The organism is Hadarchaeum sp. (SeqCode) (genome assembly GCF_049969415.1).
Lineage (GTDB): Archaea > Hadarchaeota > Hadarchaeia > Hadarchaeales > Hadarchaeaceae > Hadarchaeum.
This window is the reverse complement of sequence record NZ_JBMFOX010000007.1, coordinates 1-50,530: the sequence shown is the minus strand read 5'-3', so window position 1 is coordinate 50,530 and position 50,530 is coordinate 1. Positions and strand designations below refer to the sequence as shown.

59 protein-coding genes, 2 tRNA genes and 1 pseudogene are annotated in these 50,530 nt (G+C 54.3%); 43 read left to right on the top strand and 19 right to left on the bottom strand.

Annotated features, from left to right (window positions below; genetic code table 11):
• The 4 genes from ACP5PX_RS03155 to ACP5PX_RS03140 form a co-directional block, all read left to right on the top strand.
• Positions 1-1,207, top strand: a 1,207-nt coding sequence (locus ACP5PX_RS03155; RefSeq protein ID WP_428083871.1) for an AAA family ATPase, incomplete at its 5' end; no start/stop codon positions are given.
• A gap of 4 nt (positions 1,208-1,211) precedes the next feature.
• Positions 1,212-1,877, top strand: a complete 666-nt coding sequence (locus tag ACP5PX_RS03150; protein WP_428083869.1) for a segregation/condensation protein A — start codon at positions 1,212-1,214, stop codon at positions 1,875-1,877.
• Positions 1,867-2,376 (top strand): SMC-Scp complex subunit ScpB, encoded by a 510-nt coding sequence (gene scpB, locus ACP5PX_RS03145; RefSeq protein WP_428083867.1) that lies wholly within the window; start codon positions 1,867-1,869, stop codon positions 2,374-2,376. The genes ACP5PX_RS03150 and scpB overlap by 11 nt, the downstream gene beginning before the upstream one ends.
• A 43-nt stretch (positions 2,377-2,419) precedes the next feature.
• Positions 2,420-2,818, top strand: a complete 399-nt coding sequence (locus ACP5PX_RS03140; protein ID WP_428083865.1) for a 30S ribosomal protein S8e — start codon at positions 2,420-2,422, stop codon at positions 2,816-2,818.
• A 19-nt stretch (positions 2,819-2,837) separates the two neighbouring features.
• Here ACP5PX_RS03140 and engB read toward each other — a convergent pair whose 3' ends face one another.
• Positions 2,838-3,425, bottom strand: a complete 588-nt coding sequence (gene engB, locus ACP5PX_RS03135; protein WP_428083880.1) for a GTP-binding protein EngB — start codon at positions 3,423-3,425, stop codon at positions 2,838-2,840.
• Between the two features lie 99 nt (positions 3,426-3,524).
• Here engB and ACP5PX_RS03130 point away from each other — a divergent pair, with 99 nt between their 5' ends.
• Positions 3,525-4,916, top strand: coding sequence for an amidohydrolase (locus ACP5PX_RS03130; protein ID WP_428083863.1), 1,392 nt, complete (start codon positions 3,525-3,527; stop codon positions 4,914-4,916).
• Between the two features lie 23 nt (positions 4,917-4,939).
• Here the strand turns inward: ACP5PX_RS03130 and ACP5PX_RS03125 are convergent, their stop codons facing one another.
• Positions 4,940-5,227, bottom strand: coding sequence for a MoaD/ThiS family protein (locus tag ACP5PX_RS03125; protein ID WP_428083861.1), 288 nt, complete (start codon positions 5,225-5,227; stop codon positions 4,940-4,942).
• A gap of 161 nt (positions 5,228-5,388) precedes the next feature.
• Between ACP5PX_RS03125 and ACP5PX_RS03120 the strand changes: the two genes are divergently transcribed.
• The 6 genes from ACP5PX_RS03120 to ACP5PX_RS03095 all read left to right on the top strand — a co-directional run bounded on the left by ACP5PX_RS03120 (position 5,389) and on the right by ACP5PX_RS03095 (position 13,040).
• Entirely contained in the window at positions 5,389-6,576 is a 1,188-nt protein-coding gene (locus ACP5PX_RS03120) for an argininosuccinate synthase (RefSeq protein WP_428083859.1), read from the top strand.
• A 48-nt stretch (positions 6,577-6,624) separates the two neighbouring features.
• A complete protein-coding gene (gene argH, locus ACP5PX_RS03115) occupies positions 6,625-8,118 on the top strand; it encodes an argininosuccinate lyase (RefSeq protein WP_428083857.1) in 1,494 nt (497 codons plus the stop codon).
• On the top strand, positions 8,115-9,143 hold the full coding sequence (argC, locus tag ACP5PX_RS03110) for an N-acetyl-gamma-glutamyl-phosphate reductase (protein ID WP_428083855.1): 1,029 nt from the start codon (positions 8,115-8,117) through the stop codon (positions 9,141-9,143). The genes argH and argC overlap by 4 nt, the downstream gene beginning before the upstream one ends.
• 60 nt (positions 9,144-9,203) lie before the next feature.
• On the top strand, positions 9,204-10,619 hold the full coding sequence (locus ACP5PX_RS03105; RefSeq protein WP_428083853.1) for an acetate--CoA ligase family protein: 1,416 nt from the start codon (positions 9,204-9,206) through the stop codon (positions 10,617-10,619).
• Positions 10,620-10,651: 32 nt separating this feature from the next.
• The gene (gene argJ / locus ACP5PX_RS03100) at positions 10,652-11,884 is read left to right on the top strand and encodes a bifunctional ornithine acetyltransferase/N-acetylglutamate synthase (RefSeq protein WP_428083851.1); all 1,233 of its coding nucleotides are present in this window, start codon (positions 10,652-10,654) and stop codon (positions 11,882-11,884) included.
• A gap of 94 nt (positions 11,885-11,978) precedes the next feature.
• A complete protein-coding gene (locus ACP5PX_RS03095) occupies positions 11,979-13,040 on the top strand; it encodes a pyridoxal-phosphate-dependent aminotransferase family protein (RefSeq protein ID WP_428083849.1) in 1,062 nt (353 codons plus the stop codon).
• Positions 13,041-13,059: 19 nt separating this feature from the next.
• Here ACP5PX_RS03095 and ACP5PX_RS03090 read toward each other — a convergent pair whose 3' ends face one another.
• A complete protein-coding gene (locus tag ACP5PX_RS03090; protein WP_428083847.1) occupies positions 13,060-13,482 on the bottom strand; it encodes a hypothetical protein in 423 nt (140 codons plus the stop codon).
• A gap of 24 nt (positions 13,483-13,506) precedes the next feature.
• Positions 13,507-13,794, bottom strand: coding sequence for a glycoside hydrolase family 113 (locus ACP5PX_RS03085; protein WP_428083878.1), 288 nt, complete (start codon positions 13,792-13,794; stop codon positions 13,507-13,509).
• Here ACP5PX_RS03085 and ACP5PX_RS03080 point away from each other — a divergent pair.
• The 3 genes from ACP5PX_RS03080 to amrS all read left to right on the top strand — a co-directional run bounded on the left by ACP5PX_RS03080 (position 13,750) and on the right by amrS (position 16,211).
• Positions 13,750-13,881 (top strand): hypothetical protein, encoded by a 132-nt coding sequence (locus ACP5PX_RS03080; protein WP_428083845.1) that lies wholly within the window; start codon positions 13,750-13,752, stop codon positions 13,879-13,881. The two genes, ACP5PX_RS03085 and ACP5PX_RS03080, sit on opposite strands and share 45 nt — an antisense overlap.
• Positions 13,882-14,059: 178 nt before the next feature.
• The gene (locus tag ACP5PX_RS03075) at positions 14,060-15,010 is read left to right on the top strand and encodes a branched-chain amino acid transaminase (protein WP_428083843.1); all 951 of its coding nucleotides are present in this window, start codon (positions 14,060-14,062) and stop codon (positions 15,008-15,010) included.
• A gap of 166 nt (positions 15,011-15,176) precedes the next feature.
• Positions 15,177-16,211: an AmmeMemoRadiSam system radical SAM enzyme gene (gene amrS / locus ACP5PX_RS03070; RefSeq protein ID WP_428083841.1), complete on the top strand. Its 1,035-nt coding sequence runs from the start codon at positions 15,177-15,179 to the stop codon at positions 16,209-16,211.
• A gap of 10 nt (positions 16,212-16,221) precedes the next feature.
• On the opposite strand, the gene ACP5PX_RS03065 is transcribed toward amrS, so the two are convergent.
• Positions 16,222-17,244, bottom strand: coding sequence for an ornithine carbamoyltransferase (locus ACP5PX_RS03065; RefSeq protein ID WP_428083839.1), 1,023 nt, complete (start codon positions 17,242-17,244; stop codon positions 16,222-16,224).
• Positions 17,245-17,427: 183 nt separating this feature from the next.
• Here ACP5PX_RS03065 and ACP5PX_RS03060 point away from each other — a divergent pair, with 183 nt between their 5' ends.
• The gene (locus ACP5PX_RS03060) at positions 17,428-18,702 is read left to right on the top strand and encodes a tRNA (N(6)-L-threonylcarbamoyladenosine(37)-C(2))-methylthiotransferase (protein ID WP_428083837.1); all 1,275 of its coding nucleotides are present in this window, start codon (positions 17,428-17,430) and stop codon (positions 18,700-18,702) included.
• Between the two features lie 31 nt (positions 18,703-18,733).
• Here the strand turns inward: ACP5PX_RS03060 and ACP5PX_RS03055 are convergent, their stop codons facing one another.
• Entirely contained in the window at positions 18,734-18,874 is a 141-nt protein-coding gene (locus ACP5PX_RS03055; protein ID WP_428083835.1) for a hypothetical protein, read from the bottom strand.
• On the bottom strand, positions 18,871-19,170 hold the full coding sequence (locus tag ACP5PX_RS03050; RefSeq protein WP_428083833.1) for a hypothetical protein: 300 nt from the start codon (positions 19,168-19,170) through the stop codon (positions 18,871-18,873). The genes ACP5PX_RS03055 and ACP5PX_RS03050 overlap by 4 nt, the downstream gene beginning before the upstream one ends.
• Here ACP5PX_RS03050 and ACP5PX_RS03045 point away from each other — a divergent pair.
• Positions 19,169-19,735 (top strand): AAA family ATPase, encoded by a 567-nt coding sequence (locus ACP5PX_RS03045; protein ID WP_428083876.1) that lies wholly within the window; start codon positions 19,169-19,171, stop codon positions 19,733-19,735. The genes ACP5PX_RS03050 and ACP5PX_RS03045 overlap by 2 nt on opposite strands.
• Before the next feature lie 759 nt (positions 19,736-20,494).
• On the opposite strand, the gene ACP5PX_RS03040 is transcribed toward ACP5PX_RS03045, so the two are convergent.
• Both ACP5PX_RS03040 and ACP5PX_RS03035 read right to left on the bottom strand, forming a co-directional pair.
• Positions 20,495-20,568, bottom strand: a tRNA-Arg gene (locus tag ACP5PX_RS03040).
• 35 nt (positions 20,569-20,603) lie between these two features.
• A tRNA-Arg gene (locus ACP5PX_RS03035) sits at positions 20,604-20,713 on the bottom strand.
• Positions 20,714-20,760: 47 nt separating this feature from the next.
• Here ACP5PX_RS03035 and ACP5PX_RS03030 point away from each other — a divergent pair.
• Entirely contained in the window at positions 20,761-22,041 is a 1,281-nt protein-coding gene (locus ACP5PX_RS03030; RefSeq protein WP_428083831.1) for a 2,3-bisphosphoglycerate-independent phosphoglycerate mutase, read from the top strand.
• 50 nt (positions 22,042-22,091) lie between these two features.
• A complete protein-coding gene (locus ACP5PX_RS03025) occupies positions 22,092-22,319 on the top strand; it encodes a NifU family protein (protein WP_428083874.1) in 228 nt (75 codons plus the stop codon).
• On the opposite strand, the gene mtnA is transcribed toward ACP5PX_RS03025, so the two are convergent.
• Positions 22,309-23,328, bottom strand: coding sequence for an S-methyl-5-thioribose-1-phosphate isomerase (mtnA, locus tag ACP5PX_RS03020; protein WP_428083829.1), 1,020 nt, complete (start codon positions 23,326-23,328; stop codon positions 22,309-22,311). The two genes, ACP5PX_RS03025 and mtnA, sit on opposite strands and share 11 nt — an antisense overlap.
• A 155-nt stretch (positions 23,329-23,483) precedes the next feature.
• On the opposite strand from mtnA, the gene ACP5PX_RS03015 reads away from it, so the two are divergent.
• Positions 23,484-24,881 (top strand): DHHA1 domain-containing protein, encoded by a 1,398-nt coding sequence (locus ACP5PX_RS03015; RefSeq protein WP_428083827.1) that lies wholly within the window; start codon positions 23,484-23,486, stop codon positions 24,879-24,881.
• Between the two features lie 44 nt (positions 24,882-24,925).
• Here the strand turns inward: ACP5PX_RS03015 and ACP5PX_RS03010 are convergent, their stop codons facing one another.
• From ACP5PX_RS03010 to ACP5PX_RS03000, 3 genes are all read right to left on the bottom strand, one after another.
• Positions 24,926-26,641 carry an ATP-dependent DNA ligase gene (locus ACP5PX_RS03010; RefSeq protein WP_428083825.1) on the bottom strand — a complete coding sequence of 572 codons (1,716 nt, stop codon included), beginning with the start codon at positions 26,639-26,641 and terminating at the stop codon, positions 24,926-24,928.
• Between the two features lie 38 nt (positions 26,642-26,679).
• Positions 26,680-27,558, bottom strand: coding sequence for a diadenylate cyclase (locus ACP5PX_RS03005; RefSeq protein ID WP_428083823.1), 879 nt, complete (start codon positions 27,556-27,558; stop codon positions 26,680-26,682).
• Positions 27,559-27,619: 61 nt separating this feature from the next.
• On the bottom strand, positions 27,620-28,003 hold the full coding sequence (locus ACP5PX_RS03000; RefSeq protein ID WP_428083821.1) for a DUF192 domain-containing protein: 384 nt from the start codon (positions 28,001-28,003) through the stop codon (positions 27,620-27,622).
• A gap of 41 nt (positions 28,004-28,044) precedes the next feature.
• On the opposite strand from ACP5PX_RS03000, the gene ACP5PX_RS02995 reads away from it, so the two are divergent.
• Both ACP5PX_RS02995 and ACP5PX_RS02990 read left to right on the top strand, forming a co-directional pair.
• Positions 28,045-28,914 (top strand): fumarate hydratase, encoded by an 870-nt coding sequence (locus ACP5PX_RS02995; protein WP_428083819.1) that lies wholly within the window; start codon positions 28,045-28,047, stop codon positions 28,912-28,914.
• Between the two features lie 2 nt (positions 28,915-28,916).
• Positions 28,917-29,444, top strand: coding sequence for a FumA C-terminus/TtdB family hydratase beta subunit (locus ACP5PX_RS02990; RefSeq protein ID WP_428083873.1), 528 nt, complete (start codon positions 28,917-28,919; stop codon positions 29,442-29,444).
• Positions 29,445-29,754: 310 nt separating this feature from the next.
• Here ACP5PX_RS02990 and ACP5PX_RS02985 read toward each other — a convergent pair whose 3' ends face one another.
• Entirely contained in the window at positions 29,755-32,814 is a 3,060-nt protein-coding gene (locus tag ACP5PX_RS02985; RefSeq protein WP_428083817.1) for an Ig-like domain-containing protein, read from the bottom strand.
• A 430-nt stretch (positions 32,815-33,244) separates the two neighbouring features.
• Between ACP5PX_RS02985 and ACP5PX_RS02980 the strand changes: the two genes are divergently transcribed.
• From ACP5PX_RS02980 to ACP5PX_RS02915, 14 genes are read left to right on the top strand one after another with little or no spacing between them, the layout of a single operon-like run.
• Positions 33,245-33,748 carry a Na+/H+ antiporter subunit E gene (locus tag ACP5PX_RS02980; RefSeq protein WP_428083815.1) on the top strand — a complete coding sequence of 168 codons (504 nt, stop codon included), beginning with the start codon at positions 33,245-33,247 and terminating at the stop codon, positions 33,746-33,748.
• A complete protein-coding gene (locus ACP5PX_RS02975; RefSeq protein WP_428083813.1) occupies positions 33,745-34,005 on the top strand; it encodes a monovalent cation/H+ antiporter complex subunit F in 261 nt (86 codons plus the stop codon). The genes ACP5PX_RS02980 and ACP5PX_RS02975 overlap by 4 nt, the downstream gene beginning before the upstream one ends.
• The gene (gene mnhG, locus ACP5PX_RS02970) at positions 34,002-34,328 is read left to right on the top strand and encodes a monovalent cation/H(+) antiporter subunit G (RefSeq protein ID WP_428083811.1); all 327 of its coding nucleotides are present in this window, start codon (positions 34,002-34,004) and stop codon (positions 34,326-34,328) included. The genes ACP5PX_RS02975 and mnhG overlap by 4 nt, the downstream gene beginning before the upstream one ends.
• Positions 34,325-34,567, top strand: coding sequence for a hydrogenase subunit MbhD domain-containing protein (locus tag ACP5PX_RS02965; RefSeq protein ID WP_428083809.1), 243 nt, complete (start codon positions 34,325-34,327; stop codon positions 34,565-34,567). Before mnhG ends, ACP5PX_RS02965 begins: the two co-directional genes overlap by 4 nt.
• Positions 34,564-34,872 carry a hydrogen gas-evolving membrane-bound hydrogenase subunit E gene (gene mbhE, locus ACP5PX_RS02960; protein WP_428083807.1) on the top strand — a complete coding sequence of 103 codons (309 nt, stop codon included), beginning with the start codon at positions 34,564-34,566 and terminating at the stop codon, positions 34,870-34,872. The genes ACP5PX_RS02965 and mbhE overlap by 4 nt, the downstream gene beginning before the upstream one ends.
• Entirely contained in the window at positions 34,872-35,306 is a 435-nt protein-coding gene (locus tag ACP5PX_RS02955; RefSeq protein WP_428083805.1) for an MnhB domain-containing protein, read from the top strand. The genes mbhE and ACP5PX_RS02955 overlap by 1 nt, the downstream gene beginning before the upstream one ends.
• Positions 35,303-35,668, top strand: a complete 366-nt coding sequence (locus ACP5PX_RS02950; RefSeq protein ID WP_428083803.1) for a sodium:proton antiporter — start codon at positions 35,303-35,305, stop codon at positions 35,666-35,668. Before ACP5PX_RS02955 ends, ACP5PX_RS02950 begins: the two co-directional genes overlap by 4 nt.
• Positions 35,665-37,179 (top strand): proton-conducting transporter membrane subunit, encoded by a 1,515-nt coding sequence (locus ACP5PX_RS02945; RefSeq protein WP_428083801.1) that lies wholly within the window; start codon positions 35,665-35,667, stop codon positions 37,177-37,179. Before ACP5PX_RS02950 ends, ACP5PX_RS02945 begins: the two co-directional genes overlap by 4 nt.
• Positions 37,179-37,508 (top strand): hypothetical protein, encoded by a 330-nt coding sequence (locus tag ACP5PX_RS02940; protein WP_428083799.1) that lies wholly within the window; start codon positions 37,179-37,181, stop codon positions 37,506-37,508. The genes ACP5PX_RS02945 and ACP5PX_RS02940 overlap by 1 nt, the downstream gene beginning before the upstream one ends.
• A 4-nt stretch (positions 37,509-37,512) precedes the next feature.
• Positions 37,513-37,932 (top strand): NADH-quinone oxidoreductase subunit B family protein, encoded by a 420-nt coding sequence (locus ACP5PX_RS02935; protein WP_428083797.1) that lies wholly within the window; start codon positions 37,513-37,515, stop codon positions 37,930-37,932.
• The gene (locus ACP5PX_RS02930) at positions 37,929-38,360 is read left to right on the top strand and encodes an NADH-quinone oxidoreductase subunit C (protein WP_428083795.1); all 432 of its coding nucleotides are present in this window, start codon (positions 37,929-37,931) and stop codon (positions 38,358-38,360) included. Before ACP5PX_RS02935 ends, ACP5PX_RS02930 begins: the two co-directional genes overlap by 4 nt.
• Positions 38,361-38,362: 2 nt before the next feature.
• Positions 38,363-39,508, top strand: coding sequence for a nickel-dependent hydrogenase large subunit (locus ACP5PX_RS02925; protein WP_428083793.1), 1,146 nt, complete (start codon positions 38,363-38,365; stop codon positions 39,506-39,508).
• Positions 39,505-40,467 carry a complex I subunit 1 family protein gene (locus ACP5PX_RS02920; protein ID WP_428083791.1) on the top strand — a complete coding sequence of 321 codons (963 nt, stop codon included), beginning with the start codon at positions 39,505-39,507 and terminating at the stop codon, positions 40,465-40,467. The genes ACP5PX_RS02925 and ACP5PX_RS02920 overlap by 4 nt, the downstream gene beginning before the upstream one ends.
• Positions 40,467-40,778: a 4Fe-4S binding protein gene (locus tag ACP5PX_RS02915; protein WP_428083789.1), complete on the top strand. Its 312-nt coding sequence runs from the start codon at positions 40,467-40,469 to the stop codon at positions 40,776-40,778. The genes ACP5PX_RS02920 and ACP5PX_RS02915 overlap by 1 nt, the downstream gene beginning before the upstream one ends.
• A gap of 12 nt (positions 40,779-40,790) precedes the next feature.
• On the opposite strand, the gene hycI is transcribed toward ACP5PX_RS02915, so the two are convergent.
• Positions 40,791-41,273 carry a hydrogenase maturation peptidase HycI gene (gene hycI, locus ACP5PX_RS02910; protein ID WP_428083787.1) on the bottom strand — a complete coding sequence of 161 codons (483 nt, stop codon included), beginning with the start codon at positions 41,271-41,273 and terminating at the stop codon, positions 40,791-40,793.
• 4 nt (positions 41,274-41,277) lie between these two features.
• Complete coding sequence (locus ACP5PX_RS02905) at positions 41,278-41,964, bottom strand: PHP domain-containing protein (RefSeq protein ID WP_428083785.1); 687 nt, start codon at positions 41,962-41,964, stop codon at positions 41,278-41,280.
• 117 nt (positions 41,965-42,081) lie between these two features.
• Here ACP5PX_RS02905 and hypE point away from each other — a divergent pair, with 117 nt between their 5' ends.
• The 8 genes and pseudogenes from hypE (at position 42,082) to ACP5PX_RS02865 (ending at position 48,508) form a co-directional block, all read left to right on the top strand.
• The gene (gene hypE / locus ACP5PX_RS02900) at positions 42,082-43,095 is read left to right on the top strand and encodes a hydrogenase expression/formation protein HypE (protein ID WP_428083783.1); all 1,014 of its coding nucleotides are present in this window, start codon (positions 42,082-42,084) and stop codon (positions 43,093-43,095) included.
• Positions 43,096-43,415: 320 nt separating this feature from the next.
• Positions 43,416-43,571, top strand: a pseudogene (locus tag ACP5PX_RS02895) (MerR family transcriptional regulator); the annotation flags it as partial.
• 428 nt (positions 43,572-43,999) lie between these two features.
• Positions 44,000-44,869: an ExeA family protein gene (locus ACP5PX_RS02890; protein ID WP_428083781.1), complete on the top strand. Its 870-nt coding sequence runs from the start codon at positions 44,000-44,002 to the stop codon at positions 44,867-44,869.
• Between the two features lie 69 nt (positions 44,870-44,938).
• Positions 44,939-45,340 (top strand): hypothetical protein, encoded by a 402-nt coding sequence (locus ACP5PX_RS02885; RefSeq protein WP_428083779.1) that lies wholly within the window; start codon positions 44,939-44,941, stop codon positions 45,338-45,340.
• Between the two features lie 88 nt (positions 45,341-45,428).
• Entirely contained in the window at positions 45,429-45,716 is a 288-nt protein-coding gene (gene albA / locus ACP5PX_RS02880; RefSeq protein ID WP_428083777.1) for a DNA-binding protein Alba, read from the top strand.
• Between the two features lie 103 nt (positions 45,717-45,819).
• Entirely contained in the window at positions 45,820-46,323 is a 504-nt protein-coding gene (locus tag ACP5PX_RS02875; RefSeq protein WP_428083775.1) for a transcription elongation factor NusA, read from the top strand.
• A 7-nt stretch (positions 46,324-46,330) separates the two neighbouring features.
• A complete protein-coding gene (gene aspS, locus ACP5PX_RS02870; RefSeq protein ID WP_428083773.1) occupies positions 46,331-47,644 on the top strand; it encodes an aspartate--tRNA(Asn) ligase in 1,314 nt (437 codons plus the stop codon).
• A 108-nt stretch (positions 47,645-47,752) separates the two neighbouring features.
• Positions 47,753-48,508, top strand: a complete 756-nt coding sequence (locus ACP5PX_RS02865) for a tRNA (adenine-N1)-methyltransferase (RefSeq protein ID WP_428083771.1) — start codon at positions 47,753-47,755, stop codon at positions 48,506-48,508.
• Between the two features lie 38 nt (positions 48,509-48,546).
• Here the strand turns inward: ACP5PX_RS02865 and ACP5PX_RS02860 are convergent, their stop codons facing one another.
• The 3 genes from ACP5PX_RS02860 to ACP5PX_RS02850 all read right to left on the bottom strand — a co-directional run.
• Positions 48,547-48,939 carry a Zn-ribbon domain-containing OB-fold protein gene (locus ACP5PX_RS02860; RefSeq protein ID WP_428083769.1) on the bottom strand — a complete coding sequence of 131 codons (393 nt, stop codon included), beginning with the start codon at positions 48,937-48,939 and terminating at the stop codon, positions 48,547-48,549.
• The gene (locus ACP5PX_RS02855; protein ID WP_428083767.1) at positions 48,940-50,103 is read right to left on the bottom strand and encodes a thiolase domain-containing protein; all 1,164 of its coding nucleotides are present in this window, start codon (positions 50,101-50,103) and stop codon (positions 48,940-48,942) included.
• On the bottom strand, positions 50,103-50,530 hold a 428-nt coding region (locus ACP5PX_RS02850; RefSeq protein ID WP_428083765.1), incomplete at its 5' end, for a hydroxymethylglutaryl-CoA synthase. The genes ACP5PX_RS02850 and ACP5PX_RS02855, both read right to left, overlap by 1 nt.

Sequence of the window (50,530 nt, the reverse complement as noted above, 5' to 3'; positions counted from 1 at the left end):
AAAGTTTAACGATGCCCGCGACAAATTCTTGGATCTCTACCGCGCTCTCGGCAAATGTGAATCCTTAAATTCGGCAAAAAATATCTTAAAAGAAATCCGCAAAGTGCTGACTGAGATTTCAGGGATTGTGGAAAGGATCTCAAGCGGAATTGAGCCCCAAAAGATCAAACAGATGGATTCAACAAAAGACGATGAGAGAAGGTTGCGCGAGGAGCTGGCTGGTCTGCAGCGCACGCACGAAGAATTGGTCAGGCAGGCTACGGAACTAAACGTGAAAATAAAAAATGCCCAGATGAAGCTAAAGGAGGCCGATTCAAAAGAAAAAGAAATTAGAAAATCGATTGAATCGCTTGTGGGTGGAAGAGAAGCCCTGCGACAGAAACTGGAATCGGTAACCAAGCGGGAAAGAGAGCTGGAGACCAAGATCAGAAACATGGAAGGCGACTTGCAACGGCTTCAAATCCAACGGGACGCTCTAGATGGTGAGCTGAAAGAGATAAATTCCAATTTGAAAAAAATCGGTGAAGTGAGCTTGCCCAAAGATGTTGACGCGGGGGAGCTAGAAAAAAGAGCCCAAGAAATAGAAGCCGAACTCTCATTGCTCAGCGAGAGGGTGAACCTCAGGGCCATTCAGGATTTCAGGGAATCGGAGCGCAGATACAATGAAGAAAAAGCGAAGTACGACAAGCTGACTGCGGAAAAACAATCCTTGCTGAACTTTATGGCTGAAATTGATGAAAAAAAGAAACAGGTCTTTATGAAGACGTTCAACGAGATTTCAAAACAATTTACCCAAATTTTCAAAGAACTCTCGCCCAACGGCGACGCCATGCTGAAGCTGGAGAACGAGCAATCGCCCTTTGACGGTGGGCTTGAAATAATCGCCAGGCCGGAGGGATCGGGTGCCGCCTACATCGGCTCATTGTCCGGCGGCCAGAAGGCCCTGACGGCGCTGGCCTTCATATTTGCCCTGCAGCGCTACCGACCGACCACTTTTTATGTCCTCGACGAAATAGACGCCCATTTGGATCCGAAAAACAGGACGAGGGTGGCCGAGATGCTGCGGCAGTTCTCCAGGGATTCCCAGATTGTGGTGATAACCCTGCACGACTCAATAATGTCCGTAGCCGACAGGCTCTTCGGGGTGACGAAGGAAAACGGCATTTCCCGGATCTATTCGGTTGAGCTATCCGGAGTCGGGAGTTGAGAGGATGACAAATTTTACCGATCAGCCCATACAAACGCTTCTCGAGCTTGTCCAGCAGCATAAGTTGGATCCCTGGGATATCGACATTGAGAAGTTGACCTGGCTTTACATCCAGCGCGTGCGGGAGATAGTCGAGATCGACCTGAGGGCCTCGGGGCGTGTGCTGCTTACCTCATCGGTGCTACTGCGAATAAAGTCCGACCACGTGCTGAACGGACACGCCAAGAAAACCGATGGTGAGGAACTTGAGGAAATGCTCGATCTAGACCTACCGGACTTGGGCCAGATACACATTATTCAGTCGACACCCCGAAAGATAACGCTGGAAGACCTCCTTGGAGCGCTCAAAGAAGCCCTCTCGGAGGTCCCTGAGAGAAAGCCTGTAGTCAAAAATAAAATTGAAAAAGTTGTCCATACCGTTGACGAATACGAAATTAACATACTGAAACACATGGCAATTCTGCACAGGAGAATTCTGGAACTGATGGAGTCAGGAAAGAGTCTGACCTTCAGTGCCCTAATTGGGGAGAAAACTAGGGTTGCCATCGCCAGGATTTTGCTTCTCCTGCTTTATCTCTGCGCCGAGGGCAAGATATCCCTAGAACAGCCCGAGATGTTCGGAGAGATCTACATCTCGGTTCCAAAGCAGGGTGCCAAGGATGGGAATTAAACAGGACCGGGCCACAATTGAAGCGGCGCTCTATGCCGCTGACCGTCCTTTAACGCTGGCGGAGATCAAAAAATTGGTTGGCACATCGTCGGAAACTTACGTCAGAAAAATAATCGAGGATTTGAAAAGGGAGTATAGCAAAAAAGGAGGACCCTTGAACCTAGTGGAAACTGGCAAGGATACCTTTACCCTCCGCCTCAACGAAGAGTACATCCCCAAGCTTGAAGGGGTTATCCCTAAAATTAGGCTCACCCGTGGTGCAATAAAGACCTTGGCCATGATTGCCTACAACCAGAACATCTCACAGGCGAAAATCGCGGAAATACGGGGCAACCGGGTCTATGATCACATCAGGCAACTGGTCAGCCTAGGCTTTGTGGAGTCAAGGCCCTTCGGGAGGACCCGCATGCTTCGGACCACCAAGAAATTCGCCAGCTACTTCGGATTTGAGGATGATATGGATAAGATCCGGGAGGAGATTCAGAACCGCCTCCGATGACTTTCTTTATATATGATGAAGACATAACTCCTGTGGTGTTGCTATGGCAAGGTGGCAGGGTAGATCCCTGAAGAAACCTAGCGGCGGAAGAATCTGGCCGAGCCGCCACAAGCGCAAGCGTGAGATGGGCAGCGAATTTCTCGAGCCAAAAAAAGGGGCAAAAAAAGAGATTAAAAAGCGTGTTTTTGGCGGCGGCGAGAAGAAGAAGCTTCTCTACGCTGATGTCGCCAACGTTGTGGATCCAAAAACCGGCCGCGCTCAGAAGGCTAAAATCATAACCGTGGTCCAAAATCCGGCCGACATGCATTTTGTTCGAAGAAATATCCTGACTCGGGGCGCAATCATCGAGACCGAGCTGGGTAAGGCAAAGATCACCAGCCGCCCAGGACAAACCGGCACCGTCGAGGCGGTACTAATCGAGTCTAAAGGCGAGGGGAATTAAAATCCGTGAAATGAAATTTTCATTTCAACCAGCCAATATAGCGCCCTAAGCCGGCAGCATGCATCCTCTGCTTGATGAGATTTTTAAGCTCGGGAATACCTTCCCCCGTCTTTGCTGAAAGGGGAACGAAAATATCAGTCCACTGGCGCCAGGGCGGCGGCAGACCCAGCTTTTCACAGATATCATCCAGAACAGCGTCACGGTATGCTCGAGGGATAAGATCTATCTTGTTAGCGACCACGAGGGGGTTCAGATTTAACTCGCCCAAAAAGGAAAACATTTCAGCATCCACCGGAATCTGGCCCCTTCTCTGCCACCTTTCCGCTATCTCTGAGAAAGAACGGGCGTCCAAAATTTCCAAGGCAAAAATTATCCTCTTCCGGTTTCCTTCGAGATATCGGACTATCTCAGTTTTAATCTTTTCTTGGAGAAATTTTGGGACCCCGCTCATGAAACCAAAACCCGGCATATCAACGATCTCCATTTTGCCCAAATTATAGCGGGTTATCCTCCGGGTGACGCCAGGTCGCCTGCCAATGACGACTTTCTTACCCGTGAGCTGTCTGATGATGCTGGATTTACCGACATTGGACCTTCCGACCAGCACAATCTCCAACCGAACCCCAGATACAAAAAGAGGCCGATCAGGTTGTTTAACGTTTTGGAAAGGCTAAAGAGGAAAAACGTCGTAAAAAAATTGAGTCTGATGGCCGACTTGATACTTAAGAATGCGACGGTGGTCACCATGAACCGCCGCCGCGAAATAATCCAAGACGGCGCCGTCGTCGTTGAAGGAAACAGGATAATCGAAGTTGGAAAAACAAAAAAGGTGAAATCTTTACATCGGACGGACCTGGAGATAGATTGCAGCGAGAAACTAGTTCTCCCGGGACTGATTGACTGCCACGTTCACTTGGCGCAGGCATTGATCCGAGGCTGCGCTGATGACTTGGCGTTAATCCCGTGGTTGAAGGAAAGGGTTCTGCCGCTTCAGGGAACATATACTTCGAAGGAGGGTGAACTGAGCGCCAAGCTCTGCTGCCTCGAGATGATAAAATCAGGAACCACAACCTTTGTGGAGAGCCTGCTGCACTGGCGCTACGGATTCGACGAAATCGCCAAGGTCGTTGAAAAGATAGGCATCCGCGGTGTTTTATCCAAGTCGCTGATGAACACACCGGGATACGCCGACCAGAAAAACGCCATTCCCGAAGGTATGGTTGAGGACGGCGAAACCACGTTAAAACAGACAATTGGGATGATCAAACGCTGGCACGGAAAGGCGAACGACAGGATTCATGTTTGGTTCGGCGCCCGAACACCCGGCGCCTGCACGGTCGACTTTTACCGCGAGATCTCTGAAAGGGCAAAGGAATACAAAACCGGGATTACAATCCACCTCGGCGAAGTGAAAAAGGATATCGAATATCTGCGGCGGGAGTTCGGGATGACCCCTATGGAATTCATGCGCCACTGTGGAATCGTTGGTCCCCATGTGATATATGCCCACGGTGTCTGGATTCCTCCGGAAGATTTCAAAATTCTGCGGGAGACGGGCGGGACGGTGTGCCACTGTCCGGCGAGCAATCTGAAGCTGGCCTCGGGGTTTGCCCCGATTCCAGAGATGTTAAACGCTGGCGTCAACGTGGCGCTTGGGTGCGATGGCGGCCCCAGCAACAACTGTTACGACATGATACGTGAGATGAAGCTGGCGGCCCTCATTCACAAGGCAAGGCTCTTGGACCCGGAGGTGCTCCCCGCCGAAACGGTGCTCGAGATGGCCACCCGGAACGGGGCCGATGCGACGCTCTGGAGGAACAAAATCGGTTCCATTGAAAAGGGAAAAATTGCTGATCTGATTGTGATTGATTTGCACAAGCCACATTTGGTGCCAGTTCGAAATCCTGTATCAAACCTAGTCTACGCGGCTAACGGTAGTGACGTTGAGACCGTCATCATTGATGGAAAAATTGTCATGAAAAACCGCAGAATAACGAGCATCAACGAAGAAGAAGTGGTACAAGAGGCGATGAAGGCAGGATTAGAAATCGATAAAAAGCTGGGGCTAAACATCAAATCAAGATGGCCGTTGAAATAGTTGGCCCCGAAACCGGACATGGATCACGATGAATCCGGCTCGCTCTTGGCTATCAAGACCTCATCCTTGTGCTTCAGCTTGGTGTAAATGCCGCGAAGGTGACGGATGCGTCTGCCGTTGATAAGAATCTCGTAGCTCCCCTTGGCCTCCCCTGTGGTCGGGTCCAGCACCAGCTCAACTAGTTTAGGGTGTCTGCGACTGAGCTTCATCAACAAAGTGTCTACGGTCTCGTCTTCATCAATCGGTATCTTTATCATGTCGGTGCCTGCTTGCTTGCGTAGCTCATCACTCAATCTGACAACAACTTCCATCCAATCACGATTTTATGATTTGGTGTTTTGTCGGCATTTGCTCGGAACCGATTTAGTTTTAACAATTATAACACTGCTGAAGGTCTCTAAAAGGCTTTTTGGTAGCGGGGCAAGAGCATAACAATTTAAATCTGGGAAAGTGGTAAAGGTGGTTGATTGCTATGGCTGAAAAAGTCGTGCTCGCGTTCTCGGGCGGGTTGGACACCAGCTTCTGCACAGTTTACCTCAGGGAAGAGAAGAACTTCGACGTTATCACCGCCACCATCGATACCGGCGGGATGAGCAACGAGGAGCTGGAATACATCGAGAACCGCTCGAAGGAGCTGGGGGCGATCAAACACTACTTTGTCGACGCCAGAAAGGAAATCTTTGATGAGATAATTTCCTACATCATAAAAGCCAACGCGCTTTATCAGGGCGTCTATCCCCTCATGTGCTCCGACCGCTACATCATCGGAAAGCACATCGTTGAAATCGCGAAAAAGGAAAACGCCAAAGCGGTTGCCCACGGCTGCACGGGCGCGGGTAATGACCAAGTCAGGATCGACGTAACCGTCAACAGCCTAGCCCCTGAACTTCAGATTCTCGCACCCACGCGGGAACTGGGCATGCGTAGGGAGCAGGAGATAGAATATCTGGAGAAGAGAGGCTTCAAGGTCAAGAGCGAGACTAAAAAATACACGATAAATGAGAACATCTTTGGAAGAACCATCTCCGGGTCTGAAATAGATGAGAACCAAGCACCAAGCGAGGAGGCCTGGGTCCTAACCAAGGTCACTAAAACCGAACCGGAATCGGTGCGGATTTCCTTTGAAAAAGGCGTGCCGACCGCAGTCAACGGCAAAAGGATGTACGGGGTGGACCTGCTCCACAGGCTAAATCAGATCGCCGGGGCTCACGGTTATGGGCGTGGGTTGTACATCGAGGACGAGACCTTCGGGATAAAGGGTTACCAGGCTTTCGAGGCACCAGGGCTGCTCCTTCTGATTGAAGCCCACCGTGCGCTCGAAAATCTGGTCTTAACCCACCAACAGCTCAACCTCAAGAACCAAGTGGGCAACATCTACGCCGAACTTTCCTTTAGGGGGCTGTTCTATGAACCAGTGATGAGGGATATTGAAAAGTTCCTTGACTCCACCCAAGAGGTCGTCACCGGGGAAGTCACCATGAGGCTGCAGGGGATGTCCGCCATGCAGGAAAGCGTCACCTCACCATTCTCCCTGATCAATGAAAGAATAGCGCGCTACGCCCAAGCGGCTGGCTGGAAGGGCTCGGACGCTGAGTCCTTCATCAAGATTTACGGCCTGCAACAGAGAATCGCGTGGTCCCGAAAGAAGCCTGAGGGCTAGAAAATTGAGCCCGTGTAAACCCACTTATAACTGGCGAAATAATTAAGAATGGGTGTTGGATTGTTACGCCGGGGGCGCTTTGCGCGGCCTATGGAACCTGCCGCGAGCGAATATATTTCATCGATGAAGGACGATTCGGTAATTTTCCACCCTGTTGTCCAGATTAACATCGCCCACACCATCATGTTGGCTGAGCAGGGGATCATTTCAGGAAAAGAAGCCGCAGCGATCCTAAGGGCTCTGCACGAACTGCACCGCGGCGGAATTTCCAAACTTGACCTGAGGCCGGAGCTGGAAGACATCCACATAGCAGTGGAGGAGTTTGTGACAAAGAAAACTGGGGAAGAGATCGGGGGCAAGCTGCACACGGCGAAGAGCAGAAATGATCAGGTGGCGACGGCAATCCGGCTCGCCCTCCGCAAAAAGCTGCTTGACTTGGAAGAGAGACTGCTGGGGCTGGCAAGCACCCTACTGGCACAGGCGGAGAAAAACATCGACACCATCATGCCGGGATACACTCACCTTCAGATTGCGGAGCCAACCACTCTCAGTCACCACCTTTCGGCTTACGTCACGGCATTTCTCAGGGATATCGAGAGAGTTGAGCACGCTTACGAACTGACCGACACCTGCCCCATGGGCGCCTGCGCCTTTGCCGGCACCAGTTTTCCCATTGACCGGGAGATGGTTGCTCGGCTGCTGGGATTCAAAAAAGTGGGGGAGAACACTATGGACGCGGTCGGCTCACGCGATTTTGCCCTTCAGGCGATGAGCGCTGCCGCCATCGCCATAGACAACCTCAGCAGGCTGGCGGAGGAGATAATACTCTGGTCCTCAGCGGAATTCTCCCTGATAGACATTCCCGATGAGTTTTCGGCGACGAGCAGCATCATGCCACAAAAGAAAAATCCCGTGGTCGCGGAGCTGGCCCGGGCCAAGGCCGCCAAGGTGATCGGCAACCTAGCTGGCGCCCTGACCTTGGTGAAGGCCCTGCCCCAAGCCTACAACCTTGACCTTCAAGAGCTAACGCCTTTGCTCTGGAACTCAATTGACGAAACCGTCAGCAGTCTAGAGGTGATGGCAAAGCTTGTCGCATCCATAAAGCCGAAACGAGAGGAGATGCTGGCGCGTGCCAAACGTGGTTTCTCTGTGGCCACCGAGCTTGCGGCCAATCTGGTGCGGGAGGCCGGAATCTCCTTCCGGGAGGCCCACTCGGTGGTGGGGCGGATGATTTCCATGGCAATCGCAAGCAACCGAACTGCCGGAGAACTCACCGTGGAAGACCTGAAAAGGGCCTCACATGAAGTCATCGGCAGGGAAATAACCCTGAATCCGGAAAAACTGAGGAAAGCCCTAGACGTCGAAAATTGTTTGGCCTCAAGGAATGTGGTCGGTGGGCCGGGTCCAAAGGCGATAAGACGGCAACTAACTGCTTTAAAGCAAAGAATTCAAACCCACCATAAAAAACTGTGGACTTGGAGGCGCGCGGTGACAAAGGCGGAGGAGAGGCTGCTAAATGAGGCGGAGGGGCGGTTAAGATGACCGCGGGCGTGGCTATCGTGGGGGCATCGGGGTATACTGGCGCGGAACTCTTCAGGTTGCTGGCAAACCACCCCAAAATAAAAATTGTTGGGGCCTACGGCATGAAAAATACCGGAAGGGATGTCAGCGAGATACACCCGCACCTGCACGGCATCGTCGACCTGAAAATCGAGGAAATTGATTGCGAAAAAATCTGCAAGACAGCCGATTTAGTCTTCACCGCCACGCCGCACGGTGTAGCCATGAAGCTAGTCCCGGAGCTGCTGAAAGGAAACAGCAAGGTCATCGACTTGAGCGCCGACTATCGGTTTGATGAAGTTAAAACGTTCGAAAGATATTACACCAAACACGAGAGTCCGCATCTGAAAGGGGTCTACGGGCTCCCAGAACTCTACCGGGAGAAGATCAAAATTTCTAATCTGGTGGCCAATCCGGGATGTTTTCCGACCGCGGTCATCCTCAGCCTAGCGCCGCTGGTAAAGGAAGGGCTGATTGACTTGGACCACATCATTTTGGACGCCAAAACCGGAACCTCCGGGGCCGGTGCCACCCTCACCGAATCAACCCACCACCCGGTAGCCGGGGCCAATGTAGCGGCATACGCGGCGACCACCCACCGCCACACCCCAGAGATAAATCAGGAGCTAAGCAAGCTGGCCGGCCGTGAGGTCAGGGTTCATTTCACCCCACACCTGCTACCACTTATCAGGGGCATCCTTTCCACCGCCCACGTCTTTCTTAAAAAATCAATGGAAAAGACTGAGCTGCTGAAAATTTACCGCGAGTTCTACGGAGGGGAGCCCTTCGTGCGCGTGAGGAAGGAACTCCCCCAAATCAACTATGTGGTGGGATCCAACTACTGTGACATAGGGCTGGAGCCTGAAGCTGAAGGCGGGCGCGTCGTTGTCGTTGCGGTGATCGACAACCTGGTAAAAGGGGCCTCGGGACAGGCGGTCCAGAACATGAACCTCATGCTCGGCTTTGACGAGACCGAGGGTCTGCGCGGCCCCGCCCTGCGGCCCTGAAAAAGATATCCTTAAAACCTCAGTGGTGCGTCTTTTTACGATGAAACGTGGGTGAAGGCGATGGTGGCAGCTGCGGAAGGTCCTCAATCAATTGCACCATTTTTCAACCCCAAATCAGTCGCGGTAATCGGGGCCAGTTCCAAACAGAAGAAGATTGGCTACGTGATTGCAAAGAACTTCATCGAAAGTTTTCAGGGAAAGCTCTTTCTCGTAAATCCCACCGTCCAAGAAATCCTTTCCCACAAATGCTACCCCAGCATCAGCTCGGTTCCCGACGACGTAGATCTGGCCGTGATCGCCGTCCCGGCCAAATCGGTTGCGGAGGTGTTAAAGGAGTGCGGGGAAAAGGGAGTTAGAGCCGTCGTGATAATATCCAGCGGTTTTAGGGAGAGTAGTGAAGATGGCGCCAAAATGGAGGAAGAGCTGCTGAACCTTGCTAGGAAGTATCGCCTTAGAATGATGGGCCCCAACTGCATGGGCGTCTTCGATTCCACCACGATGGTCGACACCCTCTTCATACCGCGCTACCGGCTGAAACGGGCGCCGCGGGGGAAAATCGCCTTTATCTCCCAGAGCGGGGCCTCGGGAATAGCCTTCCTTGACTGGGCGGCCGGGGAAAGAATCGGCATTAGCAAGTTCGCCAGCTATGGCAACGCGACGGATGTCGACGAGGCTGACCTTCTGGATTTTCTGGCTACTGATAAAGAGACCAAAGTCATCGCCATGTACCTTGAGGGCATAAAGGAGGGCAGGAAGTTCGCTCGGATAGCCCGCGAGGTGACCAAGGAAAAACCGGTAATCGTCCTGAAAACAGGTGCCACGGAAGCCGGGGCTAAAGCAGCGCTCTCGCACACGGGATCGCTATCAGGAACTGACGAAATATTCAATGCCGTGGTGAAGCAGACGGGGATGATAAGGGTCTCCGATTGGGAGGAAATGTTCGATATCGCCCGGGCCCTCGCCTATCAGCCTGCGGCCCGAGGGAACCGAGTGGCTGTGATAACCAACGGTGGCGGTGCCGGGGTCATGATCGCAGACGAGATGGAAAAACAAGGGATAAAACTTGTCGAGTTGGGCGAAAAAACCGTTGCTCGTCTGAAGGAAAAGTTCCCCCCGCATGTAACCCTGCGCAACCCGATGGACCTCGGCGGCGACGCGGACAACGAGAGATTCCGGGAAGCCATAAGCGCCGTAATCGATGACGAAGCGGTGGACTCTCTGCTCTTGGTCTGTATACCGCACACACCCTCCATCGACCTCGAATCCTTTGTAGACATGGTCGTGGACACTAAGGGTAAGAACGAAAAACCCGTTGTCGTCTGTCTTCCCGGAGGTCGGGTGTCTTTGGAAGTGAGGGAGCTTTTTGAGGAAAACGGGATACCGACCTACCCCACTCCTGCCCGAGCGGCGCTTTCCCTTTCGGCTCTGGTGAAATATGGGAAGCTGAAAAATAGTGACCAAGCCATAAAGAATTAAGGGGGAATGTTTCCCTTTTCATTGGTGGCGGCATGACCACGGTTCTCGAAGGGGGCATCACCGAGGTTCTTGGATTTCTGGCCGCGGGGGTTCGAGCAGGCATCAAGCGACGTGGACTGGACATCATGCTGATAGTCAGTGAGGATGGTCCGGTTACCGCGGCCGGAGCGTTTACCACTAATCTGGTCAAGGGAGCTCCGGTAATTGTGACCTCGAAAAACATTCGAAGGGGGAAGCTTGGAGCCATCGTGGCCAACTCAGGTATCTCCAATGTCTTTACCGGGGCTCGCGGCCTTCGCGACGCCCGCCGCATGGCCCAGCTGACGGCGCGCCTGCTCAAGCTGCGCCCCTACCAGGTGGGCGTTGCCTCGACCGGATTAATCGGCGCCTTTCTGCCCATGCGCAAGGTTGAGGCCGGGATCCGCGCGGCAGTGAAGGAGCTTTCCAACTCCAGGGAAGCCAGCCTCAACGCGGCCAAGGCCATCATGACGACGGACACCACACCCAAAGAGATCGCGGTTCAGATTGAGCTTGAAGACGGCACCCCGGTTAAGATCGGTGGTATCGCTAAAGGGGCCGGGATGATCTCTCCAAGGATGAAAACGGCCACGATGCTTGCCTTCGTCGTCACCGACGTCTCGATAACACCTGACGCGTTGAGGGCGGCGCTTCAGCCGGCGGTCGACGAGAGCTTTAACATGGTCAACATCGACGGCGACATGAGCACCAGCGACATGGTTCTGGTCATGGCGAACGGTCGGGCGAAAAACCGCCGAATCACCCTGGAGAAGAAGGATGAAGAGTTCTGCGAGGGGCTCAAGTTCGTGCTCACCGAGCTGGCTTGGATGATCGCCAAAGATGGGGAGGGCGCCACGCATCTAATCGAGGTATTGATCAAAAATGCGAAAAACTCGGAGGAGGCGAGGATGGCCGCACGAGCCGTGGCCGGTTCAAACTTGGTTAAGGCCGCAGTTTTCGGCAAGGATCCGAACTGGGGACGCATCGCCTGTGCTCTGGGCTACTCCGGGGCGACATTTGACCCTTCAAAGATCAGCATCGAGCTGGTCAGCGAAAGGGGGCGGGTGGACCTCGTGGTTAAGGGAAAACCCGCTTCCAAGCGCGCGCTGGAAAGGGCGCGCGACCTCCTCCGCAGCCGGGAGATAGAGATCCATGTGGACCTAGCTCAGGGCAAGGCCTGCGCCACCTCCTGGGGTTGCGACCTAACCTACGACTACGTGAGGATTAACTCAAAGTACACCACGTGAACTCAACACCGCAATTAATCAAACCAAACGAACCGTTGCCGAGGGGTTGAAACTTATATATAAACATGATGATTTCATTATGCGAGGTGTCGCAATGAAGCTATTCACCGTGGGTCCGGTCGCGTGCAGGCCTGAGGTCCTCGCAGAAATGGGGCGGCAGATGTTCAGCCACCGGAGCGAGGAGTACAAACAGCTGCACCGACAGACTGTGGAGAGGCTGCAAAAGTTTTTGGAGACAAAAAACCAGGTCTTTCTCTTTCCGAGTTCCGGATCCGGTGTGATGGAAGGGACGGTGAGGAACTGCGTGGAGAGAAAAATGCTCTGCTGCATCAACGGTGAGTTCGGCAAGCGCTACGCGGAGGTCGGAGAATCAAACGGGAAGGAGGTCGAGCGGCTGGAGACTGAGCTGGGCAGCGCGGTTACTCCGGAGCAGCTGGAGGAAAAACTATCCCAATACCCTGACGTCGAGGCGGTGGCAATCACCTACAACGAGACCAGCACCGGGGTGATAAACCCGCTTCCGGAGCTGGCCAAGGTGGTGAAGGAGCACGACAAGCTGCTCTTCGTTGACGCGGTGAGCGCCATGGGCGGAGCCGATATCAAGGTTGACGAGTGGGGGATTGACGTCTGCTTTACCAGCTCCCAGAAGTGCTTCGGTGTCCCTCCCGGCCTCGCCGTGGCCAGCGTCAGCGAGGAGGCGCTGCGGAGATCGGAAAGGGCCAAAAACAAGGGGTGGTACTTCGACTTCAAGCTATATGAAAAATACCAGGAGGAATGGGGAACCCACATGACCCCACCGGTGCCCCAGATAGCGGCTCTCAACAAGGAACTGGAGATCATCGAAAAAGAGGGCGGCAAGGCCAAGCGGCTGGAGCTCTACCAAAGGCGCAGCGGCAGGATCAGGGAGGGGATCGAGGCCCTAGGCCTTTCGCTTTTCCCAAAACCGGGCTGTGAAAGTCCCACTGTTTCCTGCGTCCGAGCACCGAAGTCGATGAGCGGCCTCGAGGTCTACAAGCGGATGAGGCAGAAGGGGTTCGAGCTAGCCAAGGGTTACGGATCACTAAAGGACAGCACCTTCAGGATTGGCAACATGGGATATATCCTTCCCGGGGACATCGAGGAGATGCTCCAAGCCCTCGCAGAAGTGATTAAATAGAGAAAACTTGGGGGAAAAATTAGCTAAACGCATTGAAGCGGGTGTAGAGCAGTTTCAGAACTTCCTCGGCGGTCTTTGCTCGAATGCCAGAGCCCTTGCAGTCGTGATCCATGAAAGAGTAGCCGAAGGAATAGGTTCCCTGCACCCAAGAAGTTCCAGCGATTGCCTGAAGAACTGCCTCGTAGGCATCGGCCTGTTCCTGCCAGTCGCTGGCCACCGATGTATCTTCAGGCAGGAAATCATCTATCTCCCGGGAATAAACCCCATACTTTTGCATTGTGGACCCATCAGCCGAGCAAAAGGCCACCTCGGAAAAGATAATCGGTTTGTCAAATCTTATAAATGGGCGGGTAGGTATCCTGAAGGACCTGCATCGCCTAGTCTTCATTGTGCTGTAAGTGTCCGTGGAGGTCTCGGCCACTTTCCACCACTTGTCACCCAAGTAATCCAGCTCACCGTACCAATCTTATTGGGGCCGATCCACATAGTAATCTACGGTGATGGTCCCGGGGTAGACCTGCCGGATTTCGGAGATTAAGTCCTTCCACTTCTGGTTGATGTAGGCGGCCGATGTCGGGTTATCATCGTCGTGCCAGCTAAAGTTGGCCAAGATGAGCATCTCCACGCCCTCTTTCTGGGCTATATTTGCCCCGTAAAGGTAGAACGTCTTTAATTCGTTGAAGAAGGCATCATACCATTTGTTGGTGTTGTGGTCGAAGTTGGTGCTGTTGTGGTGGTCGGCGCAGTTGACGATGGAGCCGGGTTAAAAACAAAATATACGCCGGCTACAACTACAACCGCACAAATTGCCAAGACGCCTGCAAGTGAAGTTTTCATCTGATGTGCCTAAGCTGCTTTGTGCAGTCCCCATATGAGCATTTCCAGCAACTGCGGAAAAACGGCAATCGAATGTGATTGAATTAACCGTTTTTCAACTGTAAAATTCGAGGCGAAATTATATTAAAACCAAGACGCACGGCGCCGCTTGCTAGAAAATTTTCAGGATACGGTTATAAGAAATGAGCGTAATCGTGTTTTTGGTTCAGATGTCGCTGACCCCGACGAAATACATCTGGATGAACGGCAAGCTGGTTCCCTGGGCTAAGGCCAAGATCCATGTTCTGACGCACACCCTCCACTATGGGATGGGCGTCTTCGAGGGCATCAGATGCTACCGGACCGACAGGGGGCCGGCGGTGTTCCGGCTCAAAGACCACATCCGGAGGCTGGAAAACTCCGCCCGGTTGGTCGGGATGAAACTTCCCTATTCTGCGAGCAGGTTGATCCGAGCCACCAAGGAGACGATAAAGGCCAACAGCATTCAGGAGTGCTACATCCGCCCCATCGCCTTCTACGGTTACGGCGTCATGGGGCTGAACCCGGAAGGGTCGAAGGTCGACGTGGCGATAGCGGTGTGGCCTTGGGGGACATACCTGGGGGAAGAGGGGCTCAGAAAAGGTGTCCGGGCCAAGATATCGCGATGGCGGAGGATCCACCCGAGCATCCTGCCCCCGCAGGCAAAGGTGGTGGCGAACTACGCCAACTCGATACTGGCAAAGGTCGATGCCCTTGAGTCGGGCTTCGATGAGGCGATCCTGCTCAACCTGGATGGGAAGATAACCGAGGGGCCGGGGGAAAATGTGTTCCTCGTCAAGGGGGGCAGGCTCCTCACGCCACCCATCTCCTCAGGGGCCCTTTCCGGGATAACGAGGGATTCCGTGATCAAGATAGCTCAGGATGAGGGAATCGAATGCGAGGAAAAGGATCTCTCGCCGGAGGACCTCTACACGGCGGATGAGGCCTTCTTCACCGGGACAGCCGCTGAGATCACCCCAATCCGGGAGGTTGATGGCCATAAGATAGGCGGGGGAACAAGGGGGCCGATCACGGAGAGGCTCCAGCACATCTACTTCAACGCCGTGAGGGGAGGGGAACCCCGATACCGCTCCTGGCTGGATTACGTCAAATAACGCGCGCCGTGGATTCGGTGCATTTGTTATAAATATAACAAATATTCGAGCGGCGCGTTTGTTATATATATAACAATTACAGCCGGCGAACCGTTTTTCTTCAAAGCAATACATCTGCCGGCCTGATAAGCTGATGGTTTAAGCCGGCGGGAACGAATTGAAAACGATGGACCCGGCACAACCCTGGATCCGGAGCGCCCTTCTTTATGAGAAACTAGGCGAGAATAGGGTAAAATGCCGTCTCTGCGAAAGGCGCTGTAAGATTCCGGCAGGCCGAACCGGGTATTGCCGGACGAGAAAGAACATCGACGGAAATCTTTACACGTTAAACTACGGCAACGTCTCCTCAATCTTCGCCAATCCGATTGAGAAGAAGCCCTTCTACCACTTCTGGCCGGGCAGCATTGCCCTGACCGTGGGCGGCTGGAGCTGCAACTTCGCCTGTCCCTGGTGCCAAAACTGGACCATCTCCAAGTCACCGCCAGAGCTGCAATCGGCCAGCTACCTCAGCCCAGAGGATTTCGTGAAACGGGCAATAAGAGAAAGATGCCAAGGGACATCCATCTCTTTCAACGAGCCCACGTTGATGTTTGAGTACTCGCTCGACGTCTTCCGGTTAGCCCGCAAGCACGGCCTCTACAACACCTTTGTCAGCAACGGCTACATGACCACCCAGGCCCTCCGCGAGCTGCACGAGGCGGGCCTCGACGCCATCAACATCGACGTCAAGGGAGACGCCAGCGTGGTCCGGAGCTACTGCGGCGCTGACGTGGATGTTGTCTGGCGGAACGTGCGGGAAGCAAGAAAGCTCGGAATTCACCTAGAGATAGTCAACTTGGTCATCCCGGGAGTAAACGACCGGGAGGATCAATTACGGGAGCTGGTCAGGCGCCACCACCGCGAGGCCGGGAGGGAAACACCTCTTCACTTCACCGCCTACTATCCGGCCTACAGGTTCAAGGCACCGCCAACGCCCGTCGCCACCCTGGAGCGGGCCTATAGCCTAGCTCTCGCGGAGGGGCTGGAGTTCGTCTACATCGGCAACGTCCCGGGACACCGATGCGAAAACACTTACTGCCCGGGCTGCGGGGAACTTCTCCTCCGGCGCTACGGTCTAGAGCTACTGGAATCCAGACTGAAGGACAAGAGGTGCCCCCGGTGCGGCCGTGAAATTCCGGTCGTCGGCAGGATAAACGCCTAGCCCCTTCAGCTCACAGCGGCACTTCCTTCGCCATCGTCAGCGCCAGCGTGGCCATCTTGGCGTAGAAGTTGTCGTCGGCCTGCTTGTAAATCACCGAGTTCGGGCCGTCCATGACCGCGTCGGTGGCCTCCTCCCCGCGCATCACGGGCAGGACATGCGTCACAATCGCCGGCCGGCCCATCAGGTCATCCACGTGCCTCTGGTCCAGCATCCAATCCCGGTATTTATTATAAATAGCGATCTCATTCTCCACGCCGAACTTGCTCGCGCCGACCCTGAGAAACTCCGCCGTGCCCCAGCTGCGCGGGAAGACGACGTTGGCCCCTTTGAGACCCTCCTCAAAGTCATGGCAGATCTCGAAGCTGCCGCCACTCTCCTTCGCGTTCTGCTTGGCCCATTCGATGATCTTAGGGTCGATGTCAAAGCCTTCGGGGTGAGAGAGCGTGACATCCATGCCAAACCTCGTGGCGATCAGCACTTCCTCCTGGATGCTGCACCTCCCCCGCGGCTTGCTCGAGTAGGCCCAGGTGATGGTGTACTTCTTGCCCGCGAGCTTGCCCAACTCCTCCTCAACCGTCATGATATCGCCCAGCCCCTGCGTGGGGTGAAAAGTGCAGTCGGCCATATTGATCACCGGCACCTTGGCGGCCCGGGCAAACTCCCGAACGACCTTCAGCCCAGCGCCGTAAACAAAATCGATGTACTTGTCCAGAATTCTGACGCCAATCCCATCCGCGTAGGAATCGTACATCCTCGCCATGTCCTTCACCGCCTCCTCCATCCTCGTCGTAGAAACGTCGATGAAGGCCGGATGTCCGCCCAGTATCGCGGTGGCGGCCTCGAAGGCACCGCGCGTCCGAGTAGATGGGGCGTAGAACAGCATGAAGAAATTCCTGCGGTCCAAAAGCCTGGGCGGCCTTTCCCCCTTCTTGACAATCTCCCTCAGCTTTCTCGCCACGGCAATGGCGTGCCGGAGCTCCTCAACGCTCCACTCCTGGGTGGTAATAAAGTCCCTTCCGTAAAGCTCGACCATCAAAACACCATCAGCCATTAGTCCGGAATCATTTTATAATTTACGAAGCGCCCGCAACTGCCACGAAACTGCTGGCTACTTTCCAGCGCTAGCTATTTTCAGGTGGAGGCTTAAATTTGAAACAACCGCTCCCGACGGAAAAGCTGCCCGGAAACTGCGGTAAAATGCCTCGGAGTGAGGGGAATGCCAAAAGTACACGTCATGGTCCATGGCTGCAGCTCCAACGTTGCTGACTCTGAAATTGCTCTGGGCCTCCTGAAACGGGCGGGCTTTGAAATCGTCGATAACGCGGAACAGTCCGACCTGAACATAATTTTCACCTGTAATGTGAAACTAACCACTTTTCACCGGATGCTCCACGAAATTAAGAAACTGACGAAAACCGGTAAGCCGCTCGTTGTGGCTGGCTGTGCCGCGAAAGCGGAAGGGAAGTTGATAGAAAAGTTGAATCCCAAAGCCTCCCTGCTGGCACCTGACTGTGTCGAAAGTGTAGTTGAGGCTACCAGAGCGGCGCTGGAGGGGAAGAAAACAGTTTTTTTGGAGGACAAAAACAAACCCAAACTCAACTTACCGCGATGGAGAAAAAATTCAGTAATTGGCATTGTGCCCATCGCCCGCGGCTGCCTGCAGAAATGCAGCTATTGTCATGAGCCCTACCGGGGCAAGCTCTTCAGCTACCCATTGGAAGGAATAGTCGAGGAAGTTAGAAGGGCCGTGGCCGAAGGATGTAAAGAGATCTGGCTCACCAGCTTAGACAACGGCTGCTATGGCCTGGACATCGGGACCAATCTGGTGGAGCTGTTAAAGGCGGTATGTGAGGTCGAGGGAAACTTCTTCATCCGGGTGGGTATGATCAACCCGTTGTACGCGAAAAACATGCTGGAGGAGCTTCTCGAGGTCTATCAAGATAAAAAAATTTTCAAATTCATCCACCTTCCGGTCCAGTCGGGATCGGACAAAATCCTCAGTCTGATGCGGCGCGGTTACAGAGCAAATGAATTCGTGGAAATCGTGGAAAAAATCAGACAAAGGATACCCGAGATAACTCTGGCGACTGACATCATAACCGGATTTCCCGGAGAGAGTGATTCCGATTTCCAACAAACTCTGGAACTAATCAGGAAAATTAAACCTGACGTAACCAACGTGTCCAAGTTCGGTTCTAGGCCGTGGGTCGAGGCCTCAGGCCTTAAGCAACTTCCAGGAGATGAGGTTAAAAAAAGATCCAAAGAGGTATTCAACCTGTGTCAAAAGACTTGGCTGGAAAAAAACGAAAAGTGGGTCGGCTGGAAGGGGAAATGCCTGATCGACGAAAAAGGCAAAGGGCAAACCTGGATTGGCAGAAACTTCGCCTACAAACCAATCGTGATCAACTCAACGGACGACCTGTTGGGGAAGTCATTGGAAGTCGAAATCATGGACGCAGCACCTACTTACCTGTATGGAAAGATCTCCTAGAAATTCAACCGATTTGAACCTTAAGTTCTATTTATCTCGATTTTATCCATTCTGCGATGTCCTGGACCACGGCTTGGTCAACATTGCCGGCAATCTGATACTCCGCAGGACCGGGCACACCGGTGCCGGAGATGAAAAGGTGGTTGAGGTTTTCATAGAGTTTAAAAGTCACGTCCTTCCGCTCAGCCCTTCTTTCCACCCATTAAAGTCCTCCAAGGTAACTTGATAGTCACGTCCTCCCTGCAGGATCAACATCGGTATACTGAGCTCTTTCGCAACTTCAACGGGATTATACGCCATCAGGTCCTCCCAGTAAGCCCTAGAGCCTCCCAGGACTATCTCCCCGGTGGCGATGTCGTGCTCTTTAATCCTCCTGACCATTTCTCCAGTCACATTTAGATGCTCGGCCTCCGCATCATCTATCCTTCCGTCTAAGAAGGCAAGATAACGAAGCTGATCCAGCACCATATCGGGCAAGTCCAGCCTGCTGATCCTGTTCCGCCAGAAGCTGGCTGGGGAGAGCAAAAGAGTAGCATACATTAACCTAGAAGACGGCAGGATTAAGGATGCGCCGGAAATCCTCGACGAAGTACTGAAGTGGTTTGGAGACGAAGGGTACCTACTGCTGGATGAGATAACCAGTGTCCGGGACTGGGAAGGGTGGCTCGCCCGCAACCACGAGATGCTGAAAGGAAAACTCCAACTGCTCGTGAGTTCATCGCGAAAAAAGCTTGCGGTGCCCAGCAAGCCCCTTAGAGGGGGGGTGCTGCCGTACGAACTCTATCCCCTGTCATTCGAAGAATTCCTGCAGTTCAGCGGCATAGAGTTCGAGCCCACGACCGCCGGGATGGGCAAAATAGAAAAAGCACTGCAAGACTACCTCATCTACGGCGGCTTTCCAGAAGTTACCCTCGTCGGCGAAAAAACAGAAAAAGTTAGACTGTTGAACTCCTATTTTAAGGACATCGCCGGCCTTGATGTGGCGGAGATGGCGGAGGAAACGGTAACGACGGTGGAACTCTTCGGGAAGTAAGTCGTTGAAACACCTTCTCCGCCTCAAAGTGTTTGAACTTCTTCAAAAGCCTCGGCCATAAAATCGGCAAACAGAGCATCCTCGATCTGGAAAACACTCACAGGATGGTTGCCCGTTCTTTTTCGTCCCCATATTTTCGTACAGCATAAAGGATAGATCACAGTACCTGAGAAAAGCGTATCTCGGCGACACCGGATTCATGTATGCGGTGAGCGGAAAAGTTGATATGGGTCGGCTATTCGAAAACGCTGTATTCTTGGAGCTGAAGAGACGGCTGCCCTAGAACCATGAAATCCATTACTGGAAAGACCAGAGCAGAGTTGAGACGGATTTTGTGATTCGGGAGGGGACTAAGGTGAAAGAACTGATACAGGTAGTGACTGATGTGAGCGAATCGACGAAAAAACGAAGTCCGGGGGCTCGTTGCGTGCGCGAAGGAATTTGGTTTTGAGGAAGGCACGATCATAAGGATGTTGAAAAAACGGAAAAAATTGAAGGGATAAAAATACGTTTCCTCCCTATATGGAAGTGGCTGTTGAAGCGCAGCTGAGGATCCTTCAATTAGGACCAGAAATACCGTCTATCACTGCCACTATTTTTAAAGGAGTTTCTGTAGAAAAAAGCCGGAGGGATCGTCAGGCGATTGTTCAGATTCGGTCGTTCTCGCCAATGGCTAACGTGGGACCCGGCCAGATATGTAAGATTTCATTCGTCTACGCGGCTCCAGCGGTGCCAGCATATGGGACTTGTTTAACGGTGCGGGCCGGACGGGATTCGAACCCGTGTTGCAGGCTCCGGAGGCCCGCGTCCTATCCAAGCTAGACTACCGGCCCATTGCTATCTCATCTCCAGAAAATAAGAATTGAAGTGGCGGGCCCGGTGGGATTCGAACCCACGACCTACAGGTCTCTCCCCCATCAGCCCGAAGCCCTGCGGGTGCTTTCACTTGCCGCGCCATCCAGGCTGCGCCACGGGCCCCACACTATTTTTTTACTACCAAATTAGTATGTATGTAGGTTGATTGGATGAAAACCCTTCTCATCATCTGCGACGGGATGGCCGACCGCCCCATCCCCGCGCTGGGCTACAAAACGCCGCTCGAGATAGCCGACACGCCCAACATGGACTGGCTGGCCAAGCGCGGCATTAGTGGGATAATGGACACGATCGCCCCGGGGACGACACCCGGAAGCGATACCGCCCACCTGGCTTTGCTGGGGTACGACCCCTACCAGACCTACACAGGAAGAGGGCCATTTGAGGCCGCGGGGGCCGGCATCGACCTGAAGCCGGGAGACATCGCCTTCAGGGTCAACTACGCAACCGTGGACAAAAACTTGGTCGTCACCGACAGAAGGGCGGGAAGAATTCAGGAGACCAAGGCCCTTGCCGAGGCGATCCAAAACATCAAGCTCAAGGGGGCCGAATTCATCTTCAGGAGCACCGTCGGCCACCGGGCCACGCTCGTGCTCCGGGGCAAGGGACTCTCGCACGAGGTCTCCGACTCCGACCCCCACGAGGAGGGCAAAAAGCCGCTGAAGGTGGTGCCACTTTTGCAGTCGGAAGAAGGAGCCGTGCCCGCCTACCCCATCATCGCCGGCGGCGTCAGAAAATACGTGATGCGCCGGAGGTGGGCTGCCAAGACCGCGAAGCTGCTCAACGAGTTCTCCCAGAGGGCCTACGAGGTCCTGAAAAAGCACCCGGTCAACATCGAACGCGCCAAGAACGGCCTGCCGCCGGCCAACTACCTGCTCATTCGCGGCGGCGGCGTGGTCCCCCACCTGGTCCCTTTTTACCAAAGGTTCCGGATCAAGGGGGCCTGTGTGGCCGCCGCGGCGCTGGTGAAGGGCGTCTGCAAACTGGCCGGGATGACTGTGGTCGATGTCCCGGGCGCCACCGGCGGCGTCAACACCGACCTCAACGCCAAGGCCAAGGCGGCACTGCAACAGCTCCAAGACCACGACCTCGTCCTACTCCACGTCAAGGGTTCTGATGAAGCCAGCCATGACGGAAACATCAAGGCCAAGATAGAGATCATTGAGCGGGTGGACTCAATCATCAACCAGTTCATCGACTCCTTTGACTTCATCGCCGTCACCGCCGACCACACCACATCGATCAGCGTCAAAAACCACACCGCCGACCCCGTCCCCGTGGTCATCTCGGGCCCGGGCGTGCGCACCGACGATGTCAGGACCTTCAGCGAGCGGGCGGCGGCCAAGGGTGGCCTGGGCAGAATCCGCGGCAAATACCTCCTCCCAATTATCATTGACCTGATGGGCAAGAGCTCCAAGTTCGGAGCCTGACCATCAACAGGCTTAAACGATGGTCAAACTAGTTCTATGTGTGTGATTTAATGAGGGAAGAAGTCGAGGCCGCGATAGAGAAAATCCGACCAGCGCTGCAGGCCGACGGTGGCGACGTCGAACTCGTCGACGTGACCAACGATGGCGTCGTCAAGGTGAAGCTGGTTGGGGCCTGCGCCGGCTGTCCGATGTCGACCATGACTCTAGCCTTCGGCATCGAGAGAGAGCTGAAAAAGCAGGTACCGGGCGTGAAGAAGGTCGTGGCAGTCAGCCTTTGAAGATTTTTGCCAGCTCACCTGGTCTGACAACGCCTCGCTCGGTGATGAACGCGGTGATGAAGCGGGCCGGGGTGACGTCAAAGGCAGGGTTGAAAACTTTAACACCCTTGGGCACGACCCTGACCCCGCGGAAGAAGATCACCTCCTCAGGGCGCCTTTCCTCAATCGGTATCTCGGCGCCGGTCCTTAGCTTCAGATCAACCGTGCTCGTCGGGGCCGCGATGTAGAAGGGTATCCCGTGCTCCTTGGCCAGCACCGCTATGGAATAAGTCCCGATCTTGTTGGCGGCGTCCCCATTTGCGGCAATTCGATCAGCACCGACAACGACCTTATCCACCTTGCCCTGCGCCATCAGATATCCCACCGTCCCGTCCGTGACCACGGTGACCGGAATCCCATCACGGCTCAGCTCCCAGGCCGTCAGCCTAGCCCCCTGCAGCAGCGGCCTCGTCTCGGTGGCGATGACCTCGATCTTCCTGCCGGCGCTCCACGCTGCGCGAATCACGCCCAGAGCCGTGCCATAGTCGACCGTCGCCAGTGAACCCGCATTGCAGTGCGTCAGGACCAAGTCACCGTCTTCCAGCAACACCGCACCGTTCTCGCCTATCTTCCTGTTGACCGCAACATCCTCCTCGGCGATTGCCTCCGCCTCACTAACTACGGCTTTACGGATGCCCTCGACATCCGCGGCCGATCTCGCGGCGCGGAGGGCCCGCTCCAGGCCCACGAACAGGTTGACCGCGGTCGGCCTAGTTCTCCCGATTCTCCTGCCCGCCCGCTCCAGCTCCCGCAGGAGCTCTCCCCTTGTCCTAGCCCGGCTTCTTAAGGCGGTGACGGCCAGCGCCATCGCTGCCGCCGCCGCCAGCGCCGGCGCCCCTCGGATCTTCATTTCCTCGATGGCCACGGCCACCTCCTCGGCGCTCCGGCATCTGACCCTCACCAGCCGCTGAGGCAGCTGCGTCTGGTCAATCAGAACCACCTCATTGCCGCGAAGTTCTATGGTCCTCAAAACATCACCAACCATCAACTTTGGAACCGGCGACTAAAAAGTTGTTTCGCCGCAATTGAGTGAATGTGGAAACACCATCACGGGAACAATATTTTTCGACCGCAAAATTTACACCATACCCAATATAAAAGAATTTGTTGATAAAAGGTATCTCTATGCTGAAGATCGCTAGGAAGGCGGCGGAACTGATAGAAAAACACCGGCACCGCACCATCGAGATAATCTCCCACCTGGACTGCGACGGCATTTCTGCGGCGGCCCTCCTCTCCAAGGCGCTGGACCGCCTCACCATCCAGCACAACGTCAGGTTCGTGCGCATGCTCTACCGGGACGTTGTCGAAGAGCTCGAGCCCGCCGACCTGACCATTTTCACCGACCTGGGAAGCTCGCAGCTGGAGAACCTAGGAAAAAAATTCCGGGGCCACGACGTCATTATAGCCGACCACCACGACCCCGTCATGTCCGAGGGCTGGCCGGAGCTGGTGCACCTCAACGCCCACCACCACGGCCTGGACGGAATGCAAGAGATCAGCGGGTCTGGGGTTACCTACCTGATCGCCCGAGAGCTGGACCACGACGGACGTGACCTCTCGGCGCTAGCGGTAATCGGAGCCATCGGCGATATCCAGAACTCGTGGGGTACTTTCCGCGGCTACAATCAGGAAATTTTGAAAGAAGCGGTCGAGTCGGGGCTCGTCACCAAAAACAAGGACCTGATGCTTTACGGCCGCTACTCCCGCCCGGTCTTCAAGTCGCTGGAGTTTTTCACCGACCCCTACATTCCGGGTGTGAGCAACTCTCCCGCGGGCTGCATCGGGCTGCTGAAGGACCTCTGCATTCCGCTCAAGAATAGCGAGGGCTGGCGCCGCCTTGCCGACCTCGACGAAAGGGAAAAGCAGCGGCTGGCCTCGGAATTAATCGCGCGCGCCTACATGCACGTTCCTGAAGAGCTGGTGAAATTCGTCCCTGGGCTGATCATCGGCGAAGTCTACACGCTGACCCAAGAGAAGGGCTGGCCACTGCTGCAGGACGCGGCGGAATTCTCCACCTGCATCAATTCCACCGCCCGCCACGAGCAGCCGCTGATCGGGCTGGAGGTCGCCAAGGGTGATCGCGGCGGCTATTACCGGACCATGCTCAACCTCCTCCACCAACACCGGCGCAGCATCGCCAGGGGCCTGGAGTTCCTCACACTTGGAGAGATAAAAACGGGGCCCCGTGGTTATCTGCAGTACTTCGACGCCACCGGAGTGATCAAGGACCTGTTTGTCGGGACCGTCACCAACCTGGCGCTCGGCAACTGCAGCTGTGACCCCTACCGGCCGCTGGTGGGGGTGGTGAGGGAAAACGGGCGGGCCAAGATCTCGGCGCGGTGCTCGCGGCTTCTGTTTTTAAAGGGCTTCAACATGTCGCGGGCCATCCGGGCCGCGGCGGAGGCCTGTGGTGGAGAAGGCGGCGGTCATGCCGTGGCCTGCGGGGCAGAAATCGGCGAGGAAAAAGTCCCTCGATTTTTGGAAAAATTTGAGGAACTGCTGCTGGCACAGGCTAGGTGAAATACCGTCCTTATCTCAACTGTTGAGACGGTTAAGTCTTTTTCTCAGGCCCTTTTGCCCTTTCTTCGCTCCTGCAGCTCAAACAGCTCCTCGATCTCCTGGACAGTCGTCGCCTCCTCCGGCCGCCTGTCCTCCCTCACCCTCAAGAATCTCGGGAACCGCAGCCCCATTCCGCTGGTGTGCTTTTCCTCCGGGCTGACCTGGATCTCCTCATAGGCTACCTCAAAGACCACCTCCGGCCTGAAGTAGGCGTCGCAATCGATCTCGATCTCCACATCTTCATGGGGCTCCTTTATCTGGAGCTTCTTGAACATCTTGGTCAGCTCCACCAGATCCTCGTCCGTGTACCCAGAGCCGCATTTAGTCACCGTCTTGAACCTCCCCGTTTCGCTGTCCCGGGCCGCCAGCACGTAGCTGCCGAAGACCCCCGCCCGCTTCCCCTTACCAAACAGACCCCCGACGACGACCAAGTCCAGCGTCTCCAGCGTGGGTTTCAGCTTCAGCCAGAGGAACTCGCGGCGGCCGGCCCGATAGGTGGACTGCAGGTCCTTGGCGACCAAGCCCTCGTGGCCAATCCTTATGGCGTAATCGCAGAACTCCTGGATCTCCTTGGCATCGGAGAGTATCCTCTGCTCCACCAGCCTCACCCGGCCCTCAACTTCCTCCACAATTTTCTCCAGCATTTCCCGGCGCTTGGTGTAGGGCTCGTCCAGCATCATCCTGTTTTCGACCAGCAGGACATCAAAGATGTTATACTCCACCGGGATTGCCTCGGCCGATTTCTCGACCCCATACTTCCTCCGCCGCTTGAGGACCTCCTGGAAAGGCATCGGTTTTCCGGTCTTTTTATCCAGAGCCACCAGCTCGCCGTCGACGATCACCCGGCTGGGCTTGAGCGCCTTCAGCAAAGGCGGCAGCAGGTCGGGGAACATATCGGTGTAGTTCTCCATCCTCCGGGTGAAAAGGTAGATCCTTTCCACGTCCTTGTGCACCTGAATTCTTATTCCGTCGAGCTTGATCTCAAAGGCCGCCTTACCCTTCATTCGCTCCAGAATCTCCTGGATGTCCTCGGCCCGCTGCGCCAGCATTGGGTTCACGGGATGACCGACTATGACGCCTAGACGGCGCAACCCTTTAGCCCCGCCCTCGGCGGCGGCCCGGGCCACCAGCGAGTAATCAGTCGTGAGCATGTAGGCGTGCTCAACCTCCTCGGGATCGACATTGAAGGCGGTGGCGATCGCGTCCCGAAGCCGCCCCTCGGCCACCCCGATTCGCAGATCGCCCAGCACCGTCCTGATGATGAACTTCGCCTCCAAGGGCTGGCTGCTGGTGAGGAGCTCTGAGATCGCGAGTATCTTGCGGTCGACGGATCCCTCGCCCGTTATCTCCGGCAGCCTCCTTATCCCCTCAAAGACCCTTTTCACCGTGAGCCGCTCAGTAAAGAGCGTGACCTGTTTCTTTTTCTCCATCAGCCTCCGGGCCACCTCACCCAGGTCACCAATCTCCAGCATCAACCTCTCCACCTCGCTCAGCGAGTAACCCGAGGCGTTGGAGACGGCCTTCTTGAGCTGCGCCAGCCCGACCCCGCTCTCCTGGGAAACATAGGCGGGCGTGGTCCGGCCCAACAGCAGTAGCACCACCCGCTCAATCTCCTCCGCCGGGGTCTGTCGAAGCAGCTCCGCGATAATGGCGTTCTTCTCCAAGTAAGAGGGAGTCTTCTCCAGCCTCTCAAAGACCTCGGCTAGCTTCAGATACTCCATTTCAATCAGTTAATAGTGGGTGGGCAGGGGTAAAATCCTTAAGTTGAGGGGCCCAGCGACTCGATGATCTTGCTGCCTGGGTCAATTTTGGCTAGGATTTTCCCCTTCTCGAATATCCTCACCACCCCATTCTCACCGGAAACGGTGACCCCTTTGGCCCTGGTGGCCGCCGTGATTGCCGCGACCGCAAGATGCCTGGTACCGAGGCCGGGGGGAATCTCCACGGACACGTTCGCGTCCAGATATCTCTGCGCGGCTACCACCACGCCCTCGTCATCGACAATGAAAGCGCCATCAAAAAAGGCATATTTCTTCAACAGGTCCCACTGCCTCCGGTCCCTGATGCTCACCTTGTAACTCTTGAATGGATTTATCATCAGCTGGCGGGACAGCCGCAGCACCGCCTTGACATCTCCCACCACAAAGGATGCGCCCAGCGGCTTGCCGTCGGGACCGCTCTTGGCGAGGTCAAGCGAGAGCTCCACCGCGGCCGCAAGAACCGGGTTGGATTCCAGGAAGTTGACCAAGGAAATCTCCTCGTTGACCTCGGTGCAGATTATTGAATCGGACATGTCGGCGAAACCGTTGCCCGTGAGGCAGACCACCCTCTCCCCAAGATGAATCACTCCCTGCTGGAGCCCGCAGGCGATGGCGTGGTGGGCCTGGCTGGCCCGGTCGTGAGGCCGGGCCGCGAGCTTCAGGCACTGGAAAGAACCTTTCAGGCTCAGCTGCCGGTAGGCATCGGGGTTGGGGGTGGCCACGATCAGTTTTATCGGCCTGCCGTTCCGATCGGTGATCTTCATCTTGGTAAAAAACTCGCAGTTCTTCCCTGTCTCGGTCAGGGCCAAAATAGCGTCAGCTTTTATCTCCTGAGCAACTTTAACCGCTGCCTCGGCCAAAGCTCTGGGGACATCCATCTCATCATTACTCCGTCCCCCTACCGCCTCGGTCAGCGGTATAATTTATGAAAACAGGGGATTAAAACCCTTTCTCCAGCCGAATTTCGTGACCCAAACTTACCTCAAGCCGGCTTACCGTTCCCGCGGGCAGCTCTATGAGGTAACTCGAAACCACACGGGAGCGGTGGAAGCGCCAAGGCCTCAGCGAATTCCTGACCTCGACCACTCTGAAGCCGGCGTCCAGATAGATCAGGTCAATCGGGAAGCGGACGAAAAACATGTGCACGCTGTTCCGTCCCGGCCTTGCAAAGATGAAAAACAGCGCCTCACCCGGCAGGAGGCTTTTCCGGAACATGAGCCCCCGGAGGCGGCTGAAAAAGCTGTTGGCCAGCATGACCCGGCGGGCGATGGTGGCCCTGGTGGTCCGGTCAACCAGCCTGAAACCGTTGTCCCGGGTCGGCATCAAGATATTTTAACGTGGCGGGATTATTTGAACTCGAACCTATGCTCACTGAAACAAGTTTTCGCGACACGGTTGTAGAGATGATCCGGCGGGCCGAGACCACGCTGCCCCGTGATGTGCTGAGCGCCCTCAGGCGGGCCCTGAACCGGGAACGGGAGCCCCTCGCGAGGTTTCACCTCAAAATGATGCTGGAAAACCTGTCTCTGGCTAGGAAGCTCCAGGCCCCGATCTGCCAGGACACCGGCACCTTCACCTTCTTCGTGAAGCTTGGCCTGAAGCGAGGGCTGCGGTTCGACCTCGGAAAGGCGATGACGGAGGCGGTGAAAATCGCGACGCGGGAGGTGCCGCTCCGGGCCAACGCGGTCGATCCCCTCACCAGAAGGCCATCGCCATCGAACACCGGTCGGGACCAGCCGGCCGTCCATATCGAGATAACGCCGGGCAAAGACCTGGAGCTGGAGCTGCTGGTGAAGGGTGCCGGAACTGAGAACTGCAGCCGACTCTTCATGATGCGGCCCACGGCAGGTGTTGCTGCCATCGAAGAGGTGGTGCTAAAGGCGATCGAGGAAGCAGGCGGTAAAAGCTGTCCACCCAATATCGTGGGGGTCGGAATCGGCGGCAGTATGGAGACGGCGACGCTGAGGGCCAAGCAAGCGCTACTGCGACCGCTAAACGTGAAAAATCCCGACCCAGAACTCGCGAAACTGGAGCACCGACTCGAGTCGTCCGCGAACAAGCTCAACATCGGCCCTATGGGACTCGGTGGCAAAACTACTGTCCTTGGAGTTCGCATAGAAAAAGCCGCCTGCCACACGGCAAGCCTCCCCGTGGCCGTGGCCTTCCAATGCTGGCCGGCGCGGCGGTCCAAGGCAAAGCTGGTGAACGGCAAACTCAGGGTGGTGGAACCTTGAAGATGAAGCGGCTGACGACACCGCTGGAGGAGAAAGCCATCAAGGGGCTGCGCGCCGGAAATCTTGTCACCATCACCGGGTCAATCGTCACGGCTAGGGACAAAGCCTACTCCCGAATAATCTCCGGGAAAAAGCCGCCGATTGACCTCAGAGGTGGAGCTGTCTACCACTGCGGGCCCCTCACCAAATTAACCCCGCAGGGTTGGCAGGTGATCTCGGCCGGACCCACCACCAGCGCCCGACTGGATCCGATGGAGATTGATTTCATCAAGGCCACCGGAGTCAGGGCGCTGATCGGCAAGGGTGGTGTGGGTGAAAACGTGGCCAAAGAGATGGGCAGGCTCGGCTGCATCTACTTGGCCTTCCCCGGTGGGGTGGGGGTTCTGGCCGCCAGTCGGATAGAAGGGGTGGAAAAAATAATCTGGGAGGAGCTGGGCCCAGAGGCCATCTGGGTGCTCCGAGTCCGAGATTTCGGGCCGATGGTGGTCGCCGTTGACAGGCGAGGCAACAACCTTTTCAAAAGGCTCTGAAACCAGCATCAAAAATTTGACGTAAGACAACAAAATTCTTACAACCTGTTTTTAACATGGTGGTTTTTCTGGAATTTTTCAAGCAATCGTAAAAATCACATATATGGTATGGGTATCACCGCTACCTGAGCGATAAGCGTTTGTCATCTCGTCAATGCGATGGGTTTGGATTACCTGGCCAGATGTCTAACTCCAGATGGCCAAATTTCCCGCAATATTTTCTAAACCTAAAATCGACAGACCTACCGCTCACTGGGCAAATAAAAAAATAAAAAGGGTAAAAGGGGAAGTGGTGGCGTTTTTCCCCTTTTTATCTCCTGCGGAATATGGCGATTGCAGCCAGGATCAACGCAACTATCACGATGATAATTGCGTAGGTCGACCACGGGGTAACGGTGCGCGTCACTGTAATGCTGACCGGAGTGCCCACGTTAACACCATCGGTCGCTCTGGCAACGATGGTGTTCATGCCCTCGGCCAAGGCAACGCTGTAGGTGAAGGTGCCGTCAGAGCTGATCGGTACCTCGACCGATCCCACTCCAACCTGCAACGTCAGCGTGATGTTGGAGTAGGACTCCCAGGCATCCTTCGTCACCTTACCGGTGATCTGGATGGTGGCTTGGTCTGTGGTGGTTCCGCTCGCCGGTGAGGTTATCTCCACCGACGGGGCTTTGGCGTCGTAAATCAGGTAGCCGTAGATTGTCTTGGTGCTCTCGTTACCGCCGGCATCTGTGGCCGTCACCGCGATGCCCACCGTCTTGCCCGCGAAGCCGGACAAACTAACGGAAGTTGTCCAGGCTCCCGTGGCGCTGGCGGTGGTCGCACCTGCGGTGTACTCGGTCCAGGTCACACCGCCGTCAGTGGTGGTGTAGACCTTGATCTTGTAGTTGGCCGTGGCAGTACCGGCTAGGTTCAGTGTGGAGACTGAGGTCGCTTTGGCCAACGCTGCGGTGGCACCAGCAACCAGGCTTCCAGCCAAGTTGGCCGGAGGAGCTGGGGTGTAGAGCAGGTAGCCGTACAGCTGCTTGTCACCCTCGTTGCCAGCCAAGTCCGTCGCCGACACCGCGATGCCCACCGTCTTGCCCGCGAAGCCGGTCAAGTCGACAGTAGTCGTCCAGTTAGAACCCGCGGTGGTCCTACCAGCAGCATACTCCGTCCAAGTGACGCCGGCGTTGGTGGTGGTGTAGACCTTGATCGTGGCCTTCGACTCAGCAGTGCCGCTCAGAGTTACTGAAGGAACTGTGGTTGCGGTCGGGACGGTCGCGGTTCCTCCCGTTATAGTTCCGGCCAGACCGGTTGGTGCAGCTGGAGCCACAGTATCAATGTGGAACTTGAAGATCGCTTCAGAGTATTGCAGGTTGTCACCGGCCCTTACGTAGATGTGGTACAGGTTGTCAGGCAGCTCCGTCGGGTACTGGTTCTCGAAAGTAGCTGACTTGAAAGGCCCCACAATCGTGCTCGAGGCGGCCAAGGTGTCGACTACTGTGTTGTCGTCCCGGCGCAGCTGAACGGTGTAACCCGTGTTGTCGGCAGCGTTAAAGCCGGTGTTTTCAACCCCCAGCGTGGCATCGGATATGAGCACCCTAATCAGCGGCGTGTTGTCGTTGATGTACTCCTTTGACGGAGCGGTGATGCTGATCGAGGGCGCCACGGTGTCCACGGTGACGTTTTCATAGTTTTCTGGACCCTCGTTGCCCGCCTTGTCGATGTACTTGATACCAACTTCCTGCTTGCCCTCAGACAAGACGATGTCCTTGTAGAAGTAGCCCGAAGAGTCAGCGCTGACGGTGAACACCTGCGTCCCAACCCGGATCTTGACGGTAATTCCTTCTTGAGGTCCAATCACGTCCAAGAAGTTATCCTGTGCTGTGCCTTCAATAGTCCATTCCTTAACATTTGTCTGGAGTCCCGGAGCCGGCGTTCTGGTGGCATTCTCGGTTATCCAAGCGGTAAGTGCCGAAAGGTTAGGCGCAGGCGGTGCCCGTCTGTCTATGGTGAAGCTGTCCGTCGCGCTGCTTCCCGTGTTTCCAGCCAGATCCTCGTAATCGGCACCGATGACGTAGACCTTGGCCAGTCCATCGCGGCTTAAGTTGTCGCTGGTGGTGTAAGTACCGGTCCAGACCTTCTTGTCGGCAGATGGGGTCATGGTTATCTGAACGTTCTCCCCGTTGTTCTCCTCGACCATCACGTTATCTAGCTTGGCCAAGGCCTCGCTCGCCGTCACCTTGATGGTCACCTTGGTGTTGGCCTTTACGTATTTGGGAGATACTTCCACGGTAACCGTCGGTGAGGTGGCGTCAACGGTTACGGTTATTTCTGAGATGATCAGGGCCCCGGCTTTGTCCTTCGCCCTCACGTAGATGGTGTAATCGCCGGTGGTTGGAGGCGTGGTCACGGTAAATGGAAACGCTAGGCTTCCACCTGCAGGAATCTTGTTGTCACTGATGCCTACCCACTCAAGCGTGGAGCCGGAAACGGACTGAGACCAACCGTTCGGGCGATTCTCCACATCAGTGGCGACGTAGATGTTCTCGCCGGCCTTTCTGATTACCTCGGTGTTCTCGTACAGCATTAAATTGGCACCTGAGTTCAGCACCACTTTTGAACCGGCTGGCAACACTACCTTGTTTTCAGGATAGGTCAGTGTAACATAAGCACCCGCTACCAACGTGTACGTGTCAATGCCCACCTTTGTCGACACCGCGTGCTGGGTTATCCAGCTGCTTCCGTCGCTAACTGTTACCGCCGTGTCTTTCAAGAGTACGACATTTTCTGCGCCGGTTACTCCTCCAACGTTAACATCGTCGTGCACCTTCACGTGGGCATCGTCCACCAGCGTGTAGATACCACCAGACTTCCGAACCACTATGGTTTCAGCCAGCGTGACCACATCGTTCTCTTTCAGAGCCAGCTTAGTGTCCTCATTCAAATTCACATTTTCCCCGCCTAGGTTGTCGGTAGTCACCGCCGCGGCTTTCTTTATTCTCACGTTTTCCAACAGAACCCTGTTTGCAAGAGGAGATCCCGGTGTGTTTTCAACGCGTACATTTTCATCCGCGAGTCGAATCACTTCCGTGTCTGCCGGTATCGTAACCGTACTACCGGCAAGTATTTTTACTTTGGTTCCTGCCGGTATGACCACGTTCTCGTTGTCGACGGCGGCCAGTTGTGCATCAGTGCCCGCCGGAACCGCCGCCAATACTTCCGGTCCAGTGAACCCAGAGGGCAGGATAATCCTGACGTTGTCAATCGCGTCAGGTCCGTTGTTTTTAACCGTAACGGTCAAAGTTACCTTTTTGTTGTAGGGCAGAAGCGTCTTGTCAATCGACACCGTTTGGGTGTGGGTGGCGCTCACGCTACTTGTCGACATTACTAGCATCATTGAAACTACCATTAAGGCTGCAATCACTTTCGCCAATTTCAGTTTCACTTATTCATCTCCTTTAATTTTACGAGGTAAACTCTTTACTGGGCTCTATTTAAGCTTTTCTGCCAGAAAAAATCCCGAAATTGAAAGAAAAAGGCTTAAATAACTTTTTTAACTACGTTGAACGTTAATACCATTATCGTCAATCGTCGTGAAAATAGGGGGGTATTTAAATACAACTTCAAAAGGAAGCCTCAAAATGGAGAAGCTGAGAAAAAAACCATCGTCGCACTCAAGCGTCCGCCTTCTCTAAACCGCCACGACCATTGCTCGCCTCGAAAACTAGTTTGGAGAAAAAATCCCTTGAAAAGAAGAAACACGTTTCAACGAAAAGTTAAAAAAGGCGCCGTGCTACTGACTTGCGGTTGAGGAAATGGTTAGCGCTAGGCTGCCCGCCACATTTCTGATCCTCTGGGGTATGTGGATAGCCCTGACCCTCTCGCTCGACCCCTCCGAGCTGCTGGCCGGAGCCGTGGCGGCGGCCTTGGTCTCGGCGCTCTCCTACGGCCTCCTTTTCCATGGCGGAATCAGGGAGAAGCTAAGTCCCGCCCGCCTCGGCTATGCCCTGGCCTACATCCCCTCCTACATCCTGGCAGAGGTCAAGTCTCACCTTGATGTCATCAGGCGCATCGTCGACCCACGAATGCCCATCAACCCGGGGATCGTCAAGATCAAGACCGGGCTCAAGACCGACCTCGGCCTGACCGGCCTGGCCAACGCCATCACGATGACCCCCGGTACCCTCACGGTGGATATCGTGGAGGAGGAGCCCTGCCTGTACATCCACTGGATCGACGTGAAGACGACCGACCCGGAGCAGGCGGGCAAGGAAATCGGCGGCGGCTTTGAGAAGTACCTGAGGAGGATCTGCGGATGATGCTGCTCTGGATTGTGCTGATCGCCGTGGTTGCCATCCTGATCTGCGCCATCAGGGCGGTGCGCGGCCCCACGGCGCCGGACCGGATTTTGGCCTTCGACGCGATAACGGGCTTGCTGACGGCGACGCTGGTAATCCTTGGCGTTCACTACCGGATTTCAATGCTGTTGGACATAGCGCTGGTGTATGCGCTGCTCGCCTTCTTGGGGACCCTCGCCATCGCCAAGTATCTGGAGGGCAGGAGTGTGGAATCATGATCGAGTATCTGGCCTACCTGCTACTGATCATCGGCTCGGCCTGCTCGGTGATCGGCGCCATCGGCATCGTCAGATTCCCGGACTTTTACACCCGAGTGCACGCCAACACGGTGGTGATCGTCGGCGGCTCAATCCTCTTAATCCTCGGCTCCGGGATCAGCGGCGGACTGAACTCCTTCACGGCCAAGGCGATACTGATCGCCATCTTCATCTTTCTGACCAACCCGGTCAGCTCACACGCCCTCGCCCGAGCCGCGCACAAGTCCGGGGTGAAGCTCTGGAGCCGCAGCGTGGCCGACAAGCTGGAGGAGGATAAGCGATGATTGACGTCATCATCCAGAGCCTTCTACTAATCCTCCTGCTGGTCCTCAACGTGCTCGCGATCCAGCTCAAGGACCTGCTTTACTCGGTGATCATGCTGGGCGGCGCGAGCATCACGCTGGCCGTCATCTTCTACATGCTGCAGGCGCCCGACATCGCGATCACGCAGGCGGCGGTGGGTGCCGGGGTGTCCACCATCCTCTTCATCATCGCCATCAGCCGCACCCGGAGGGAGGAATGATGCAAGCCAGAAATGCCCTCGCGCTGGCCCTGGTGGTGGTCCTCGGAATGGCCCTAATCTACACCGTCGTCTTCTCGTTGCCGCCTTTCGGTAGCTTTCCGGCCAGATACATTGACGGCAGAACCGTCGAAGCGGTGGGGGAAGCCTACCTAGAAAACGCGGTCTGGCAGACGGGGGCCACCAACGTGGTGACCACGATCGTCTGGGGCTACCGGGGCTACGACACTCTGGGTGAGTCGACCGTCCTGTTCACCGCAGTGGTGGGCGTCATCATGATCTTCAGAGCCTTGCGGAGGGAGGACTGATGGCCGGAATGACCGTTATCGTGAAAACCATCTCCCGGATCCTGTTCCCGTTCATCTTCCTATTCGGGATCTACATCGTCGTCCACGGCCACCTGACCCCCGGAGGCGGCTTCCCGGGCGGTGTCATCATCGCCGCCGCGGTCGCGATGCTCATCCTAGCCTACGGCCTAGAAAGGGTCCTGAAAAGCACCAGCTTCACCCAGGCTGAGGTCCTCGACACGCTCGGCAGCCTGACCATAGCCGCCGTCGGCCTCATGGGCCTGGTCTTCGGCTCCTACTTCCTGCAGAACACGCTGCCGCTGGGCGAGGTGGGCAAGCTCATCAGCGGCGGCAACTTCCTCTGGCTCTACGTGGGCGTGGGAATAAAGGTCACTGCGGGCATCCTGCTCATCCTGTTCGCGATGCTGTTCGCAACTTGGGGGGAGAAGGAATGATCACCGGGCTCAACTACATCATCGCGATGCTGCTGATCACGGCGGGCATCTACTGCCTGCTGTTCAAGAAGAACCTACTCAAGCTCGTCATCGGGCTCGCGGTGATAACCGACGGCATCCACCTCTTCCTAATCAGCATGGGCTACCGCCTCGGCGGCACCGTCCCCATCCTCAGCAGCGAGGTGGCTTCCAACCTCCCTGAATTCGCCGCCAGCGCGGTCGATCCTCTGCCGCAGGCGCTGGTGCTGACCTCCATCGTCATCAATATCTGCATCACTTCACTGGCGCTCTCCCTCTGCATCTACGCCTACCGGCACTGCGGAACGCTCGACACGACCAAGATCCGGAGGTTGAAGGAATGATCCCTCATGCGCCCATCCTAGCCATCGTCCTGCCGCTTTTCACCGCCTTTGTGATGCCCGTCATCGGCATCCTAGCCGAGCGCTATCACATCAAACACCTTCGCGAGGCCGTCGCCATAGCCGTCATGGTAGCCGTCCTGATAATGGTGGGCAGCATCGCACCCGATGTTTGGGGCGGGGAAATCATCGTCTACAAGCTCGGGGGTTGGCCTCCTCCCTGGGGAATCGTCCTGGCCGTGGATGCCCTCTCCACCCAAATGGCCCTCATGATCGCTCTCCTGGGCACCCTAGTCGTGATCTACTCGGCCTCCTACATGGGGCGGGACAGCGGGCTGAGCTACTTCTACACGCTAATCCTGCTGGTGATGTCCGGTATGCTCGGCATCGTCCTCACGGGTGATTTCTTCAACTTCTACGTTTTCCTCGAGATCATGAGCATCTCCTCCTACGCTCTGGTATCCTTCCGGCGCGACGCCCTCTCCATCGAGGCGGGAATGAAATACCTGGTCATCGGTTCCCTAGGCACCTCATTCGTCCTCCTCAGCGTGGTGATGCTCTACGGAGCTGTCGGGTCCCTCAACATCGCCGACCTAGCGATAAAGCTGGCCGCCTACGGAGCAACCAACGTTCCCCCGGTTTTGGTCATTTCGCTGGCGCTCTTCGTAACCGGTGTGATGGTTAAGGTGGCCATGGTGCCGTTCCACACCTGGCTTCCGGACGCCTTCACCGCGGCCCCGACGGCAATCAGCGCTCTTCTGGCCGGGCCGGCTGCGGTTGTGGGAATCTACTGGGTGGCCAGGCTCCCCTACCTCCCCTTCGGTATGCCGGTGGGCGCCATCCTAGTCGCACTTGGGCTGATCAGCATGGTCGTGGGTGTCCTGATGGCCCTCATGCAACGGGACTTTAAACGCATGCTCGCCTACCACGTCATCAGTCAGAAGGGCTACATGGTCCTCGGCATCGGGCTGGGCACCCTAGGGGCAGCTTACGGTACCATGGGAGGACTTTTCCACCTCCTCAACCATTCCACCTATAAGGCGCTGCTGTTCATGTGCGCTGGAGCCGTTCTTTACCAGACCAAGAGCCAAAAGTTCGACGAGCTGGGAGGGCTGGGTAAAAACATGCCCATCACCGCCATAACCTTCCTCATCGGCGCCCTAGCGATCTCAGGGATACCTCCTCTGAACGGCTTCGTCAGCAAGTATCTCATCTATCTGGCCGGCCTGCAAGCTGGGATGCCCTGGATAACCGCCATCGCCGTGGTGGTCAGCGGTCTGACGCTGGCGAGTTTCATGAAGGCCTTCAGCTCAGTATTTCTGGGCCAGCGACCCCAGCGCCTGCAGGGCACTATGGAAGCCCCAAAGCCCATGCTCTTCTCCATGATCGTGATGGCCCTAATCTGCGTGGCCATAGGGCTGATCCCGGACTTGGGATTCAATATCGTGGGGCCGGCTGCCGAAGCAGCTAAAAATGTGACTCACTATATAAGTCAAGTCCTAGGAGGAACCTGATGTTCGAAATCATCTGGCAACCGGTAATCGTCACGGTGGCAATCCTGCTCTGCTCCCTAGCCGTCTACGGCCTGATGGCGGCGGGGCAAAGGACCACCAAGCCGCAACCGACCCCGGAAAAAATGAAAAGCTATGCCTGCGGCGAAGAGCTGAAGCCGGAGGAAATCCACGCCGACAGCGCTCAATTTTTCTCAGCGGTGCGCCGGGTTCTGAGTCCATTTTACCGCTATGTTCAGGCCGCCCACACCGGTGAAGTGAACACCTATCTCCTCTGGATAGTTGCCGGCTTGGTGGTAATCCTGATAGTAATCCTGCTCACAGTCTGGTGATACCATGGGACTGACAACCTACTTCCGGAAAAAATCGCCCTGGCTGCTCCACTTCAACTCGGGCGGATGCAACGGCTGCGACATCGAGCTGCTGGCGGCCTTGACTCCGAGGTACGATGTGGAGCGCTTTGGGGTCAAGCTAAAGGGCTCGCCACGACATGCCGATATCCTCGTGGTCACGGGTCCCGTCACCAGACAGACAAGGGAGAGGCTCATCAGGGTCTACGAGCAGATGCCCGAGCCCAAGGCGGTCGTGGCGCTGGGCTCTTGCCCGAAGTCCGGGTGCGTGTTCCACGACTGCTACAACACGCTGGCCCCGTTGGAGAAACACATCCCGGTGGCCGCCTATGTTCCGGGCTGTCCACCGCGGCCTGAGACGATTATCTATGCTTTGGTGAAAGTGCTGGAGGGTATGGGAAAATGAACTCCCAGGAAGTTGCTGAACTGATCAAGGCGGATGTGGACGAGATCAAAATCATCGGGGAAAGATGTCTCTTCGCCACAAGCGACAAGAAAAGATTTTTCAACATCTTAAGAACGCTGAAAGCCAACGGCATCACCCACATCTCCACCATCACGGCACTTGACAACGGCAACTCCATCGAGCTTATCTATCACTTCGACTGCAGACCGGCACTGCTGAACCTCAAGATCTTCCTGCCCATGGAAGACCTGACCATACCCACCATCACCGACCTCTTCCCGGGAGCCGTCCTTTACGAGCGCGACATCATGGAGATGATCGGGGTGAAGGTAGAGGGACACCCGGACCCGAGACGGCTGTTCCTGCCCGAGGACTGGCCCCAAGGAAAATACCCGCTAAGGAAACAGAAGGAGGAGAAAAAGGAATGACGATGGTCGTGCCGATAGGGCCGCAGCACCCGGCGCTGAAGGAACCGGAATACTTCAGGTTCGAGGTCAAGGGAGAGGAAATCGTCGACGTCGACATCTACTTCGGCTACGCCCACCGCGGCATTGAGGAGACTTTTGCCCGCCGTAATTACCGCCACAACATCTATCTCTCAGAGAGAATCTGCGGCATCTGCAACATCTGCCACTCGACCTGCTACTCGATGGCGGTCGAAAAGGTCGCCGGCATAGAGGCGCCGGAGCGGGCCAAATACATCCGCTCCCTGATCCTAGAGCTGGAGAGGATTCACAGCCACCTGCTCTGGCTCGCGGTGGCGGCTCACGAGATCGGCTTCGACACCCTGTTCATGCTGGCGATGCGGGACCGGGAACACGTGATGGACATGCGGGAAATCATCTCCGGAGGCCGCGTCCACTCGGCAACCAACACCATCGGTGGCGTGAGGAGGGACGTGGCCCGGGAGCAGGTGCCGAAGCTGATGGAAAAGCTGGACAAGTTGGAAAAATCGGTAAAATACTACATCGACCTCTTCCAAACCGACAGAACGATAAGATCCCGGTGTGAGAACGTCGGGGTTCTCAGCAGGGAGGACGCCATCAAACTCTGCGCCGTTGGGCCGGTGGCGCGCGCCTCCGGTGTTAAAACGGACCTTAGGGTGGACGACCCCTACGCCGCCTACCCGTACCTATCATTCGACGTTATCACGGAAAATGATGGGGATGTCATGGCCAAGGGAATGGTCAGGCTGCGGGAGATGGCGGAATCGGTCAAGATGGTGCGGCAGATTCTTAAAGAAATTCCCAACGGCCCGCTTCGAGTGCCGGTGGATCTGAAAATACCGGCCAACGAGGCCGTCCAGAGGGTGGAGGCACCGCGCGGTGAGCTGCTCTACTACATCAGGTCCAACGGTACCGAAATTCCGGAGCGGGTCCGTGTCAGGACGCCCACATACGCCAGCGCGCCGTCGTTAAAGCCGATGTTCGTCGGCGGCACCGTGGCGGAGATCCCAATCGTCCTCTGGAGCCTCGACGTCTGCTTCGCCTGTAACGACCGCGTGACCTTGGTCGACGCCAACACCGGTAAAGCTAGGGTTGTCACCATGGAGGAACTGAGGAGGTGGCGCAAGTGAACGCTGTCCTTGACATCCTGCAGTTCATCTATCATTCGCTGGTCTTTCCCGGATTACTCTTTGTCTCAATTGTCGGCCTTCTTTACGTCGGGATCGACCGTAAGGTAACCGGACACCTGCAGCACCGCATCGGACCACCGATATGGCAGGAGTTCCTCGACTTCGGAAAGCTGATGACAAAGGAGGACATAACCCCGGCCGCTGCGATAAAGCCCGTCTTCGTTGCCGCACCTCTACTCGCACTGGGATCGCTGGCGGCGGTGATGCTGCTGTTGCCCGTGAACTCGCCCCAGCCCACGCTTCAGCTGACCGCAGACCTCATCGTCATTATTTACCTGCTCAACATCCCGGCCATCTTCATGATACTCGGCGGCTACTCCTCCGGCAGTCCATTTGCCATTGCCGGGGCGGGGCGCTACATCGTGCAGCTTCTGGGCTACGAGTTCGTCTTCATCCTGTCGATCGCAGCCATTGCGATCAAGGTCGGAACCCTCAACCTGACCGATATCATAAAATATCAGGGAAAAAGCGGCTGGCTGCTCTTCGACTGGAAGCTCGTTCCGGCGATTGTGGCCATGCTCATCGCCGCCCAGGGAAAACTGCTCCGCACGCCGTTTGATATACCTGAGGCCGAGACCGAGATCGTCGCCGGTCCACTCACCGAATACTCGGGCCCCAAACTCGCCATCTGGAGAACTGCCTACAATGTGGAAACCATCGCAGTGGCCGCCCTTCTGACCTCACTGTTCCTAGGTGGCCCAACTGCTTACATCATCGGAGGCGTGCAGATACCTGCCATCGTGGACTTCCTCATCAAGACCTTTTTGATAGTGATGTTAACAACGTTGGTGAGGAACATCGTGGCCCGGGTGAGGATTGACCAAGCGCTGAAGTTCTACTGGACCTTCGGCATCCTCCTCGCCGCGATTAGCCTAATACTGGTGATGGTGGTGCCCTAATGGTGAAAATACTTCCCAAGGTTCTGGCCAACCTTTTCCGCAAGCCCTTCACGGTGAAATATCCGTATGAAAAAGTGGAACCGGCCGACGGCTACCGTGGGAAGCCGTCAATAACTAAGGAAAAGTGCATCCGCTGCTGGCAGTGCATCAGGGCCTGTCCGGACCGAGCAATCAGCATCGATAAGGAAACCAAAACTCCGGTGATCTGGCTGGGCCGATGTACCTTCTGCGGGGAATGCGCTGAAGTCTGCCCTACGAAAACAATCGTGATGACCAAGAATTTCGAGTTCTTGGACCAGTATGTGAAGTAAAAAATTTAACAGCTATACCAGCTGGCCAAGTTTTTCAACCAGTATGCGCAAAAGTTCGTCCATTGACTTGCTCACTGCTTCACTCATTTTTGAACCGAAGTCAACTTTTCCCGGCTGAACGCCTATCAAGATTACCTCAGCCCCGATCTGTGCTCGGAGATATCCAGCTAAAGCCGAAAGAGGAATAGTATGCGTGGAAACCGAGCGACCGGTGATTGCGCCGGGATCAGCTATGACAATATCACCGGGCCTTCCGCCAAAATCTGCGGCATCGATGAGGATGATATGGGACGGCCCGAAGCGCCTGAGCTGCGAGGTGTAGTTCTCTGGAGCCGTCCCAGCATCAACGATTAGAACACGGGATGACTTTATCTGTCCGCGCAGCCTTCTGACGATTTCAACGCCGACCGCATCGTCGCCGCACCAATGGCTGCCCACGCCGACAACCGCAACCCGCTTTACCCCTTCCAGAAACAAGGACAAATCATCCTGCACTTTTTCACCGGAAATTATCGAAAATCAAATCCTCACTTTTGGCCCCAACACGCTTGAGGGCTGAAAGTGCCCAATCGATCTTTCCGACTTCTGAAGCGCGATGTGCATCTGAGCCTATGCTGAGCTTTACCCCCTTTTTAAGGCACAAACTGATGAAATCATCACTGGGGACTCTGTATTTAACGTTGACTTCCATAGCCACGTCCTTTTCCGCGGCCAGATCAACAAAATCCTCGATCTCATCCCAAGAAAGACACGGTAGCAAGTCAACATTGTAGAAAAAGGGGTGGCAGAAGACATCAACCCTCTGTCGCTCTATTGCGCGAACGGCACGGGATAGGTATTCGTGCGCCTCATCGCTGAGGTAAATCTCCTCCATATCGTGAATCCCTATGGAAACCAAATCAATTTTTTTGATGAATTCCTCCTCCACATCCAAAACACCGTATCGGCTAATTACGTTGGCTTCAATTCCGGCCAACACCGGTATCTCAGCCTCCTCCTCCACCATTTTTATATCCTCAAGCATCTGCGACATTTTCTCCTTAGCCACACCCACCTTCAGTTCCGGACCATGGTCAGTGAAGGCCAGAGCCTCCAGCCCCCGAACCACCGCTGCCTCGACAATCTCAGCATGGCTAGAGGTGCCGTCAGAGTAACGGGTATGGGTGTGGAAATCGAACCTTGGCAACATATCGAACCAAAAACGAATTGTACCTGAAAGGCTTAATTATAGCTGCTTAAAGGATGTCTAGGTTGACCATGCCTGGATTTAAAAATAACCGTGGTCGGGTATTGTGGTGACCGTATGTCTGAAAGGATTACCCTTTCTCACGGAGCCGGCGGTAAAATTATGATGGATCTTATAAAGGACATCATTTTGAAGGAAATCGACCTTAAAAGCGCAGGAGAGGTGGGTCTGGACGCCCTTGACGACGGGGCCAGCATTTCTATCGGGGATAAAACCTTGGTATTGACCACCGATTCGCACACGGTAAAGCCCCTGTTCTTTCCTGGAGGTGATATCGGCAGGCTCTCGGTATCGGGAACGATCAACGACATGGCGATGATGGGAGGACGGCCGCTGGCCATGGCCTGCGCGTTGGTGGTTGAAGAAGGTTTCCCCATCGCCGACTTAGAAAGAATCTTTCGCTCAATGAACCTAACCTCCCAAGAGGTTGGCTGCCCGTTAATTACCGGTGATTTTAAAGTCATGGAAAAGGGCGCTCTTGATGGAGTGATTATAACCACCACCGGCGTTGGATTGGCTGAAAAAATTATCACTGACCGGGGACTTAAGCCCGGGGACAAAATCATCGTTACTGGCACCATCGGTGATCACGGCATGACCATCCTCGCCCATAGAGAAGGAATCGGGCTGGCGGCGGATTTGGTGTCGGATGTTGCGCCTTTATGGGAAACCGTTGCGGCCGCGCTGAAAGTTGGTGGAGTAACTGCTATGAAAGATCCCACCAGAGGCGGGCTTAACGCGGCTCTAAATGAAATGGCCGAAAAGGCGCATGTAGGCATACTCATCAAGGAAAGTGAAATTCCAATTTTAAATTCTGTTAGGGCCGCTAGCGAAATGCTGGGTATAGACCCTCTTCAAATTACCAATGAAGGAAAAGCAGTCATGGCTGTCGAACCCGATAAATGCGAGTTGGTACTTGAAGCCATTAAAAAAACAAAGTATGGGAAAAATGCTAAAATAATTGGTGAAGTAATCGACAAATATTCTGGCAATGTAATTATCGAAACCGTTGTTGGTGGAAAAAGATTGTTGGAACCTCCTCTAGGTGACCCAGCTCCAAGAATATGTTAGCATACATTTGATGACAAAAAAAGACAAAAATAGAAAAAGGTATACAGTTGGAAAAATGTACGCATAAGTAGACAATAGACAAATGTGGACAGATAAAAAATGTGAGTGTTCGATCGATATCTCACATTTAAAAAATTAACAGAATATTTGGAAAATCGCTAATTAAACGCGTTATAGGGCCACTTTAACGCTTGTAAGAAGTGTATAACAATCGCTTAATTTTCAAAAAATATGGACTATGCTTTTTTTAAGATGTGGACAAATATAGACAATCACAATTAAGCTTAAATAATTGGACATAAATTGACAATTGTGGACATATGGAAAGGATGTACACTTTAAAAGAAGCCAGAGAGATCCTCAGGGTGTGTACCAAAACCCTACAGAGATGGGATAAACAAGGAAAAATTAAATGTATCCGCACTCCAGGTAACAGGCGTCTTATACCTGAAAGCGAAATTTTAAGAATTATTGGAAAAATAACTCCTTTAAGCGCGGAAAAAGAAGAAATAAAAGTTAAAACGGCCGAAATTGAACTAAAAAAGGAAAAAATACCTCCAGAAAATGAAAAGATTGAAAAAGCAAAAATAGATGAGACACCTAAAATTGAACCAACCGCACCGGTAGCACCGAAGCCAGAAATTATTGAAAAACTCAGCAAACCAAAAGAATTAACGCGTTATGCGATACTTGACGCTCTGGAACCGCCAGGGTTGGCTATCCGCTCGGCTTTCGGCGACCTTTTGTCCGCGGCTGTTCTTCTAAAAAAATTTACCAGTAAAGATCTCTCCGCCAGGGCCCGTTGCCCTGAGAACGTAGCCAACTTGTTCTGCCAGCGCATGCTCTCGCTAGGCTACGTGATCGAGAAAAACGGAATTTTTGAGATGCAGGTTGAGGTTATTAAATGACTACATTTGATGAAAAAATTGGAAAAGATCAACGTTTTGAAGCCTTTATTCAACGTTGGGGGCTAAAAAAAGACCCTTTTAGCTTTGAAATGCCTTCAATTGACGCTTTTGCTCCATCACAGCAAGAAGATATCCGAAAAATCAAACAATTGCTTTTGGAAGGCAAAGTTGGTGTCCTCACCGGAGATTTAGGGATGGGAAAGACTACGCTGTGTGAGTTTCTTGTCTCCGCATTAAGGGAGGAAAGCCTATCAATGACAGATCCTTCCAAACAAACCATACCTATTCTCGTCCACGGAGCCGCTTACAAGTCATCTGGAGAGATTATTAGGGCAATATTGCTCGCGCTGGAAATGCCAGTAGACAAAGACGACGCGAGCCTTTTTGACGTTTTGAGAAGATGGCATCACGACCATCAAGAACGCCTGATCATCATCATCGACGACATTCCTGAGAGTGGCGCCAACGTGCTTGAAATAGGTGAGTTTTTGCGCGTGCTTTCAGACATTCCGAACATCTCTATTCTGATCAACGGGGAAAAAAATCAAATGCAGCGGTTTTTGGACAAAGTTCCATCGCTGAGAGACCGAGTTCAATTATACGTGGAGCTTGAGCCAATGAGCAAAGAAACAATAAAAGACCTGTTAAAGCTAAGATTGAAGAGCGCCGGATGCCTGAATTACGATGCTTTGATAACTCCTGACGGCTTTGACGCGATTTACAAGCTGAGCAAAGGCAACCCAAGGCTGGCTCTCAAGGTCGCCGACAAGGCCCTCCACCTAGCCGCGGCTTTAGATGTACCGATCGACGAACGTGTGGTGAAAAAAGCGAACAAGGTTTCTTTTTGGAGGCGTCTGTTCGGATAACCTAGGTAAACTCCTGAGCACAACTATTTATCTTTGTTTCCCAAAATAGGAAACAAGGAGACGAGTTCCATGGAAGCCGGTAAAACGCCGCGAGCAGGGGATTGGCTCCGCGACAACCTTCTGGCAAAAGTCCTGTTGGAGCGGTCACATTTGGACGAAAAAACCTTGAAAGCGATGCTTCTTTATTATTGGTCCGAGAACCCAACTTTTGAAGATATTGGCAAAAAACTCAAAATAAACCGTTCTGGAGCCTGGAAAAGGTGGAAAAAAGGAAAAAATGCCATAATGCGCTCATTTTACACCATAGAACTGGCCATTTACTCTGGAATTCTAGACAGAGAGACTGCGGAAATCTTAATCGACGATCTCATAGACTACAACGAGCTGGCAAAGGGAACCGGAAATGTGGAGGAAATTAGAGACAGAATTGAGCGCCGGATGGTCCAGCTGGTTAGGAATCTACGTGGCTAGACACCAAAACGGCGGGGCTGAAATCGAAAGGTATTTATTGGTTCCGAAACGAGAAAAAACTACAAATAAACAAAGGAGGCAAGAAACTATGGCAGAACAAAAGACCGCCGAAAATGTGGTTTTTATTGGAGTGAAACCAGTGATGAACTATGTCTTGGCAGTGATTACGCAGTTCAATCAGGGCATCAACGAAATTACCCTCAAGGCACGAGGTAAAGCGATTAGCAGGGCAGTCGATGTCGCAGAGATCGTCAGAAACAGATTTTTGCCCAACATGGTGGTTCGAAACATTTCAATAGGAACCGAAACGATGCAGGCGGAAGGCGGTACCACAAACGTTTCGACTATAGAAATAGTGCTCGGAAAGGGGCAATGAACTCTTTCCGTGCCTTTTTATTTTTTTGTCCAATTTTCTCCAGCTCTGAGCGTTTCATTCGGGTTAACTTAAAAGGTAAGGAGACTAATGACTATTGATTAGCTTGCAGACGCCGATTTGCAAGATATGTCTAAAGAGCGGCATACTCTGCCAAGGCTGCAGTCAAAAGCTTCAGGAAGGAAAAATATCAAAATTAGAGCTTAATATCTCGCTGGCACTTTTTGAGCTTTCAAAAAAACATAAGGAATTGGACCAGCTCATTTTTAAACGCGCGGTCGATGTGGATGGGCTAGTCATTTTAGTAGTCGGGGCGGGACAAATCCCTCTCCTCATCGGCAGGAGGGGTAGAATCGTCCAAGAACTCGAAAACATTTTGAAAAGCAAAGTCCGCATAGTCGAGGAAGGCTCTACTGAGAAAAAACTCATTCAGGACCTTTTAACCCCTGCCGATGTTCTTGGAATTAACATACTCTACACCAAATCAGGTGACGAATACAGGATCAGAGTGCCTCGCCAACACGCGAGGCGATTGCCCAGACACAAGGAAAAACTGGAGGCCGCCTTGAGCAAGTTAACTAATAAAAACTACACCATAATATTCGAGTAGTGATTTTATGCAGCTCGATGATCTTGGCACATGGCGGCGCACTCATAAATCCCGAGAAATAACCGAAAAACTCGATGGACAAGAAGTCATCCTGATGGGGAGAGTTGGAGACATCCGCGACTTGGGTGGAATTAAATTCTTCATCCTGCACGACATCAGTGGCTCAATTCAGATTACTGCCCCACGAAAAAAAACTGATCTCAAAACCCTGACCAAATTGGACGCCCTGACCCAAGAGTCCTCGGTTGCCGTCAGAGGGAAAGTGGTGAGGGCAAAACAAGCCCCCCGTGGTGTTGAGGTACTACCATCTGAAATAAGGATATTAAACTTGGCCTCAACGCCTTTACCATTAGATCCAAGCGGTAAAGTAAAGGCCAACTTAGATACCCGACTCGATGCTCGGGGTCTCGACCTGCGCCGGGCAGAATCAATCGCCATATTCAAAATCCGCAACCAAGCGCTGCAGTCGATCCGGGAATATTTAATATCGCAAGAATTCATCGAAGTGCAGACGCCGAAAATCGTGGCTACGGCAACTGAGAGCGGCGCCGCTCTTTTTCCCATCTCTTACTTTGAAAAGGAGGCCTTCCTGAGCCAGAGCCCCCAGCTCTACAAAGAGGTGCTCACGGGGGCCTTCGACCGGGTTTTTGAAGTTGGACCAATTTTCCGAGCCGAGGAACACGATACACCGAGACACCTGAACGAGGCAACTTCGATAGACATCGAGGCGGCGTACATGACCGCAGACGATGTCATGAAAATACTTGAGGAACTTGTCTGGAGGGCTTTTGACAGCGTGAAGAGAAACTGTGCTGAGGAGCTTCAGGTGCTTCATCATGATCTCGAAGTTCCTAAAAGACCGTTTCCACGGATAACCTACGATGAGGCAATCGAGAAGCTAAACGCCGCAGGGGTGCTGTTAAACTGGGGTGAGGATCTGCCCACGCCTGCTGAGAAGAAGCTGGCGGAAATCCTCGGGGGCGCCTTTTTCATCGTCGATTGGCCGCTCGAGGTGAAACCATTCTACACTTTTCCCAAAGGGGATAAACTTAGTGACGCCTTTGACCTGATGTACGGAGAACTGGAACTAGCCTCCGGAGGGACACGCATTCACTCTGAGGAAATGCTGGTGAAACAGATGGGGCTAAAAGGATTGAACCCGGAAAACTTCGCGTCCCATCTCTTAAACTATCGCTATGGCCTGCCTCCGCATGCCGGTTTCGGGCTTGGTCTGGACCGGTTGACGATGGTCCTCACCGGAGCCGAAAACATCCGTGAAGTGGTGCTGTTTCCCCGAGACAGAAAAAGATTGACACCTTAACACATCTTATTTAAAGACTTGGCTTATCCGGCTAAAACTATCCCAGCAAAAATGCTCAAGATTAGAAAACATTAACAATTAAAAAGGAAACAGTTTCTTTGAAGTCATATGATATCTGACGGCGAGCGAATAATCCTGATCGACGAAGAGGGCAGGAGGTATTTAGTCCAGGCTGCCCAGAAAAAACTCCACACAAAGTTCGGAGTGGTGGATTTAGCCGAGACAATCGGGAAAGAACCGGGAGCAAGGATAAAATCCCACTTGGGCAAGGATTTCGTTTTGCTCCGGCCCGCCATCGTCGATTACCTGCATAAACTCCACCGAGTTCCCCAGATAATGCTGCCCAAGGATGCTGGACAGATAGTCGCCCACACTGGCGTTGGTCCGGGCAGCCGGGTTGTTGACGCTGGAGCCGGTTCGGGTGCCTTGGCCATCTTCTTAGGTAACTTGGTGAGGCCAACCGGGTGGGTGATAAGCTATGAGGTGCGTGAAGATTTCGCTAAAATAGCCGAAGAAAACATAAGAATGGCCGGGCTCGACGACATCGTGAAAGTAAAAAACAAGGATATCTACCAAAGCATTGATGAAACGGGGTTGGACTTGATTACCTTAGATCTGCCGCAGCCGGAGCTGGTTCTCCCCCATGCCCAGCAAGCCCTGAAACCGGGAGGATATCTCGCCGTTTTCACACCCTGCGTGGAACACCTGCAAAGGCTATATCGAGAATTTGGCAAATTTAGCTTCACCAACATTAGCACCATTGAATGCCTTGTTAGGGAAATTGAAGTTAGGGCAAACTGCACGAGGCCGAGCACGCGCATGATCGCCCACACCGGCTACCTAACCTTCGCTAGGCGTCTCTGAAAGAGTTGAAACCGCACTTCAAGACTGATTAAAACACATCAGACCTTCCGGAACTTGAACCCGTAGTAAATGACCCCATCCTCGTTATCTGAGCCGATGCGTCGGAAAACCATTTCCACTTCATCACCTATTTTAACTTCATTAGGATCACAGTCGACCACCTGCGTCGTAAGCCGGGGCCCATCCTCAAGCTCGACGATGGCCAGAACATAAGGGACTTGATCCTCGAACCCCTCTTGAGCCACATGTACCACCCCGTAGGAGATAATCCTGCCCCGGCGGCTCAGCTTGTAGGGCTCAAGCTTACCCATCCTCCGGCACTGCGGGCAGATGAAGCGCGGTGGAAAAAAGACCTTGTTGCAGTTGCCGCATTTGGTGCCGATGAGATTGTATCGATTAGGAATTTCCCTCCAGAAGCGCGGCACGGCCATTCAATCACCCCTTTTGAAGATATGAACCACTGCGGTGCCTCCAGTCCCGCCCACGTTGTGCGTCAGCCCGATCTCGGCCCCCTTGACCTGCCGCTTGCCCGCTTCCCCGCGCAGCTGTTGAACTATCTCCACAACCTGGGCAATTCCTGTGGCTCCAACCGGATGACCTTTGCCCTTGAGGCCCCCGCTGGTGTTTATCGGAATCTTTCCGCCTATCTCAGTCTGTCCCTCTTCAGTAAGTTTTCCACCTTCACCTTTCTTGCAGAAACCGAGATCCTCAATCGCCATAATCTCGGCGATGGTGAAGCAGTCGTGGACCTCCGCCACATCAACATCCTCGGGACCAATCCGGGCCATTTTATAAGCCATCCTAGCCGCCTCAGTCGTCGCCCTCAGACCGGTGAGGGATGGCCGGCTGTGGAGGGATATCGTGTCACTGGCCTGCCCAGTGCCGATGACGTGCACAGGCACCCTATCCATCTTCCGCGCCTTTTCAGCTGGAGCCACAATCACGCAGGCGGCACCGTCGGTAATCGGCGAGCAATCCAAAAGCTTTAGCGGGAGAACCACAGGCGGTGATCTCAGAACGTTATCAACAGTAATCCTCATGTGATACTGGGCGCAGGGATTCATACAGGCATTGTTGTGATTCTTGACTGCTACCATAGCCATCTGTTCCTCGGTCGTGCCAAACTCATACATATGACGCCGGGCCATCAATGCGTAAAGGCCGGGGAAGGTCGCCCCGGCGGAGACCTCCCACTCCTGGTCGGCCGCCGTGGCCAAAGCACCGGTTGCCTGCTCCGACAGGACATCGGTCATCTTCTCGATACCCGCCGCCACGACATAATCATGAACTCCCGAGGCTACCGAGATGACCGCCTGCCGCAGCGCTAGGCCGCCAGAGGCGCAGGCCGCCTCCACCCTGGTAGCTGGTATCGGCGCTAAGCCGGCATGGTCGGCAATCAACGAAGCTATGTGCTCCTGACATATGAACTGTCCTGAAGACATGTTTCCAACATACATGGCATCTATCTGCTTGCCGTCGATACCGGCATCTTCCAACGCGCGCGCGCCAGCTTCTATGATCATCTGCCGGAAAGAAAGATCCCAGAGCTCACCGAACTTGGTTATACCAACACCAATGATGGCCACATCACGCATTATTTCACCAAAAGCCTCTTGTACTTGACATACGTCGAGTAATCAACGTAAATCTTGCTGTTGAGAAATTCTTCCACCTTAGGCGCCAAGTCCCGCTTTTCCTCTATCGCTTCTTTAACCTTAATACTAAAGGCATCGCTTCCGGCGCCTGAACCATACGAAACGACCAAAATCCTTTCGCCGGGCTTGGCCTTGTCCAAAACAGCCGCCAGACCTATCATTGCGGACCCGGAATAGGTGTTGCCGATTTTTGGTGCCACCAGGCCGCAGGCGATCTGTGCCCTAGAAAAACCGAGCTCCTCGGCCACCTGGCAGGGAAACTTTCCATTGGGTTGATGAAAAACCGCATAGGAAAAGTCCTGCGGCGTGAGCTTCAGCTGGCGTAAAATACCGTGGGCGGCTGAGACAACGTGTTTGAAATAAGCAG

Excerpts from the sequence above, each read along its gene's own strand:
- ACP5PX_RS03150 (WP_428083869.1), top strand. The coding sequence starts at position 1,212 with ATGACAAATTTTACCGATCAGCCCATACAAACGCTTCTCGAGCTTGTC.
- scpB (WP_428083867.1), top strand. The coding sequence starts at position 1,867 with ATGGGAATTAAACAGGACCGGGCCACAATTGAAGCGGCGCTCTATGCC.
- ACP5PX_RS03140 (WP_428083865.1), top strand. The coding sequence starts at position 2,420 with ATGGCAAGGTGGCAGGGTAGATCCCTGAAGAAACCTAGCGGCGGAAGA.
- ACP5PX_RS03130 (WP_428083863.1), top strand. The coding sequence starts at position 3,525 with ATGGCCGACTTGATACTTAAGAATGCGACGGTGGTCACCATGAACCGC.
- ACP5PX_RS03125 (WP_428083861.1), bottom strand. The coding sequence starts at position 5,227 with ATGGAAGTTGTTGTCAGATTGAGTGATGAGCTACGCAAGCAAGCAGGC.
- ACP5PX_RS03120 (WP_428083859.1), top strand. The coding sequence starts at position 5,389 with ATGGCTGAAAAAGTCGTGCTCGCGTTCTCGGGCGGGTTGGACACCAGC.
- argH (WP_428083857.1), top strand. The coding sequence starts at position 6,625 with ATGGGTGTTGGATTGTTACGCCGGGGGCGCTTTGCGCGGCCTATGGAA.
- argC (WP_428083855.1), top strand. The coding sequence starts at position 8,115 with ATGACCGCGGGCGTGGCTATCGTGGGGGCATCGGGGTATACTGGCGCG.
- ACP5PX_RS03105 (WP_428083853.1), top strand. The coding sequence starts at position 9,204 with ATGGTGGCAGCTGCGGAAGGTCCTCAATCAATTGCACCATTTTTCAAC.
- argJ (WP_428083851.1), top strand. The coding sequence starts at position 10,652 with ATGACCACGGTTCTCGAAGGGGGCATCACCGAGGTTCTTGGATTTCTG.
- ACP5PX_RS03095 (WP_428083849.1), top strand. The coding sequence starts at position 11,979 with ATGAAGCTATTCACCGTGGGTCCGGTCGCGTGCAGGCCTGAGGTCCTC.
- ACP5PX_RS03075 (WP_428083843.1), top strand. The coding sequence starts at position 14,060 with ATGAGCGTAATCGTGTTTTTGGTTCAGATGTCGCTGACCCCGACGAAA.
- amrS (WP_428083841.1), top strand. The coding sequence starts at position 15,177 with ATGGACCCGGCACAACCCTGGATCCGGAGCGCCCTTCTTTATGAGAAA.
- ACP5PX_RS03065 (WP_428083839.1), bottom strand. The coding sequence starts at position 17,244 with ATGGTCGAGCTTTACGGAAGGGACTTTATTACCACCCAGGAGTGGAGC.
- ACP5PX_RS03060 (WP_428083837.1), top strand. The coding sequence starts at position 17,428 with ATGCCAAAAGTACACGTCATGGTCCATGGCTGCAGCTCCAACGTTGCT.
- ACP5PX_RS03050 (WP_428083833.1), bottom strand. The coding sequence starts at position 19,170 with ATGGTGCTGGATCAGCTTCGTTATCTTGCCTTCTTAGACGGAAGGATA.
- ACP5PX_RS03030 (WP_428083831.1), top strand. The coding sequence starts at position 20,761 with ATGAAAACCCTTCTCATCATCTGCGACGGGATGGCCGACCGCCCCATC.
- ACP5PX_RS03025 (WP_428083874.1), top strand. The coding sequence starts at position 22,092 with ATGAGGGAAGAAGTCGAGGCCGCGATAGAGAAAATCCGACCAGCGCTG.
- ACP5PX_RS03015 (WP_428083827.1), top strand. The coding sequence starts at position 23,484 with ATGCTGAAGATCGCTAGGAAGGCGGCGGAACTGATAGAAAAACACCGG.
- ACP5PX_RS03010 (WP_428083825.1), bottom strand. The coding sequence starts at position 26,641 with ATGGAGTATCTGAAGCTAGCCGAGGTCTTTGAGAGGCTGGAGAAGACT.
- ACP5PX_RS03005 (WP_428083823.1), bottom strand. The coding sequence starts at position 27,558 with ATGGATGTCCCCAGAGCTTTGGCCGAGGCAGCGGTTAAAGTTGCTCAG.
- ACP5PX_RS03000 (WP_428083821.1), bottom strand. The coding sequence starts at position 28,003 with ATGCCGACCCGGGACAACGGTTTCAGGCTGGTTGACCGGACCACCAGG.
- ACP5PX_RS02995 (WP_428083819.1), top strand. The coding sequence starts at position 28,045 with ATGCTCACTGAAACAAGTTTTCGCGACACGGTTGTAGAGATGATCCGG.
- ACP5PX_RS02990 (WP_428083873.1), top strand. The coding sequence starts at position 28,917 with ATGAAGCGGCTGACGACACCGCTGGAGGAGAAAGCCATCAAGGGGCTG.
- ACP5PX_RS02985 (WP_428083817.1), bottom strand. The coding sequence starts at position 32,814 with ATGTCGACAAGTAGCGTGAGCGCCACCCACACCCAAACGGTGTCGATT.
- ACP5PX_RS02980 (WP_428083815.1), top strand. The coding sequence starts at position 33,245 with ATGGTTAGCGCTAGGCTGCCCGCCACATTTCTGATCCTCTGGGGTATG.
- ACP5PX_RS02975 (WP_428083813.1), top strand. The coding sequence starts at position 33,745 with ATGATGCTGCTCTGGATTGTGCTGATCGCCGTGGTTGCCATCCTGATC.
- mnhG (WP_428083811.1), top strand. The coding sequence starts at position 34,002 with ATGATCGAGTATCTGGCCTACCTGCTACTGATCATCGGCTCGGCCTGC.
- ACP5PX_RS02965 (WP_428083809.1), top strand. The coding sequence starts at position 34,325 with ATGATTGACGTCATCATCCAGAGCCTTCTACTAATCCTCCTGCTGGTC.
- mbhE (WP_428083807.1), top strand. The coding sequence starts at position 34,564 with ATGATGCAAGCCAGAAATGCCCTCGCGCTGGCCCTGGTGGTGGTCCTC.
- ACP5PX_RS02955 (WP_428083805.1), top strand. The coding sequence starts at position 34,872 with ATGGCCGGAATGACCGTTATCGTGAAAACCATCTCCCGGATCCTGTTC.
- ACP5PX_RS02950 (WP_428083803.1), top strand. The coding sequence starts at position 35,303 with ATGATCACCGGGCTCAACTACATCATCGCGATGCTGCTGATCACGGCG.
- ACP5PX_RS02945 (WP_428083801.1), top strand. The coding sequence starts at position 35,665 with ATGATCCCTCATGCGCCCATCCTAGCCATCGTCCTGCCGCTTTTCACC.
- ACP5PX_RS02940 (WP_428083799.1), top strand. The coding sequence starts at position 37,179 with ATGTTCGAAATCATCTGGCAACCGGTAATCGTCACGGTGGCAATCCTG.
- ACP5PX_RS02935 (WP_428083797.1), top strand. The coding sequence starts at position 37,513 with ATGGGACTGACAACCTACTTCCGGAAAAAATCGCCCTGGCTGCTCCAC.
- ACP5PX_RS02930 (WP_428083795.1), top strand. The coding sequence starts at position 37,929 with ATGAACTCCCAGGAAGTTGCTGAACTGATCAAGGCGGATGTGGACGAG.
- ACP5PX_RS02925 (WP_428083793.1), top strand. The coding sequence starts at position 38,363 with ATGGTCGTGCCGATAGGGCCGCAGCACCCGGCGCTGAAGGAACCGGAA.
- ACP5PX_RS02915 (WP_428083789.1), top strand. The coding sequence starts at position 40,467 with ATGGTGAAAATACTTCCCAAGGTTCTGGCCAACCTTTTCCGCAAGCCC.
- hypE (WP_428083783.1), top strand. The coding sequence starts at position 42,082 with ATGTCTGAAAGGATTACCCTTTCTCACGGAGCCGGCGGTAAAATTATG.
- ACP5PX_RS02890 (WP_428083781.1), top strand. The coding sequence starts at position 44,000 with ATGACTACATTTGATGAAAAAATTGGAAAAGATCAACGTTTTGAAGCC.
- ACP5PX_RS02885 (WP_428083779.1), top strand. The coding sequence starts at position 44,939 with ATGGAAGCCGGTAAAACGCCGCGAGCAGGGGATTGGCTCCGCGACAAC.
- albA (WP_428083777.1), top strand. The coding sequence starts at position 45,429 with ATGGCAGAACAAAAGACCGCCGAAAATGTGGTTTTTATTGGAGTGAAA.
- aspS (WP_428083773.1), top strand. The coding sequence starts at position 46,331 with ATGCAGCTCGATGATCTTGGCACATGGCGGCGCACTCATAAATCCCGA.
- ACP5PX_RS02865 (WP_428083771.1), top strand. The coding sequence starts at position 47,753 with ATGATATCTGACGGCGAGCGAATAATCCTGATCGACGAAGAGGGCAGG.
- ACP5PX_RS02860 (WP_428083769.1), bottom strand. The coding sequence starts at position 48,939 with ATGGCCGTGCCGCGCTTCTGGAGGGAAATTCCTAATCGATACAATCTC.
- ACP5PX_RS02855 (WP_428083767.1), bottom strand. The coding sequence starts at position 50,103 with ATGCGTGATGTGGCCATCATTGGTGTTGGTATAACCAAGTTCGGTGAG.